Consider the following 57671-nt stretch of genomic DNA (forward strand, 5'->3'; position numbering starts at 1 on the left):
CGGTGCGCCAAGTCAGCGAAATAAGCTAAAAAAGGCGAGTTGGGACGATGATTACAGGGCAAAAGTTTTCTTTGGTTAATTATCCGACAAAGTATGCTCCCGCCCTGGATGGCAGGGATGCCATCGTCGAACTTACACGGACGTACTCGCAGTGTGTCATAGAGGTATCTACACAAAGCCTGCCGCAGGCAATAAGTACCCATGAAAACTCGACTAACAACACACTTAATCAATACCGAATAAGCCAACTCACCACAAAAGAAAATGTGATCAACTTTCATTTGAAAGCTTACGCCCCTCAGGCGTTATGGCGGTCATTAGGAGGGCGAAGGCCACAAAGTGGCTTCTATAAGCGAGAAGCACTGATGCTGAACTGGCTTTTAAACATGGAAGTTGTAGGACCAGCAATCCTCCTAACCCCACTTTTTATTACGAGAAGGAGTGGGACTATTTTAAAAAGCACCACCTTTCATTAAGCGCAGCTTAATAAATTAAAAAATGTCACCCACCTTCATTTGAAGGTAATCGATGACCATACTCTATTAGAATTAACACTTGTTATTAAACAAAATAGTTATTCCAATATGAAGCGATACACTGATATAACTATTTCAACACTACTATTTCAGGATTTAACAATAAGTGACTTGGTTACTGTTCTTTTTGAGATCATGAAATAGCGGGTTAGTTCAACGTTGTCTACAAAGTATGATCCCGCTCAGGGTGCTAACGAGTGATCGTAAGTCGGTAGCGATGAGTAAATTCGCTAAGAATGTTCTGCACTAAGGACTCGATGACTGTGTCTGATCTTTTTTCTTTGAGGTTTTGAGCTAGCGTCACCTTAATGTCAGCCAAGGTTCCATATTCATCATCAGCCCCCACGGTAACTTCTACTCTATCCCCGGACAAAGCTGGCGCGAGTACATCTTGATAGACCTCTTCAATTTGCATCCATACTAATTTAGGTTTAAACGTTTTACCCACTGCCGTTACAGGTAATTGTGGCAGAATGCGTATCACCTTAGGGATTGCCGCACGTTCAGACACTGTATTTTTAGTATATTCGAGGATATCAGCCTCGGTTATTTCTGCGCCATTATTGAGCACCACATATGCGGCAGGCACTTCACCTGAATAGCAGTCTGGACGCCCAACGGCTGCAGAAAATGCGATGGCAGGATGACTCTGTAACGCCTCTTCGATAATGAGTGGATCGATATTGTGACCACCGCGAATAATAACGTCTTTCAATCGACCTGTTAACCAGAAAAAACCGTCCTCATCTTCTCTCGCCAAATCACCAGTATTTAGCCAGCGAATATCATCAGTATCAGTGACAAATAGACTCTTATTTTTTCCCGCTTGTGTATAACCGGGAGTCACATGTGGCCCTCTCACGAGCAGTATCCCAATCTCATCGATATCACAAAAGCGTAGTAACTTGCCCTCGTTGTCCAATTTCACACAACGCATATCACTATAAGGAAAACGCAAGCCAATGGAACCAATTTTGGAAGTTCCTGCAATAGGGTTTAAGCTTGTGGCAACGGTTGTTTCTGTTAACCCATATCCTTCAATCAATTTTATCTGAGTGAGTTCCTGGAATTTTTTAAACAAATCAACAGGCATAGGCGCCGCACCACAAATTGCAAATTTCAAACTATCTAACTTGTTAACAGGTTTTCCCATCTGGACTAATGCGGCATAAATAGTTGGCACAGCATTAAAACTTGCTACATTAAAGTGTTCAATTATTCGATATAAATTGGCCACTATACCTGGTGTTCGATAACCGTCTATGCCCGCAATCACAATGGTGTTTCCCATACTCAAAGGCATAAGACCTGAGAGAATAGCGGCATTACAATGAAAAATAGGTAATCCCACTAAAATCGTATCGTCAGGCTCCAGATCTGAGATAATATCAATCACCATACAAATATAAAGTTGATTAATATGGGTTTGCTGAACCAACTTAGGTTTGCCCGTTGTGCCACCAGTATGAAATAGAGTTGTTATATCGCTTCCCTTAACAGTACGATGACTATCCAAAGATAGCGCATTATATTCATGGATAATGCTTTCATAGTGGTAATGTTTTTGGTGGCGAAACTCAACACTAGTTCTTACGCTTGAATTAAAGAGATGATCGCCACCAATAGAAATAATGGTTTCCAAACTCGGTATGTGTTCACTAATCGCGGTTACTTTATCCCAGATATCCGTGCCAGGTATATTCCCTAGTGCAACCAACACCTTACTATTGGCACCGCACATAATATCGCGGATCATTTCAGGCCCTAACAGTGGATTTATGGGGTTAATTTGACAACTAACCGCGCCTCCCCAAAGAAAAAAGTGTGCTTCCGGCAGATTAGGCAACAATAGTGTCACCACATCATCTCGCCCATAACCGAGTGCATTTAACATATTCGCGGTACGATTCATAAATTGAACCAGTTCTGCGTATGAATAACGCACAGTGACATCCGTTGGCCGCTCGCCATCAGACACCAGAATGATGGCGTCTCGATCTGGACATTTAAGGCTAGATCGTACAATCGAATCATAAGTATTTTCAGGTAACCCAAGAGTTTCATATGGGGTCTGTTCGATAGCTTTAATGTCTGCTAATGTGTGAACTGGATGCTTAGTAATCATACGTCGACCTTATATATTCATCGATTATTTTGACTCGAATATGAGGAAATTAACTTCGTCAGGGGCGGCAGGCAATAAATACCGTTAAAATAATGTATAAATAAATGAACCTCATTTGGGACCGTAAAGGATTTTTTCCAAAAATCAGCAAGAGGGGGGGGGTTGTAGATCCCCTCTTGCTCCAGTGTGAGTGGAAACTCACATTCTTTCATTAAGCGCAGCTTAATGACCAAGCCCCCCTTCCCTTCTTCTTAAATTTCATAAAAACATGGATCCTGTTGTGCATTTAGTAACACAGATTTGCCATCTTCTAGTTGGTAAATATGGAACTGTTGCAAAGGTGGCGAGTAAATGTGAAGTGTAACTAGCGGTTGATCGTCAGCCTGTAAGTTAGAAATTTGATGGATATCATTATCCTCACTGACGGTGGTGTTCTCTTTATCAAATTGTACCGATTGCGTTGCGTATATATCCCCATTAGCCGCCGTTTCAAACCGTGTTTCCGTCGCTTGCCCGAGCAACACTTTTACTCCACAGACTGTATCCAAATGATCATGAATTTTGCTGCGTTGACCATTGAGCCAGCTGAGGATCAAAATCTCGCAATGATCGTTACGAAATAGACACTTACGGCAGTAATGATCAGATTCAAATGATGCTAACGATTTAATTTCAAGCTCACTCAACATGACGTTCTCAAGCACAAAGCAGATGGTTGCCAATGAAAGTGGCTTACTGAAAAGCTGAACTTGTTGAATTAGACCAGAAAAACTGATGTGATCGCCAGCATCTAACAAAGCACTGAGTACCGGTGTATGTTCAGGGGGAAAACTTGAATTATCCAAACCGCCTCCTTAGTTCATTTTTATAATAAGTTATAACTGTTTATTACATAATACAAGTCGTCTGTTAATTGAGTGTAGATCCAATATAGTAATGTCACATCCCCCCCAATTTAGAGATGTCACATTTTGATATGCTTGGTCATAAATTGTCCTGCATAAAATAATGTTGCCATGTTAATTACGATGAGTGAAAACGAACTGCACCGCATCGGTGTGATCACAAAGGTTTGTGATAAAAGGTTAACCCAGTCAGCTGCGGCTGGGTATATTAGGGATCAGTCGCCGGTAGATCCAAAGGCTGGTTAATCAACTGCGTCAGCAAGGTGACGTTGGCCTAGTCTCTAAACGCCGTGGATTACCCAGTAATCGCCGTTTTTCACTTGAATTTAAGGATAAAGTCCTAACGCTCGTTAAGCAAAAATATGCGGATTTTAAACCGACGTTTGCCTGTGAAAAATTGGCTGAATTACATGATATTCACCTGTCGAGTGAAACCTTAAGGCAATGGCTTATCACAGAAGGCTTATGGCAAGTGCATAAGAACAAAGTGAGTAAAGTTTATCAACCTCGTTATCGGCGTGAATGCTATGGTGAATTGATACAAATTGATGGTTCTCATCACGACTGGTTTGAAGGCCGTTCGGCTAAGTGCTGTTTGTTGGTATTCATCGATGATGCGACCAGTAAGCTGATGTCACTGCTATTTTGTGAGTCTGAAACGACATATGATTACATGAACTTAACGCGAGAATATGTTGATAACCATGGTAAACCCGTTGCTTTTTACAGTGATAAGTATTCTGTTTTCAAAGTCAATTCACCCAGCAAAAAAAGTAATCAGCAAATGACCGAGTATGGCCGTGCGCTCTATGAGCTTAATATTGAGTTGATTTGTGCTCATAGTTCACAGGCTAAAGGTCGAGTTGAGCGGGCAAATAGGACACTGCAAGACCGTCTAATTAAAGAGATGCGTCTTGCAGAGATAAACACGATGGAAGAGGCGAACGTATGGCTCCCTGAGTTTATGGTTGATTTTAATCGCCGTTTTGCCTGTGCTGCTCACTCTTCACAAGATGTCCATCGTTTAGTGACAGAATCAGCGTCAGAACTGCATGATATTTTTTCAAGGCAAACAAGCCGTAAACTAACCAGAGCCTTAACTTTACAATATGATAAAGTCATTTATCTCATTGACCCTACAGAGAAATCGAAATGATTAATCGGCAAGTCAGTGGTGGTTTATGACTATCCAGACGGCACGATCTCAATTAAATACTGTGGTGAAGAACTGACATTCAGCATATTCGATAAACTCAGAAGTGTTCAACAAGGTGAAGTGGTCGATAATAAGCGCTTAGGTGCTGCACTGGCCTTTGCAAAAAAGAGTCAGGCAGAAAGAGCAAACACGCCTGAACGTACACGTAATGCGAGGAAAGGCAGTCGTAAAGCTCAAGTACGGGCCATTAACCCATTAGTTGCGCAAGAGGTCGAATTTAAGGCCAGTTTAACCCGTAGTTGATATCTGTTTATAAAACAGCCCAGAAATTCACGAGCTGTAATCCTGAGGAATGTGACCTTTCTACTTTGCTCAGCATGTGACATTACTAACTTGCCATAACATGAGGCTATTTAAACAATCAAGCTGAATGACTAATCTTGGTATTGATGTCCACTCTAAAGCTCAGGGCTGTTTCATTTTGGTCAATGAAGGCGGTGTTTTTATCGCCATCAGCGAGGATCAACCGTTTACCCAACCAAGGATAAAATGGAAAATAGCGATGCTATTCTCTAAACGGCGACTTATTGAGGATAAAAACTTAGCGTTATGTTCACGCTAGCACATTCATACTAACGAAGAAATGCTCTGTAAGGGTAATTTAGGCACCGAAGACGCTAGGTTGGTTCCCGCTATTTCAGATGTTATGTCTACCAGTTTAGGCGTTGCTGTCGGTTTTGGATACCTATCTGAAATAAGTTGATTTAAATTGATTATTCTCGATCCTAAAGTGTTTAATTGCTTAGCGGCGTTCGTTAGTTCATCTTGGGTGATCCGCTGCATGAAATAACTTACCCCTTTGCTCGAATCTCCCCATTCCCTAAATGGATAACCTTGGACATCAGTATCTAAAATCTGATTCATTTCTTGTTGAAGATCAGGATTATCTTTGCCTAAATCTAAGCCTCTCATACTTTGATTAAAATATTTAGCCGAGGTGATCGGTGAGCGTAGAGCCCCACTTCCTGAGGCTAATTGAGTAAAGTCGTTCTTTAAACTCTCCGCCGTTAAGCTTAATAAACCTCCCGCTTTAGCAAGCCCCTTTTGCATATCATGAATTAAATTGAGATCCGTTTTGACGCTGATCTCTTTATCAACTACGGTGATATTAAACTGAGTCGAAATATTGGGGTCTCTCTCCCCAGAGATAAGGTGTTCTGAACCTTCAGCGATTAATGACTTAAGCGTTGCAATGGCAGCCTCTTTTCGCACTGTCATGACTAAAGGATCTAATAGGGTATTAAAAGCATCAATCGCTTTTGCTTTGTTCCCTTGGGAGAACCAATTATCTATCAAGGTTTCAAGCCAATTAAGCTCTTTTAGTTGTGTCCCTTCTGCTGCACTTTTTTCAACATTATCCAGATTAATATGTCGATCAAAAAAGGGGTTACCTGCTATTGCTAGTTCAGTCATCATCCAACGCCATTTCGTCTAAAAAACACAACATAGACTTTAGTCTTGATATGATAAAAGGGATATCAAATTTATCCAAAATTATCCAAAATTATCCAAAATTATCCAAAATTATCCAAAATTATCCAAAATTATCCAAAATTATCCAAAAATCACTTATATTTATACCCATTCCAATCTACAAGTGATCAATTCCTAGCCTCTCTGGCGTTTTAATTCAAGGCGCATCGATGAATAAATAGTTGTTCCCTTTTAAGTCAATGCAACACAGAAGAATGCCTGAAAGGCACACTAAATGCGGGTTCAAAAACACTTTATGCTACGTTAGATGCTTTCTATAGAGGATCACATTACCATTAAAGCCTGCTTTAATAACTCTTATCTGACAACTTTCTATTGGTTTTTTCACTGACATCTGTGCTTAAATCATCATTTAGACTATCGGGTAAATTATTTTGAATAATGTCCGGAATGCGCGAGGCTTGGTTGAAGGTTTCATCTTGCATTTTATCATACAAAAATAAAAAGACACTCAAAACCACGATGATCCCAGAGGCGACTAAGCCTGAAATGACATTTTCAAAAATAGTTTTCGCTTTGCTTTTATAGAGCTTTTCTTCGATGGAGAGAATTATTTGATCGTCGCGTAATTGCTTCTTATATTCATCCAATTCTTCAAGTAAAGACAGTTGAGTAAATTTGTTGACAATATTTTCAGCCTGCTGGCGGTAACGGGCGAGCGAATCAGGGGTGGAGGCGACATCATGAAAATAACGATCGATTTCATCTTTAACAGGGTAAGAACCCGTTTTTTCATACTGGACATTGATCCATTTAATCTTTTCTTGCTTGTAAATGGCATAAGCAATCATGCCGACAAAATCATCATCACCTTCAATAATTTCGTCAAAAATCCGATGATTCCACACAGCACACAACTCCTTATGTGTTGATTACGATTACATCCTAAGAAATGGCTTCTGGACAGACATGGAACAAGAATACTGATGGTAAAATTGAGATCTTAACGCGTTGTTCTTAGCCTTTATGACTGAGAAAGGCAAAACTGAATTGACATCAATAAGACGTAAAAAAACCGTTAGAGCTGAATTTTCGTTTTAGCATACAAATGATTAATTTCATCGCCAGACATTTTCCGAGCTAATATTTGTGCTTTAATTTGATTTGAAAGTGCATATGAATCAGTACTTTTCTTATTTTTTAAGGCAGTTGCCGCACGCTTAATTGCTTCTAACGTCATAATACTCATCAATCCTTTACAGATATGTTTAAAAATAATACGTTACCCTTACTAATATAGCAAGTAAGGTAGCAAAATCCCCCCTAAAAAAGTCAATATTACCTTATCAAACCCTATTAGGTAACCGACTAATTATAAAGAATAAAAATAGAGGCTAATACTAAAAAAGCCGTTTATGTTCAAAATAATAAAGGGTATTTTCCAACCAAAAAAGCGGGTTAAAGGTCAGTAGAGTCGCTAAAAACCACACATAGATATTAGCGCGTAAAATAATAAAAGACAGGCCAAATAAAACACTGCCTATTAGGGTTTGGGTGACAATACCGAATAAGGCTTGCTCTTCAAGTTTAATCTCAATAAACCCGAAACATAGCATGATCAATGATTGCGCTCTCAAAGCATAAGTAAACCAATGAAACCATACATATGAGCATCGAGTGTTGAGAGAGTCATTGCTATTTTGAGGTATTATTTTATGATGCCATTGATGTCGGGCATAAATATAAGTGAGTAACATTGAAAGAATAATGAGAAACAAATACATAAAAATTCCCTTTAAAACATGATATTCAAGCAACTCACTGATGAAGCTAAGCTTAACCATTAAGGTTAAATCTTATCTCAAAAAGAAAAATAAATAAGTTAATTTACAATCTCTTACTTTCTATCACTAAGGGCAATAGAAATCAGCCTCACGCTGGAATATATACCCGTTATATTTAAAGATGCAGGATTCAGCTGGAATTAAAAATTCCTTGTAGGCAAGGCTTTGAGTGAGTCTCAAAGCCTTACTAACTCATTAATCCCTTATAATGACATCAAGAAGTCAATCACTTGATCTCTTTCTACGCCGCTTAATGCCATAAAGGCTTGCTGACTGCTTGATGCTTCACCGCCATGCCATAACACCGCTTCTTCCAATGTTGCCGCTCTGCCATCATGCAAAAATCCTGCTTGTGGGTTAACAGTTTGCGTTAACCCAATCCCCCACAACGGGCGAGTACGCCACTCATTACCATCGGCAAGAAAATCGGGACGGCCATCGGCGAGCCCCTCTCCCATGTCATGGAGTAACATGTCACTGAAAGGATAAATTGTTTGCCCCTTGAGTGCACTACTCATGGCTTTCCCGCCTAATTCACCCGAAGCTTGCGTCACAAAACTAGGCGTATGGCATCCAGTACAGTTAAGCTCATCGAATAATCTTGCCCCTTCACGCACGTCAATGTCATCAACATTGCGTCTTGCTGGTACGGCTAAGGTTTCAGCATAAAAAACCACGGCATCACTAAAGGTTTCATTGGCCTCCGGCTCACCATTTTCATCACTACCGATATCGACAAAGCCTGTACGGGTTAAATAAGAGTCATGTAACGCTGTACCCGCCACACTTTCATCAGGAAACAGCGGATTAGTCACGCCCATGTCACCACGAAGCGCACCTAACGATTGCACCCTGACACTCGGGGTATTGGCTTTCCAACCAAAGCGGCCTAAAGACACCGGATTGTCATTTCCCGCTTGGGCTTTAACCGCATCAAACACATAGTTAGCTCGGCCCGAAATACCATCACTGTTACTATCATCCACATCGACATGAGCCAAAATATGGCTTTCAGGAATGGCCTCTAATAGACCCAAACCAAACACTGGCATACTGTTTCTCCAGCCCATTAACACGTCTTCTTGTAATAACTCCGAGGTGACATTACTGCTATCTAAACTTTCACCGGGCGAATCATAAGGATTTTCTACCGCAAATAAAGGACGTTTCAGCTCAACACTCATTCCATCGCTGTAGGTTATCGTTTGATATTCATAAGACAAATACACATCTGCCTGTCCTATGAATTGATTATCTTGCCAATCAGGTCTCGCTTCTAACACGCCTCGATGGAACAATTGTGTACCGAAATCGTGAACTGGGATCGGCGCACAATACTCGTTTTCAGCCGTGCCAAGTTCACAATCAATGTCTCTTGCAGTGCTGATCCGCAGAAATATTCCCGCCTCGGTACCTAATAAGACACGATCACTTCCCTCTGGGACAATCGGCGTTGAATTTCGGCCATCTCTTTGATGACATGAGTTACAATCAGCGTTATTAAACACCGGCCCTAATCCATCAAGCTCAGGGTTATTCTCATTCGGCGCTGTGGTAAATTTCATTTCAAAATTAGCGTCGCCCTCTAAATGTAAATCGAAATCTTCTTGGGTTAAATTAGCTGCGGGGGTTGAAAAGCCATGACCCGATTCATTGGTATCCGTTGCCGATGTCTCACCGCCACTTAAGATAACATTTGTAAAACTGGGATAAACGACTACCACGTCTTGGTCGGTTGAGTCGCTATTGTCGACATCATTATTTGTCGACTCATCCTCACCAGAGCCACCACAAGCGGCTAAGCTCAGACCCAAAAATAATACTGTACTTAGATGTAACAGATGGTTTTTATGCTTCATTATTGCCTCACAAAAAAAGCAGTAAAAGTAACACCTCACACTGCCTTTGATTTGTTAATCCCCAATGATGAGAAAAAGAGACATTCAAATCACCGGGAAATGTATACCCGTGATACTTCAAGATGCAGGGGTATAACAAAAGTTATTATATTTTTTATAGTCAAAACTGTTACCAAACCCCGTTGAAATACTGACCTTCAGCGGGGTTAGGTATCGATAAAGAAAGTCATCTATTGCGGCTGAATTTATCGATTTCATGTCCCAGTAACCTTAGATATCCCACTGACTTAATAATGGAATAACGTCATTTTCTAAGCTGGTTTGTAACGTACTTAACGCATCGATCGCCGCTTGAATACGAACCCGTCCATCGACATCCGATATCGCTTGGCGAAACGGCGTATCATTTGAGCCTGCTATCGCTTCAATTAGCAAAATGGCTTCATTGATTTCAGCACTAATCCTGGCGGCAAGCTTTGCATCGGCAGCTGTAACAAAATCGACAATACCGGATTTATCCGAGCTGCCTAAAAACTCACCTTCATAGACATTACGCACGCCTTTAATGTTATCGCTAAAGTCTGTTAATGAGTTCCAAGAATATTGTGATTCTACTTTTGAGGTATCGGCTTGGGCTAAGGATTCACCGAAAGGATCAGCAATTTTTCCATTACCCACTTCATCGACAATACCTATCATACCGTTAACTAACTCTTGGATAACACTCAAGTTTGAACTATAGAAAGTATTATTATTCTCCCCAGGCGTTTTCAATGAATCCGCATAAGCAGCACCGTTTCCAGCGTCATAGCTCACCGTCCAAGCATCCGCTAAAGAAGCAGTGTAATCACGAAACACTTCTGCAAGCGCCGCCAAATATTCACGCTGGCTAAGACTTAACTCATCGATGCTCTTTTCATTGGTGTTAATACCATTACCAAACAATAAGTATTCCATGGTATGAAAACCTTGCACATCATCATTCCATGTTTTAATCGTCGCGGCATCAAATCCTGAGTTATTGGCCAGAACCTTGGTGAGATCTGAGGTATTCAATGGCCAGCTGTCTAAATGAGGATCAATCCCTAACGCATCAACAGGGCCAAAAATGTGCGACTCACCTTGCTCCCATGGCGCACGCGCAGCCTTCCACGCGGCTTGCGCGGCTAATAAATTTTCGGTTGTCGCATTATTGAGTAACGTTTGTGTCGCAAGTAATAAAGCATCGCCTTGCAAGGCGAGGTTTTCATAACCTGCCACAATCACATCATCGGTTAAATTGGTGATGGTTTCTGTGGCAGTAAAGCTAAAGCTGCTACTGGTATTTTCAGTCGAACTATCATCAGAACCTGAACCACCGCATGCTGTTAATGTGGTAATTAATGCCATCGCAAGGGCTGTACGGGTAAAATATTTCATAAAAAACTCCATGTGAATAAGCTAAAAGTGAATAAACTGAAATTTAAATAAGTTGATAAATTAAAGAGAAAATTGGTAACCGACGCCTAAAGCAAAAAAGTTGGTGTCGGGAATCGAAGCCACTGCGACTTGCTGCCTTCCCGCTTCCGCTTTAATCACAACTTTAGGAATAGGGAAGTAGTTCACGCCAACACTTGTCCAAGTATTTTCAAAGCGTTTACTCGCAACCCCACTTTCCACTTCTTTTAACGGATTGGAGTAATCAATACTGGCAAAAACAGTGACGGGAATATCGGTGTAATGATTTAAGTCAAATCCAGCTTCTATGAAAAAGGCTTCTGATTCTGACCCCACCTGTGCGAAATTACCCGGTTGTAATCCAGGGGTCGTTTTATTGGCTGCTGCGATGGCATCGGCATCGCTGAGTGTGCCATAAATATATTGCCCACGAATAGTCCAAGGGCCTTCGACGTAAGCCCCTGCAACAGTGATAATAGTGACGGTACCATCTTCACTGATTTTATTGGTTTTATGTCTATTACCACTGGTGTTACTGTAATAATAAGACACACCAACGGCTGAACCTTTTTTGAAATTACCGTAATCTAAGCGAGCCACATAGGCTAAGTCATCGCCATTGACTTGCTCGAAACGTTTTTGATGTCCTGATGCAACCCAATTATAGGTACGGAAATATTCGGAATTTAACCCATTCACCACTTGCGCTTGGTAAAAAACATTAGACACTTCGCCAAAAATACCGACACCATTTTCATTCCATACAGTTGGCAGCATCGCTTGCTCACCTTTATGGCGGAGAACAGTCAGATATTGGTTGGGTTTATGTAATATACTGCCTAAACCAACAGGCAGATGAATGTTACCAAATTTAACCCCAAAGGCATCGCTTGGACGATAACGGATCTGGGCTTTTTCAATGAGTACTTCCCCTCCGGCTTCTGTTTCTGACTCAAATTCACCAAACTCATCAAAACCGTCATATTCTAATGCTGTGCCCGTACCGCCATGTTCATATTCAATTTCAACTTCTATGTCCCATTTATCATTAAAGCGATAGCCAAACTCCGTCACTATACGTTCTAAATCAAAGCGCCCACGACGTTCAGGGGTCGTATCTTGTACATTGTCGAAATATTCTTGATTGGTATAGTTGACCGTACCATAAGACTTGAAAATGAATTTATCGAGCCGAGCGGTTGCGCTATCTTGTTGAAGAGAAACGATCGCTTGTTCTTGTTGTTGTCTCTCGATTTCACTCTCTTGTTTTTGCTGCTTCTGCTGTTCAGCTAACTTAGCCAATTGCTGCTTAAGCAAGGTCAATTCAGCTTCTTGCTTAGCGATTGCGCTCGCCAAAGAAGCAGGATCATTTGCCGCCATACTACTCGCACTGAAACAACATCCTAAGATCAACGCCAGCGAATTTAACTTAAACCTCATACCAACACCTTATTTATTAACAAACCCCCAAAAATCGCGAGGATAGTATAACAAATAAGAATTATTTTCATTATAATTACCACCCAATAGAAACACAATTGAGTAGTGCGTCACGTAATAACAATAAATCAAACCTTTTAACAACATGAGGTTAAAATAGATGGGTCTTTGTTTGTAAAGATTGAGGTTCTCATGGGCTGTAACAAAAAGACACGAATAGGAAGCGAGAATAACCTTCAAGGTGTTTTACTTTTTTGATCAATAATCAACCTAACTCTCAGTTAATTAAGCCGTTAAAGTGGGATATACCAATGGAAGAAAAAAACTAAAGCAAAGAATACTGAAAAAAAGATTGAGGAACAAAAAAAGTAAACAACAATAGAAACCCCGCCCTTTACTATATACCCGCAAGGTTTCATTCATTCACTAAGATAGGTTCGAGTTCAGGTTAATGATTATTTCAGCTTAGATATTAAGCTTGATACCAATTCAGCGTGTCTGAAAGTTGCACCACTTCACCAATAATCATCAACGCTGGCATCACCAACTCAGGATCGACCGCTAAACGGTCTAATTCCTTTAAAGTTCCAACAAACTGACGTTGCTCTGAAGTGGTGGCTTTCGACACGATCGCCACGGGAGTATCGGCACTTCTACCTGCCGCTATTAAGCCTTGCTTAATTAGATTCGCATTTAAAATACCCATATAAATCACTAAGGTATTATTAGGATTCGCGTAAGTATTCCAATCAATAGGCCGGCTTTTTAATTGGCAATGACCGGTCATAAAGGTTACTCCTTGAGCATAATCTCTATGGGTTAATGGAATGCCAGCATAAGCCGATGTTCCACTGGCCGCTGTGATGCCTGGAATGACCTCAAATGCCAAACCAGCTGCAACAATGGCTTGTAATTCTTCACCGCCTCTGCCAAAAACAAAAGGGTCCCCACCTTTCAAACGAACCACATTTTTACCGGTTTTTCCTTTCGAAACCAATAACTGATTAATTTCATCTTGAGGAACACTGTGCTTGCCCGCTCGCTTACCTACCGCAATTTTTTCAGCGGTATTGGGCAATAAAGACATAATCTCTTGGCTGATTAACGCGTCATATAAAACCACTTCAGCCATTTGTAGAATGCGATAAGCTTTCAGCGTTAACAGTTCAACATCACCGGGACCTGCACCCACTAACCATATTTTACCCTTGGGCTGATTATCCACTGCGCTTACCACTGCCATAACTCACTCTATCCTAATACTCTTTCATTAAGACAAATATACGCTGTCTCTTATAACTTAATAAAGATATAATAGTTAAAAGTTATACCATTATGATATAAACTTAGTCAGAGCAAAAATGCCCCTTCATCATAGAAAGCAAAAAACAGATTTTGGCCTATTTAGCCCTATTTTGACTTATATCTTACTAATCTATTCATTTTTTTGTGCTAATCTGACGTTATTCATGACTACTGCGAAATATAATCCAATTACATATTCCATCTCTTGCTTAAGTAGGGTATAAGACCCCAATGAAAATTCCAAAACGAATACAGCCACTCGTCGATGAAGGCCTAGTGGATGAAGTACTAAGACCACTGATGAGCGGTAAAGAAGCTGACGTCTATGTTGTCCGCTGCGCCGGGGAGATCCGCTGCGCTAAAATTTATAAAGAAGCTGACAAGCGTAGCTTTAAAAAAGCCGTAGAGTACCGTGAAGGACGTAAAGGGCGTAATAGCCGACGCTCGCGCGCCATGGAGAAAGGCTCTAAATTTGGCAGACAAGAACAAGAGCAAGCCTGGCAAAATGCTGAGGTCGATGCACTTTACCGTCTAGCCTATGCCGGTGTTCGCGTACCCCAACCTTATGGCTGTTTTGACGGCGTATTATTAATGGAGCTTATCACTGATGATAAAGGCTTCGTAGCGCCCAGACTGAATGATGTGACATTAACGGCAGAACAAGCCCAAATCGATCATAAAAAAGTCATGAAAGATGTTCAACTGATGTTGTGTGCAGGTCTTATCCACGGCGATTTATCCGAGTTTAATGTGCTACTGGATCATACTGGCCCCGTCATTATCGATCTGCCACAAGCCGTTGATGCAGCAGCTAATAACAATGCTAAGCGCATGTTAGAACGCGACGTTAATAACATGACCCAATTTTATGGTCAATATGCGCCTGAGATCTTATCCACTCGTTATGGAAAAGAAATGTGGGCCTTATTTGAATCAGGAAAACTGACACCCGATACTGAATTAACGGGTCAATTTGCTGAAAGTGACAAAGCCGCCAATGTGGATTCGGTGCTCGCTGAAATTCAAGCTGCTTTTGATGAAGAGCAAGATCGAAAAGAACGTATTTTGCAAGCGAACGAAGAAGATTAACCGCCCGCTCAATAATACACTCTCACAGGACATACTTTCTTCATTTTTAATAATGAAAGTATGTCTCGTTTCTTCATATATTCCCCTTTAACTTTACTTTCAAGCTAAACACCATCCTATTTCAATTTAATCGAATTTGAATAAAATGACGCACTCAACATACCATCACCCAATTACCGCACTGGTGTATGTTTAATCGCATTCCCTTCCATTCCGACTTACTGCATCACAACACCAACGATAAAAACGATAAAAAACAATACACAAACATGATGTATCCAAGATTAAATTAACGTAATATAAGTGATAAGTATATTAATTAAATGGATGTATTTAGTTGACACATTTATTCAAACTCGGATTAGGGATACTCTTTCTCTGCATCCCCCTTTCAGCTCAAGCTTATAAAATTCAATCTCATGTCTGGATAGGGCAACAAATCATTAATGATCTTGAAAATGATGGCAAGCTCTCCATTGAACTGAATGGAAAAATTATAACTTTATCCGTCCCATCAGATGTAAAACAAGCCATTTTGAGCTATCAACATGCCTTTTTGATGGGTCATATTGGCCCCGATGCCGCGCCAGATATTTTAGTCGGTCAATCCATGATCCATCCGGGGGAAAATGGTTGGAATACAGCAGAATGGCTCAATTACTTACTCAATGAAATTAACAACCCCAACACCAGTAATAAAACCTTAATGACCGCCTATAGTTACGGATTCTTAGGTCATGCCTCATCAGATGTATTTGCTCACACATACGTTAATAAATATGCGGGTGATATTTTTTCATTAACTGACGAGACATTAGTCGAAACGAGGCATATTGCACTCGAAGGCTATATTGCCGAAAAAAACGCCAGTCATTCGCAACAATGCTGGTCAAACTTGGCCATCGGCTTACCACAGAGTCAACATCGAAAATGATTACGCCAATAATGTACGAGATGCACTCATTTATAATGATACTACTCAAGCTTTATATCAGCAGAATACTTACGCTAAACACTTAGCGGCTTACTGGCAATATCGACAAGTCATCGATGATTTAGCCGAAGCAGGTATTTGGCATGAAATCGATAAATGGGTTACCCAAATAGCAGCCCAGTATTGGCTAAACATTGATTTATCTGACACCGAAGCAGGTGCTATTGTCGATGCAGTTCAGCCTGTCCTCGATATTTTAAATGGCCCTGTTACCGATGAGTTACAAGAAGCTAGCAACAAAATGTATGCCATCAGTAATAAATTCGAGACTTTGCAAGTTGATGGTATTGAAAAGGTCAATAATGAAGCTAAAGCAATGCAGCGTGACTTACTTACAACCAAACAAGATCTTGAAGAAGCACTTTTAGAAATGGATGATCACTTTAAAGGCAAGTCTTGCGAACTATTAGATGATGCAACAAGATGGGATCCAACAGGATTGACTGAATGGATATCGAACCACTCTATTGGAGTATCAATCCTGCGTGGATTATTCGGTAGAAAAAAAGACCGACCCACCACAGAAACCCATAGGATCAATGGAACCCATGGCAATTTTAAAGCTGCTAAAACAGAATTAGTAAAAAACATTGCATACAATACAAAGAAGCTTCCCCAATTTGCTTGTAGAGATAATGATCAAACTTGCTTTAACAATCGAGAGCGAGTTAGACATGATCTTTTCATTGATAAAAACATGCTGAAATTAGTCGAGCTAGAGTTATTGTTATGGCCAAATATCGATACGGTTGAAAAAGAAGTGTGTTGGATGGAAGATACAACCCCCCCAACTCAAAAATGTACGATAGAGAGAGTCCCCTACACAAGTAGTGTGGTGTATAGCACTGGGCAAGGTAGCTACCCCAATGTAAATGACGCAGCAGGAAGTACTGCAATAGGTAAACTTTGTTACAACGTCAACGATACTATTAATGATCAATTAATCGATGTTGTCACCTTAAAATCTAAACTAGAAACAGAATTATTAGTCAATCAGCTCGCCTATACAGATAAAGTCATCGAACTGAAAAAAGAAATGATCGCCGCAAGTAATTCGGTTAATAATGTCGCCAATGCCTTTGTCGATCTCAATCAAGTCATCTCGCTTGATGTCTCTCCCATACAAGGACTATTACGAGGTTGGCGTGGGGATTTAGACAGCGCCATGTCTGCCTACGTCAAAGCCAATGGACAAGTCATGTTGAACAGCACTTATGCTGGTGCTGATACCATCGAGCCATTAGAAACTTGGTTTAAATGCTATCACGCACAACTTATTGGCATTCCTAGCTCTGTAGGAAATGCATGTGAGGGTGGGCTGTTATCTTCAATTCAAGATCTTATCGATGCCATGAAGAACATTGTTGAAATCATTAATACATTAGCCACGCCACCTGGAATTTCATCAAGCGTTAAAGCGAAAGTTCAAGAACTCTCTGATAGTGTGATCCAAGAATTAACCGATGAACTTAAACAACAAGTTGGCGATAAGTTGCGTGATTTAGTGCCCGATAAAGTGCAGTTACTCCTAGATGTATCGTCCGAAAAAATAGATGACTCAAGATTAAACCACTACTTTACTGTGCCCGAAACGCAATCATCAAAAGGTATTCTGATGCTCCCTGATATGGCAAAGCGCATAAAAGCAGATATGCAATTAAGCACGACCGGTAAATTCGATCCAAACCACTTTGCAGTCATCTTTAATTCACTGCAATTAGCCAAATTATCTTTACTCGATGCCAATGGTTTAGCGCTTTTAGCGACTCATGCGGGGTTACCAGCTAACACTTTCAATGGTACTAATAATATTATGGCCAGTGCTTTTTCGAATATTGATGGTAATCATCAATGGATGCCCATTGCACCACCTTTACCTAATAGTAACAATATCTATGTAAAGCTATACGACAGTTATTCAACCCCCTTAGGATTTCTTCCTTGGAAAGAAAATAATCGTGATAAATTATTCAATAGCTTATTTAAAGGGCCACTCACCCCCAACTTAGATGTTATGTATTCAGGTAAACATATTGCTGGCAATAACTACCCCTATCAAGTCTGTATGGCTAACCCTTTTCCCGCTAATTTACAAGATAGAAAATGCTTAGCCATAATGTTGCTCCCCATTATCATGGGAATGCTACATTAACCTAAAATGCTAACACTGGTTCTTATTACTCTCTATCAAGGACAGTTTGTAAGAGCCCATCACTTTCACAAAATTAACATCCATTATTTCAAACTGATGACTAAAAAACGTCCAAAGGAAGTACTTGTTGTTTCAATATCTTTTACACCAGAAAATCCGTTACACTTTAGCTTGAATATTAGCTAACAATAAACGGACTCTAAGGCTAGGGACAATCTAGTCGACATGAGCATTGAATAATAAAGGAAAGCATTGACATATCAAGAGTGGGATTTTATTGCCGACAGTTATATTCCAGCACTAGGGTTAGTGTTCATCATTTTTGCTTTCAAAAAAGTAAGCATTTATGGATGGCACTCACAAGCATATGAAGTATTAGGGGTATTGATATCGGTGATGCTCATTTATGGGATCATGTTTATCGATAATGTTTTTAATATTTGGCCTCGCTTAGGGCTCGATTACAGTACACACACCGCATTATCACTAGTATTTGTCACCCATTTTTCATTACAGTCCAAAAATCAACGATTAATTGCCAGCCTCTCTATGATCCTCTATATCATCCTGATGATTTATCAAAAATATCACACTCTTTTAGATATATTCACCACAAGTATTATCGTTTTACCTTTTATCACTTTATTGCAATTTAAAGCCAATGAAATAAGCACGAAATTAAATAAATCAAAGCGATAACTTTTTATTTTGTTAGCAAAAATATCGATTTAAGCATTAAAGTTCAATGTCATATGAGCCCAACTAGATTGACTATATCAAACCACACTAGCCAAACTAACCCGCACCAAATGATCACTAGCTTATAAGACTCTGACATCACTTTCCCCTTTCAACACTACCGCTCCAACCCGATACGGAGCACAATAAATATAACGCTAATTGTTAATATTTTAAGCACAAAGGCTTTTTATGATGAATTAGATACTTATTGAAAAATTGCCCCTTACATTGTCTTATTAACTTGTCTAAAAAGATTAAAAATCTACTACTCTTATTCTTTATTTAAGCGTTAATATTAGCCTATACGAAATAACATGAAAGCCTTGAACTAGATATCTCAACAAAAACCACGAACTTTTACTATTGATAAGCATAAAAACAATGAAAACGAACAAGTAAAGAACCTAAACAGATCAATAACAATTCAAACAAATAACATAAAGTTCGTAATCTTTTGTTCTGAAATCAAAAATCATTTTATTACGCATATATAGTTCTATAATAAATATAATTAACATATACTAAAAAGCTTATTTAACAGTGAAATATGGAAAAATGGAACGGAAAAATAAAAAAAAATAAACTCTTATGCATGTATCGAAACAAAAGCTACCTTTTATTTTAAGCATGAAATAAATTTAATCTATATTAATAATTTAACAAACTTTATAACAAAACATGCCGTAAATTCCTTTAACATTAATTGTATATTATAAGCTAAAAAAATATTATTCATTTGTTCATCACTGACACCAAAATGCTGAAATATAGACCGCCTTTTATATTAACTAGTTCAATATAATTAATTACATAGTGGATAACATTGAATGTGTATCAATTGTTAACAGTTTAGATCGCCTATTATTTACACTAGACTCATAAAAAAATCATCGACACTATGTGCCACCCACTTTTACTTTCAGCGGATATATAAATCATTATGATAGGTTTTTTTAAACCAGCTAGGCATATTCAACAACGCCCGAAGAAAGACATCGATCCCGCTTATAAAAAATTAAGAGGACAGGTCTTTTTAGGCATTTTTTTTGGTTACGCTGGTTATTACCTCATTCGTAAAAACTTTAGCCTTGCTATGCCTTATTTACAACAAGAAGGCTATACCACAGCCCAGCTTGGCATCGTGCTGTCAATGATCTCCCTTGCTTATGGGTTAAGTAAGTTTTTCATGGGCAATGTTTCCGATAGATCTAACGCGCGGTACTTCCTAGCTGCTGGTTTATTCCTCTCTGCCATCATTAATTTCATCATAGGCTTAAGTGGTTGGGCGCTGAATAGCTTAGTAATGATGGGAATTTTAATGTTTCTCAATGGCTGGGTGCAAGGCATGGGCTGGCCACCTTGTGGACGCACCTTAGTACATTGGTTCTCTCCTCAAGAACGTGGCACTTATGTCTCCATTTGGAATGTTGCTCACAATGTTGGTGGCGGCCTTATCGGGCCACTGGCCTTACTCGGCATCATTATATTTGGCGAATGGCAAAGTTTGTTCTACTTTCCTGCCATCGCGGCGCTAGTGTTAGTCGGCTTTATCTTGATGACAGTGAGGGATACCCCTCAATCTCAAGGCTTACCTCCCATTGAAGAATATAAGCATGATCAGGGCATTGTCGGTAATAGCGAGTTTGAACAAGAATTATCAGCTAAAGAAATTTTTTTCCAATATGTATTAAATAATAAATACTTATGGTTTATCGCTCTGGCCAATGCTTTTATTTACTTCTTGCGTTACGGTATTGCTGATTGGGCGCCCACTTACCTTGTGAGTGGTAAAGGCTTTTCCAATAGTGAAGCGGCTTGGTCTATATTTTGGTTTGAATACGCAGGTATTCCCGGCACGATTTTATGTGGCTGGCTCTCCGATAAGTTATTTAAGGGGAGACGAGCCCCTATCGGTATTATTTACCTGTTACTGATGTTAGTTGCCATACTCGTTTATTGGCTCAACCCTATTCATAATATCTGGATTTATATGGCGTCACTGACGGCGTTAGGCTTCTTAATTTATGGCCCAGTCATGCTTGTTGGATTATACGCCTTAGATTTAGTCCCTAAAAAAGCCGCTGGCACCGCAGCGGGCTTTACTGGACTGTTTGGTTATTTTGTCGGGACGGTTCCCGCCAATGCCATCATGGGCTCAGTCATTGAATACTCTGGCTGGGACAGCAGCTTTTATTTACTCATCGCCTCGGTTTTCTTTGCTTGCTTCTTCCTGGCACTCGCGTGGAACCCCAAGCTGCATCATCATAGAGTCAGCCAGTAAAATAGCTATTGATAACTATCCTCTAAGTCACTAAGCTTCATTGGTGGCTTTCATTCTTCAAATAATAAAGAGTGGCTTAACTACATTCCCAGCGCTTGATAGGTGTGGGGGCCACTCGATTGTCTTGCTCAACATAGAGCCGAAAATTTTCGCTCTGACTTCAGCTTCGTCTCTAGCTATCGCGGTCTGCTAGCCTTGTTTATAAAAACCCTTTAAAGAAAAAATCTAGCACCTCTCGTAGGATATCATTCAGCCCTATATACTTATAGGCTCAACATTAACATCTGCAGGCGTCAATTCACGTGTCCATGACGCAAGTTCCAACAGTATCCCCGCTTCAGAGTCATCATGATAGACGTCCGTGCATTCCAGTCCTGCTTGCTTCAACCGCTGTTTATACTCATCCATTTTCTCAAGTGGTACATCAAAAGCCACATGATTCATGAAGCCGTGTGCCGAGGTAATATCGCCCTGAGTCACCAAATTTGCAGTATGGGTAATACCAGCTTGGGATTCTGGTGCCTTTAGAAAGCAGAAAAACGCCAACTGATCACCCCCCACCACAATCAAAGAAAAAATGCTGACCGTGCCCATTAGGCAAAGTGACCGTCTTGGTCAAAGGCATCCCCAAAACATCATTGTAAAATGCCACGGTTTTTTTAATATATCGATATTTTTCATGCTTTTAGCTGAAAACAACCCCTCTCAATGGATAGACTTTAACACGACAAAAAATATCAAACCTATTGCCAACTACTTAATTATTAATCGGTTAGATCATTTTTAATTGAGCCAAAAAACGAAGATGAGATAGACAAGCCAAACCTTCTTCGGCAAACCAAAGAAAGTTGATCACTCAGCTGCCTTAAAAAGAGCTGATATTGATAATCGCTATTCTTCAAACAATACATAGTGGCTTGGCTGCATTCCCATTGATTCATAGGTGAGCTGGGCCGCTTGATTGTCTTGCTCAACATAGAGCCGAAAACTCGCTGCACCACCCGCTGCTTCGGCTGTATCTTTCACCGCTTGATAAAGCTTTTTATAAATGCCTTTTCGTCTATGATCAGGATGAATATACACACTTTGGATCCAAGAATAATCTTTCGCTTGCCAGTCACTCCACTCAAAAGTCACCATTAAAGAGCCCGCCATCACACCATCAATATCGGCCACTAAGTAAAAACCTTTTTCAGGGGAATCCAATAGCCGGTTGACGCCTTGCGTGAGGAGCTCGATATCAAGTTCTCGACCTTCTGTTTCTTTGGCCATCGCAAGGTTAAATGCAACCAGCTGTTGTAAATCACTTTTTTCACCTTTACGTATATGCATACACTTTTATCTGCCTTAACTCTTTATTTTACTTTGCATGCGGCTCTCAACATAGGAGGTTAGATAATAACACTTAATCATGACTCGATACGGGTGTCTCACCGATATTCTCACTCTCCATTTTCTTAAGCACAAATAGAGTCTTATTATTCTCATCTTTCAACAGTAATTTTGATTTTGTTAAACGGGCTTGAGAAACATTTAGCATTAATACCATGACTTGTTCCTCTTGGGCTTCTAATGCATCCACACATGCTTTCATTGTGCCAGCCTCCGGCGCTAAACCTAACGAAGAGCCTACAAAGGTATAGTTTCCCGTAAAAGTATTACAGCTATTATTACCACTTAACACACCATTAGTACCAAAACTTAACTGCGCTGGACTGTAATTAACAACAGCTTGACCGTTAATTTTTTCAATATGCCATGTGCCTTCAAGTTCAAGCTGATCATCAACTGTTACTCCAGTCGATTGGCAAGCAGTGAGTAATACCACTAGACTCACTATTATCAATCTTACAATCATCATGTTTGATCTCAAAGCCATTAATTTAATTATGATTTAATTATTATAACGAAAAAATCGATAAGATAAAGTGGATCGCATAAAAGAAGTCATCCCTGTTCTGGCAATAAATACGTTATGATCGTCTAAAAGAAGCATCACAGGGAACAAAATGAAGATCAGAGCCGCCAACTCAAGAGACATTAGTCAATTAACGCTACTTGAAAAAGAATACAACCAAGATGAGCTATCAACATCAGCAATGGCTAACAATATGCAGGGTCAAAGTTTTAGTCGAGATGATCTCGCGTTACTGATCGATAAAGAATATTTATGGGTAGCAGAAGAACAGAATGCCATTGTCGCTTACGTTATTGCCGGAAGCTGGTCTTTCTTTGAACGCTGGCCTATTTATCAAGTCCTTTTAAAACAAGTCAAACAACTTGATTTAAATTCAGTCACCCTAACAAAAAATAATAGTTGTCAATATGGGCCGATTTGGATCCATCCCGATCATCGTGGCCAGGGTCTCTTTGAGGGCTTAGTTCAGCAACTGAAGGATCAAATAGCGAATCAATACCCCTACATGTTAACCTTTATTTCGGAAGATAATGAACGATCTTTTGCTGCTCATACCCAAAAGTCATCCATGAAAGTCATTGATTTTTTTAGCTTTGAAGATCGTGATTATTACTTACTGCTTAGCCACACAAAAGATTGACATCATTCGCAGTCTTAAATGTTCAGCTCACTAAAACCTCAATTGTCAAAATATTGCATCATAAGCAGGGATTTGCCTTGCTTTTGGTATTTAAGCAATAGCTGCTCGATATCATTAGGCCCTTGGTTTAACACACGAAAGCCATGATGCTGATAAAAGCGCTCTAAGTCAGCTTCAACAAACAAATAAATCGATTTTTTAGCTAAGCAGGGACAGCTATTTTTGATCAGTATCGCGCCCAGTTTCTGTCCTCGCCATGTGGGGTTCACTAACAATCCCGTTAGTAATACTAACTCTCCCACGGGTCTAAAGCGCACACTCGCAATAATCTCTTCATTGGTTGATTTTAATACCGCAATGGCTTCTTTACGGTTTAATCTCGCATAAGGCATAAATTGACGATAAAAAGCGGCTACGTCTCTTCTATCATCTACTGCTAACCAATCAAACTTCAGCTCATTTTTATCCATACATAACATCTTCATTAACCCGTTTTTAGTACGCAATTATCATTCAAGAAGCAGGACCTTAAAAACAAAAAACCGCCCAAAGGCGGTTTCTTTCATAACATCAATGTAGGCATTTACAATGCCCAAATTTAAAAAAACTAAAGTCCAGCATCGCTGCGTAATTCATCGGCTTTATCTGTCTTTTCCCAAGGGAATTCATTGCGTCCGAAATGTCCATAGGCCGCCGTCGCTTGATAAATTGGACGCGCCAGATCCAACATTTCAGTCAAACCATAAGGCCGTAAATCGAAATGCTGTCGCACTAATTCAATTAACATGTCGTGCGACACTTTCTCTGTACCGAAGGTTTCAATACTGATAGAAGTTGGCTCAGCCACACCAATGGCATAAGACACTTGTAATTCACAACGCTCAGCAAGACCCGCAGCAACAATGTTTTTCGCTACATAACGTGCAGCATAAGCGGCACTGCGATCCACTTTAGAAGGATCTTTACCCGAAAATGCACCACCGCCGTGTCTTGCCATACCGCCATAAGTATCAACAATAATTTTACGACCCGTTAAGCCACAATCCCCAACTGGCCCACCAATAACAAAACGGCCCGTTGGATTAATGAAATATTTTGTGTCACGGCTTAACCATTGCGCTGGTAAAACAGGCTTAATGATGGTTTCCATCACACCTTCAATTAAATCGGCTTGTGTCACGGTCTCACAATGTTGAGTCGATAACACAATAGCATCGATACCCGCAATTTTACCTTCACTATCATAAGCAAAAGTCACTTGGCTTTTTGCATCTGGGCGTAACCAAGGTAAGGTACCATCTTTACGAACTTCTGACTGACGCTTAACCAATTTGTGCGCATAAGTCACAGGCGCAGGCATTAATACATCAGTTTCATTACTGGCATAACCAAACATAAGACCCTGATCGCCCGCACCTTGTGCTTTAGGATCTTCACGATCAACACCTTGATTAATATCAGGAGATTGCTTACCTATCACATTTAAGATTGCACAAGAATCAGCATCAAATCCCATATCAGAATGAACATAACCGATATCACGAACCGTTTTACGGGTGATTTCTTCTATATCAACCCACGCAGACGTCGTGACTTCACCGCCAACCATTACCATGCCGGTTTTGACGTAGGTTTCACAAGCAACACGCGCTTTTGGATCTTGCTCCAAAATAGCATCAAGGACCGCATCAGAGATCTGATCGGCGATTTTATCAGGATGACCTTCTGAGACCGACTCAGAGGTAAACAAGTGTTTTGCCATTATGGAAAATCCCGTCTTATTACAATTTGAATGTGTAGAAGTATCTACATCTAGACGTCTATCTTAGTAGAAATCCTCAACAGTTAACAGCCTTAAGCATTAAAAATTCTTAAAACGAGTTCAATTTTATTGAGAATGAAACAACAAAATAAAAAAATAAATCATAAACAATCATAACGTTAGAATTAACTTACTTTCCAACCATAGCATTATGGAGACAAGCTAATATCATGAATGACTTCACTTAAAAATAATCTATGACGTTCACTTATGAAAGTAAAAATGAACCAAAATCAATAAAATATGACCTATTTTGTGAGTTACAAGTATATTTTTCTATACTTAAATTAACTTTTATTTAGTCTTTAATAGGCCATAATCAACTTGAGAATGTTATCCCGCTCTCCCTTTAACTTACTCGCCTATGGGTTGTCTTTAATCAGTTACATGACCTTAGTGCTATCGATCCCATTGATCAGTACGATTGCAGAGGCATTAGACGTGAGTATCAATCAAATACATTTAGGCATAAGCTTATTGTTTTTCTTATTTTCACTTTCCGCCATCATTTTTAGTCTGTTATCTGATATTTTTGGCGCTTACTTTACACTGAAATTTGCCCAAATCACGTCTCTATCTGGCCTGTTACTGCTTGCTAACGCCAATAGTCTCAGCTTATTTTATACTGGCTGTATTCTAATCGGCGCGGGAACGGGTTGCTATTCACCTATCGGTCGAGCACTGCTGTTACGGCATACCATCGCGCCTAATGCCATTAAAATCTTTACTTCAAAAATATCTATCTGCATTATTCTTGCGCCAATATTGTCTTCTATTTTAGCCCGAGGCATGATTTTTATCGATTGGCATTATGCTTATTATTGTATGTTCATTTTAGAAATTGGCTTACTCATTGTTTCACAAAAAATCTTAAAGAAAGATCAGCAACAACTGATTTTAATCCACAATATCAAATCTTCACTGTTGCATTGTTTGTCTAAAAAAAGTTTTGTACTAAACACCCTATCAACAGGTATTGGCTATGCTGTTTTCATGCAAACAATCATGGGCAACACGCAAAATATACTAAATGAAATCAAACAATTATATTCAATCAACTGAATGGGATCGTACTGGGATTAAGCCTGATGTATATTATCGGTATATTTACCTTTAAAAAAGGTATCCATTTAAATGCATTACCGACAATACGACTCTTTATCGTGGTGATTTTTCTACTCGGCAGCATCCTTTTATCCTTATCGGGATCAAATTTGATACTGTCTATCCTTGCCCTCTATATTATCAGTTTTACGATTGGTTTCTTAAATCCCATGTCCAGTAGTTTTGCGATGGCAAACATCACCCAAGGCCAAGGTATGGCCGCAGCCTTACTCACTTTCTCATTTGCATTAATCTCGAGTCTTTATAGCTTTTCTCAAGCGGATCTCATGCTGTCTAATACTCAATTTACCCTCGTTTCCCTGTTCACCTCCTTTGTGTTTTTATTATTCATCGCCGTATCCCTTATTCGTTATAAATTTGACTAAATTTTCACTACTTCTACTCACTTTGAAGCAAATGCAGCTCTCTTAGCATTTACGTAAAGTTTGTTATCATTTAATCAGATTCGACATTAAAAGTTAACATATTGAATTTATTTAAATAAATCACCATTTATCACTTTTTTAATAAAAAAAGTCGAATAAAGCGCGATAAGATAACTAATTTCATTTGCGTCCTACAGCCTAGTAAGAGAAAATATGCCTCCATAATTGCAGACTACACCTCAATATAAGCAGGAGAGATCATGTCATCTCGTAAAGAACTCGCAAACGCTATCCGCGCACTTAGCATGGACGCTGTTCAAAAAGCAAACTCTGGTCATCCAGGTGCTCCGATGGGCATGGCTGATATTGCTGAAGTTTTATGGCGTGATCACCTAAGCCATAACCCTGCTAACCCTGAATGGGCTAACCGTGACCGTTTTATTCTATCTAACGGCCATGGCTCTATGTTGCATTACTCGCTATTACATCTTGCGGGTTATGATTTACACATCGAAGATTTAAAGCAGTTCCGTCAACTACATTCTCGTACACCCGGCCACCCAGAATACGGCTATGCTCCAGGTATCGAAACAACCACGGGTCCTCTAGGTCAAGGGATCACTAACGCCATCGGCATGGCCATTGCTGAGCGTTCATTAGCAGCCCAATTTAACCGTGAAGGCCACAGTGTAGTCGACCATTTCACTTACTCTTTCATGGGTGATGGCTGTTTAATGGAAGGTATTTCTCATGAAGCCTGCTCATTAGCCGGTACCTTAGGTCTCGGTAAACTCATTGCCTTTTGGGATGACAACGGCATTTCTATCGATGGTGACGTTGAAGGCTGGTTTACTGATGATACAGTAAAACGCTTTGAAGCCTACGGCTGGCATGTTGTTGCCGGTGTTGATGGTCACGACAGTGAATCCATTAATGCAGCAATTGAAGCAGCTAAACTCGATCCTCGTCCAAGTTTGTTATGCTGTAAAACCATTATCGGTTACGGCTCGCCCAATAAAGGTGGCAGCCATGACTGTCACGGCGCACCATTAGGGGATGCTGAAATTCAAGCGGCTCGTGAATTTTTAGGTTGGAAGCACGCTCCTTTTGAAATCCCAGCGGATATTTATGCTCAGTGGGACGCGAAAGAAGCTGGCCTTGCAGCAGAGCAAGCTTGGGATAAAGAGTTTGCCGCGTATAGCGTCGCTTACCCAGAACTTGCCGCTGAACTTAAGCGTCGTACTTTAGGTGAGCTGCCAGCAAACTTTGCTGCAGAGTCAAAAGCCTATATTGAAGAACTACAAGCTAACCCAGCCAATATTGCATCACGCAAAGCGTCACAAAATGCATTAGAAACCTATGGTAAAATGCTACCCGAATTCATCGGCGGCAGTGCAGATTTAGCCCCGTCTAACTTAACCATATACTCAGGTTCTAAGCCTATAACGGCTGAAGATGCATCGGGTAACTACTTACACTATGGTGTACGTGAATTCGGAATGTCTGCCATTATGAACGGTATTGCACTACATGGCGGTTTTGTTCCTTATGGTGCAACCTTCTTAATGTTCATGGAGTATGCTCGTAATGCCCTGCGTATGGCGGCGATTATGAAGCAACGTTCTATTTTCGTTTATACCCATGATTCTATCGGTCTAGGTGAAGATGGTCCAACCCATCAACCTGTTGAGCAAATTGCATCCTTACGTTTAACACCTAACATGAGTACTTGGCGCCCTTGTGATCAAGTTGAATCAGCTGTTGCTTGGAAATATGCGATTGAGCGTAACGATGGTCCAACAGCATTGATTTTCTCTCGTCAAAGCCTGACGCAACAAGCCCGTAGCAGTGAGCAATTAGCTAACGTTGCTAAAGGTGGTTATACCTTAATCGATTGTGAAGGCACACCTGATGTGATCTTGATTTCCACCGGTTCTGAAGTTGACCTAGCTGTTAAGGCACAAAAAGAACTCAGCGCCGCAGGTCATAAAGCCCGCGTTGTCTCTATCCCTGCAACGGATGTATTCGACAAGCAAGACGCAGCTTATAAAGAATCAGTATTACCGAGTCAAGTGGCTAACCGCGTCGCGATTGAAGCGGGTATTGCCGATTACTGGTATAAGTATGTGGGCCTCAATGGTCGCATCATCGGCATGACGACCTTTGGTGAGTCTGCGCCAGCCAATCAGCTTTTTGAAATGTTTGGTTTTACTGTCGATAACGTCGTTGCCGCCGCTAAAGAGTTACTTTAACTCAATGGCGCAACTTGATTTAAGCATGCTACGACAAAGATGTCTGTTAACATCTTAAATCTATACCCAAGCTACCTGAAAGTGGACGTTTTTACTGGCTCCCTATGGGCTGACTCTTACCATTAAAGAGGGAAGCCTTTTATGCAGCGTTACTGAACATCCGCTTAGAATAACTAGGCACTCTGTTCAGCTGACCATTATGGATGATGGGAATGTCAGTTAATGCTGCAGGGAGCAATTAACGACCTTGCCTATGAAGGCTTTTAATTCCAGCTGGATCCTGCATCTTCAGGTGGCTTGGGTATCAAACGGCTTACCTTAGAGTAGGCCGTTATTTTATCTCTCGTAAAAAATAGATATACTCAAGCAGCATTAAGAATTGAACGTTGAGAATAAAGGTAATAAAGCATCATGATCCGAGTCGCAATTAATGGGTATGGCCGTATAGGACGCTCTATTCTTCGTGCTGTTTATGAGTCTGATAAACGCGATAAAATACAAATAGTGGCTATTAATGAGCTGGCTAAACCCGAAGCCATGGTGCATTTAACCCAATATGACACCACCCACGGACGTTTTCATACTCAAGTAAAACTGCAAGACAATCAAATGCAGATTGGTGATGATAGCATCAGTTTACTGCATCAAGTCGACGCCTCTAAGCTTCCTTGGGAAGCCATGGATATTGATATTGTTTATGAAGCCACAGGCGTGTTAAACAGCAAACAAGCTTGTCATGCCCATATTATCGCTGGGGCTAAGCAAGTACTGATCAGCAACCCCTCTAGTGCAGATGTCGATGCCACTATCATTTACGGGGTTAATGAACAAGAATTAACGGCCCAACATACTATCGTTTCTAATGCCTCTTGCACCACTAATTGCGTCATTCCCGTTATCGATGTATTGGATAAGCATTTCAAGGTCAAAAGTGGCGCCATCACCACCATACATTCGGCCATGAACGATCAACAAGTCATCGACGCTTATCATGACGATCTTCGTCGTAGTCGTGCAGCAGGCCAATCTATCATTCCTGTCGACACTAAACTGGCTCGTGGTATTGAACGTATTTTACCGCACATGAAAGATAAGTTTGAAGCCATCTCCGTTCGCGTACCGACCATCAATGTGACGGCTATCGACTTATCTTTAACACTCGAAAAGTGCGTTGATATTGACACTATCAATAGCGTATTACTCGAAGCCACCTTGGGGCAATTTAACGGCATTGTCGGCTACACCAATGAGCCATTAGTGTCTTGTGATTTTAATCATGATCCCCGCTCCAGCGTGGTCGATGCAACGCAAACCCGTGTGAGTGCTGGCCATTTAATTAAACTTTTACTTTGGTGTGATAACGAATGGGGGTTTGCTAATCGCATGCTCGACACCAGTTTAGCCATGATCCATGCCAAACGCAGGGATCTCACCCATACGAACCCATAGAATTCAACGATTTCTTAAACCTTAAAGGAAGCTTACGTCATGGCTATTATTAATATGAGTGATTTAGATCTTCAATCTAAACGTGTACTCATTCGTGAAGATCTCAATGTCCCTATCAGTGACGGAAAAGTCACCAGCGATGCTCGCCTGCGTGCAGCCTTACCCACGATTAAGCTCGCCCTTGAAAAAGGCGCAGCCGTGATGGTGATGTCTCACCTTGGCCGTCCAACAGAAGGCGAGTTTGACGCTAAATTCTCTCTGAAACCGGTTGCCGATTACCTCAATAATGCCTTAGATTGCCCCGTCCGTTTAGCGAGTAATTACCTTGACGGTGTCAAGAGCAATGTCGGTGAAGTCGTGGTCTTTGAAAATGTTCGTTTTAATATTGGTGAAAAAATCAACGATGATACATTAGCGCAAAAAATGGCGGCCCTCTGTGATGTCTATGTGATGGACGCATTTGGTACGGCACATCGTGCCCAAGCCTCTACTCATGGTGTTGGCTTACATGCCCCGATTGCTTGCGCGGGTCCACTATTATCCGGTGAGCTCAATGCCCTTGGTCAAGCGCTTAATAACCCAGCCCGTCCGATGGTTGCCATTGTCGGTGGCTCTAAAGTCTCAAGTAAACTCACTGTATTAGAAAGCTTATCAGGCATAGTGGATCAACTTGTTGTCGGCGGCGGCATCGCCAATACCTTTATTGCCGCAGCGGGTCACGGCGTCGGTAAATCGTTATATGAAGCCGATTTAGTCGATGAAGCTAAGCGCTTAGTCAGTCATGCACAAAGCCGAGGCGGCAGTATTCCCGTCCCGACCGATGTCGTCGTTGCCAATAAATTTAGTCCAACGGCAACAGCAACATTAAAAAAAGTTGCTGATGTCACCAGCGATGAAATGATTTTTGATATTGGCCCAGACAGCAGTGAAGTACTGGCTAACATTATCAGTAAGGCTGGCACTGTGGTTTGGAACGGCCCCGTCGGCGTGTTTGAATTTGATCAATTTGGTGCGGGCACCGAACGTATTGCAAAAGCGATAGCAGAGTCAAAAGCATTTTCCATCGCTGGTGGGGGTGATACACTTGCAGCCGTCGATAAATACGGTATCGCCGATCAAGTCTCTTATATCTCCACCGGTGGCGGTGCCTTCCTTGAATTTCTCGAAGGCAAAGAATTACCCGCTGTGGCCATGTTAGAAAGCCGCGGCAGCGAGTCACTCAATAGCAAACACAAACAAGTTAACTAGCAAAACAATATTATAAAAAATCGTGCTCAGTGATAAGTGGGACCACTCACTACCTGAGCACAACAATCTATCCAAACGACTTGAGTATCACGATAATGGACATCGCTAATAACCTTTGTCACCCTACTACTTGGAGCACAAAATGGCTTTAATTTCTTTGCGTCAAATGTTAGATCATGCAGCTGAACACGGATATGGCGTACCTGCCTTTAACGTCAATAATTTAGAACAAATGCGCGCCATTATGCAAGCTGCCGAAGCCTGTGACAGCCCAGTCATCGTTCAAGCTTCTGCGGGGGCACGTAAATATGCCAGACCCCAGTTTTTAAAATACCTGATGGCGGCCGCATTAGAGCAATATCCTGATATTCCAGTTTGTATCCATCAAGATCACGGCACTCATCCCGATGTGTGTCAACGCTCCATTCAGCTAGGCATGTCATCAGTGATGATGGATGGCTCTTTGATGTCTGACGGAAAAACCCCCGCCTCTTATGAATACAACGTCGATGTCACCCGTAAAACGGTGGCTTTCGCTCACGCTTGCGGCGTATCGGTTGAAGGCGAAATAGGTTGTTTAGGCAGCTTAGAGACCGGGCAAGCCGGTGAAGAAGACGGCATTGGCGCTGAAGGGATCTTAAGCGAAGATCAAATGTTGACGACTCCTGAAGAAGCGGCACGTTTTGTGGCCGATACCCATGTGGATGCTTTAGCGATTGCTATCGGCACCAGTCATGGGGCCTACAAATTTAGCCGCAAACCGACCGGTGATGTACTTAGAATCGATCGTATCAAAGAAATTCATGCGCGTATTCCTAACACGCATTTAGTGATGCACGGTTCATCCTCTGTACCCCAAGAGTGGTTAGAGATCATTAACCAATACGGCGGTGCTATCCCCGAGACCTACGGCGTGCCTTTAGAAGAAATCGTTGAAGGGATTAAACATGGGGTACGTAAGGTCAATATTGATACGGATCTGCGTTTAGCCTCAACGGGCGCTGTGCGTAAATTTTTGGCTGAAAACCCAAGTGAATTTGACCCACGTAAATTCTTAAAAGCCTCAATGGATGCCATGGCCGCCATTTGTACTGAACGCTATCAAGCCTTTGGCAGTGCCGGCATGGGCTCTAAAATTAAACCTCTGTCACTGCAAGCCATGTACAAAGCTTATCAAGCAGGTAATTTAGACCCACAAATTAACTAAGATCTTTGGTTATTATGACTAGCGCCCTTAAGAGCATCGTACTCAGATGCTCTTTTAACAACCAGATTGAAAACTGCGTGTCACTCCAAGCAAACAAGGTTAATAATTCAGGTTGTTTTAGCTCCAAGCGGGTATGAAAGTCACTTTAAACCGTTAATGGTGCAACGCTATGGACAGGACACACCAACTGACAATCATCACCAATACTAAAGTATGACACTTATTTAAATTCTATTCATTAGATCAGATCAATATCATACTCAAAGCCCATTTAAGCGGCCTCATCTTCTGCTATTATTTTCTCTCATATGGCGGTAACCCTTGGATTTGTGAGTGAGTCACTTAACTAATATCCCTGCTTTATTCAGTTTACTCATTTTAAAATAAGTATTTTAGAATCAGGGCCTTTGTGCAAGACATCGTCATTAAATGGAATTACTTAAACTGTTGAATGTAAAGGTATTATCATGATTAATTATTATACCAAGTCTCAATCACCACGCTTGTTTGCCTTGATTGCTGTGCTGGCCCTGTCATTGACGGGCTGTGGAAGCGACAATGATAGCCAGACAGATAGACCTGATGTTATTGATAACCCTGTTTCTGATGACACTGTTTCTGATGACACTGTTTCTGATGACACTGTTTCTGATGACACTGTTTCTGATGACACTGGTAGCAAAGGCAGTGATGATATTAGGCTTACCGCCTTGCCTTATATTGTTACGGCAAAGCAAGGTGACATTTTATATCTTGATTTAACACAAATTTTGATGGATAACAATATCAATGATTGGCAATTGATTGAGCTAGAAGATAAGGCGATGTTAGGCGTATTGTCTAAGCAAACGGATATGACGTTTGATTACCATACTAATGCTGCAGGCGTAGGCACGATTAACTATACCGTGAGTGCTAATGGCGTCACAGTGAGCTCATATATAGCGATTGCGGTGAGTGGCACAGCTCCCAACAATAATCCACCGGTTGCGGCGCATATTAATCTTGAAGCCTGGGGGGATGATGTGATTAGCACTGACTTACGTGATTATATCAGCGACAGTGATGATGACACATTGACTATCCTTGGCTTAATGGCTGATTCTGAAGGTTTTGCTTTATTGGGTAATGGTGAGCAGGTGACTTTTACTGCTGAAGGGTTTATTGGCAGAGAGCAAGCGATATACAGTATCGAGGATGGCCGCGGAGGTTATGCTTTGGGGTATATCACAGTGATCTCGAGCGATATGAGTCCATTGGAGCCTAATATCGTCCCGACAGCCCAAGATTATGCGCATGTCATATCAGGTGGAAAAGAGGCAAGCTGGGAGATTGATTTATCTGCCCTTAAGCTGATTAATGATGCCGACGGCGATGAATTGAGTCTGAGTCATCTTTATACGGCAAATGAGCGCGCGACCATAGTCGGAGACACACTCATTCATTATAGCCCTGATGATATTCAAGGCATAGATTATTTTATTTACGTGATCAGTGACGGTAAGGGCGGAGAAGCACAGGGTAAAGTCACCATAGAAGTGAGCCCTGTGCTGGCTGAAATTACCGATATCACGATTGAGACCTTGGCCGATGGTTCACTCGCGGCTAAGGTGACGTGCCCGAGCTGTCTTACTGAAGACTATGCCTATACCTGGATTGTTAATGACTTGACTGTGAGCACTGAGGCCGTTTATATGCCCCATGCGAGTGATGCGGCGCATTATATTCGCTTAGAGGTCGCAGTCGTCGGGGATCAGGCTCAAGTGGTGCCCAGTCAGCATGTGGTTTACGGGCCAACTGAGGTGGTTATTTATGCAAATTACGGTGCTTACGCGGCCTTAAAAGCCGATGCCACGGTCGTGACATGGGGGGAGATGGATACTGGTGGTGATAGTAGCAGTGTCGCTAGTGAGCTGACTGATGTTACGGCAATTGAGTCAACTACATATGCTTTGGCGGCATTAAGAGAGGATGGCACTGTCGTGACATGGGGGGATATGGATACTGGTGGTGACAGCAGTGCGGTGGCTGATAAACTGGTGAATGTCAAAGCACTCTATGCCAATAACGCCGCTTTTGTCGCGCTGAAGGACGATGCTAGTGCAGTGGCATGGGGCAGAAGTGAATCTGGTGGTGACACGAGTGCCATCACGGACAAACTTGTTAATATTAAACACATTTACTCTACTGGCGAGGCTTTTGCTGCCCTAAAAGCCGATGGCACGGTGGTGACATGGGGAGCTGTTGATTCTGGTGGTGATAGTCTCAACGTGGCGCCTGACTTGACAGATGTTCAAGTAATCTATGCGACTAATAATGCGTTTATCGCCGTCAAGGGCGATGGCAGCGTGGTGGCTTGGCCTGAAAGTAATATTAGCAGCAGTATTGAAAGCCAATTGATGGGGGTCAAAGCTGTTTATTCAACGAATGATGCCTTTGCGGCACTAAAACAGGATGGCGCCGTCATTACATGGGGAAATGATGATAATGGAGGAGACAGCAGCAGTGTGGCCAGTAAACTCAATGATGGTGTCATAGCCATTTATTCTAATAAGGCCGCCTTTGCCGCACTGAAGCAGGATGGTACTGCGGTGAGCTGGGGAGCAAGGGTGTCTGGTGGTAATAGCAGTGCTGTGATGGGGCTGTTGAATAATATTAAAGGTATCTATTCATATGACAATCACTTTGTCGCGTTAAAAGAGGATAACAGTGTGATGCTGTGGGGGAATCCAGATGAGCTAGGCAATAACGTTGCACAGGTAGCGGTTAACGTAAAAGCGGTTTATTCAAATAGGTTAGCTTTTGTTGCCGTAAAGTATGATGGCAGCGTGGTGACGTGGGGGGACCCTAATTACGGTGGTGACATCAGTGACGTTGCTGGCACGTTGTTTAATGTGAAGAAGGTCTATTCGACTAACTACTCCTTTGCCGCTGTCAGAGAAGATGGCCAGGTGATCGTATGGGGTCAGAGTAATGCTGGTGGAGATGCGAGTGCTGTAGCTGACGCGTTATTACCGACGCCTTTTAAGAGTTTAATTGAAACCTCGATTACACCTTAGATATTACATCACGAATATTTCACTCACCCATGATGCTGTCATTGAGTGAGTGGTTTTGTCATAATCAGCTCCGACAACAAGCAAACAATAACTTACTACGCATCTCTTGGTAAGCCTTTTTCGATACTGCGGATCACCCTTTGGGTTTTACGACTGCTGCTGACTATCTGGCTCGTTGCTTTTATTTGTTGTTGCGCGATGGCCCAGTCAATGTGCTCAACCACGATTTCATCAACCTCAGCAGATATTTTTCTCTCAAGTAACGCCGATACGATATTATCACTAGCAGGGGCATTACCTAATGCAATAGCAATATTGCGTAACCAACGCTTATGGCCAATACGTCGAATGGCGCTGCCTTCGGTTAATGTTAAAAATGTCTTTTCATCCCAAGCAAATAAACTCAGTAAATCAGGTTGCTTGAGCTGCGAGCGTGTATGAAAATCAGTTTCAGTTGTTAAAGGGGCTGCGGCATTAATAGGGCAGACTAATTGGCAATCATCACAGCCATAAATACGATTGCCTATCAAGGATCTGAACTCTTCTGGAATGGCACCTTTGAGTTCAATGGTTAAATAAGAAATACAGCGGCGGCCATCGACCACATAAGGTGCAACGATCGCATTGGTCGGGCAAGATTTAATACAGGCCACACACGTATTACAGCCCTCAACGACTGGAATATCCACAGGCAAAGGTAAATTAATAAAGAGCTCCCCTAAAAAGAACCAGCTGCCCGCTTCTTTATTCAAAATAAGGGAATGTTTTCCTGTCCAACCCAAGCCTGCTTTTTCTGCGAGTGGACGTTCTAATACAGGTGCTGAATCCACAAAGGGGCGAAAATTAGGTTTATGCAACCCTAATCTGATCAGTTCGGCTTCAATTTTGTGACCAAGTTTTTTCAACCGATTACGAATGAGCTTATGATAATCTCGCCCTCCTGCATAACGAGAGATATAGCCTAGATTAGGATCGCATAAATTATAGGCAAACCCCGCTTCAGGCGGTAGATAATCCATACGCGCAGAAATCACTCTAATAGTACCTTCATGCAATTCACTGGGTCTGGCGCGCATCATGCCATGTTCAGCCATGTAGCCCATTTCACCGTGGTAACCTTTATCCAGCCAAGCTTGTAATGTAGGCTCTTCACTTTTCAGTTCGGTATCACAAATGCCAATTTGCGCAAACCCTAGTTCTTTCCCCCACTCCTTTATTTGCAGAGCAAGTTGACTTAATAAAAGTGGATCCACTTGAGGATATAAATTAACGGATGAAATAGAAGGCGTACTGTCTGACATGTTCTGCTTAGCAAGAAATATAATGACTCAATAATAACAGTTATTGCGATATAGCCAAACTTATCCAAGCAATGGCGTTCAACAAAAATAACGCACGATTCTCCTCCTTGAGAAACGCTTCCTTAACACAATGGAATGCTAATTTATTATGATTATTTAAATTTATACTAATTTATCAACGTATTTACCTCCAAAAGCAAAACGACTTTTCGCCTCATTTTGCAATTGATCCACTTGTTCAGTTCTCGGACTCATAGGTTGACTCTCATCACGAGCATCAGCAGTCAAGCCTATCAATTTGGCATCGATGGGCAGATAATCCCAGCTGCCCTGCTCATTTTTAATTTTAACAAAGTTATCAGGCTTGACATCCCAGAGGTTATAACCTGCTTTAATGAGCTCATCTAGGGCTGATTGAGGCACTTTCTCATAAGTTTCTGGTACATTAGACACTCCAAGACCATTCTCAGATTTTTTAAATTGCAACGGAATAGCATCTTTAATGAGCTGAAAACTGGTCGCCACTTTTTGTCTACCGTCTTCAGTTACTAATTGTAAACTCCCCACATTGGCATATTTGCCACCATAAAATTTAGGGTTACTATAAATATCATTTAACCTTTGACTACGACGCTCCATTTCAGCATCTTTCACAGAATCAACACCCTTACCGATTTTAAAGCCTTTTCCTGTCGGGCTAATATAAGTGTCTCGATTAGCCCCCGTTAAATGTTTCACATTATAACTGTCTGTCAAGTGCTTAACTTTAGTTGGATTTTTAAGTTGAATGAGATCAGAAAGCTGATTTTTAACCGTCTGAAAATAATTAGTTCCAGGCGTCGCACAGCGAGAAAAAATGCTGCTAGCACAGAGACTTCCTAAACTACAGAGTGAGATAGACGAGAACACATATTGCCTACTATGGTACCGCTCCCTTTGGTTACATCGATATCGTCATTTATCACTCTTACATGATAATTAGTGTTATTTAATTTAATTTAATGATCCCTGAATCGACGATATCTTGATAACTAAACGTATTAATATTAGCGACAGATTTTAACGCAATATTTTCAGGGACGGTCGATAAGTGAATAGGCATGATGTCTTCATGTGTATTGAGTATTGAGTATTGAGTATTGAGTATTGAGTATTGAGTATTGAGTATTTTAAAATATAATATAGAGCCATAACTCTAACAGCTTCCAAAAAAATTTTATTGTCATTTTCAATGGTTTTATTATAAATAATAAGTTAACCATTTAAGCCTATCCATTACTCTCCGTCCATTGAGGATAAATAAGCTTATATTAATTTACTTCTCTTTCAATTTTTACGTTTGTCATATCTGTCATAATAATGTTAGTATCGTCTCGCATTATGTTAGCCTTGTTCTTCGCTTATGTATCACTCTCGTTTTTATTAATAATAATGATACCTGTATCATCACAACATACATTTTAAGCGGTAAGCACTCATAATAATCTGATATTTCAATTCTTAATCGTTATTCAAAAGGAATTTGATATTTTGTACCACACAAAAACTTCACATCGCCAAGCGACATCGAAGTTAACACTGTCTTTAGTGTTGTTGATATTTGTGTGCCAAATTTTTGCCAGCTGTGTGTCTGCTCATAATCAATATCCTCAAGGTGAACACAGCTTCGATGTCATGACTTGTCATTTTCATAATACTAATATGAGTGATTTAAGCCTGAGCAATTTAAGTGCCGATGATATCAATGCCGTCGATCATGAACATGATGATCACTCGCACACTTCATGCCACCCTCCCGTTGAGATGAAATGTATCACTGCCTTACCTAAGAGCCACAGTATTTCTGGCCCAACATTCGCTTATCAAGTCCACCAATACGCTCCACCCGTTCGCCCTCCTCATCACACTTTTTCGGCTTAGCTGCCACTTAAGTACCTCATAGGTATTTATCTTAATCAATGATAATCATTGAGTTTAAAATTTATTGTTACTGTATTTAACCATAAATAACTTTTGATCATTGCCCCCTAAAAGCATCTAAAACTGGAGTCATATCCTGTGAATATGAACAAACAGGCCCCATTGTCTGTGTGTAAGTACATGCTGACATCAATCACAAGCACCTTTTTCACTGGTTTATTGGTGATCAGTTCTGTTCAAGCAAGCGCTCAAAACACGGTAAGTTTACCTTGGGCATTGGAACAGACCTTACTGAACAATATCCAGCTACAAACTTTTCCCTATGATCTTAGAATAGAAGAAGCGCAGGTTTTACAAGCTGGTATCACGCCTAATCCAGAACTATCACTATCAATCGATAATGTGTTTGGTACGGGTGAAACGACAGGTGTTGACACCACTGAAACAACCTTAGTCTTAAGCCAACTCATAGAACTCGGCGATAAACGTCAACGACGTATTGATTTTTCGCTGAGCACTAAACAACAACAGATCAGTGACTATGAATTACAACGCCTAAGCATCCTGTCTGAAACAACACGTCGCTTCTATCAATTATTGCGATTACAAGCATTAAAAGACTGGAACCAACGTCGTATTCGCTTTGAAGCACAAGCATTGAAAGATATCAAAGCCCGCGCAAAAGCCGGTAATGTCTTACAAGCTGATGTCTCAAAAATGACCTTAGAACTCGCCCACTCACGTATTGCATTACAAAACTTAACCGGTCAATTGATCACGACTAAACAACGACTAGCATCAATGTGGGCCAAGGATGTGACTTTTGACTCTGTCGAAGGCGCACTCACTTTACCTTCAACTTACCCCACTGCTGCCAGTGTCCTTAATGCCATTGAAACCGCCCCTGAATATTTAAAATTACTCAGCGTAGAGCGTGTCATGCAAGCTAAGCGTCGATTAGAAGAAGCCCAAGGTCAGTATGATATTAATCTTGGCGTGGGAGTGAGACGTTTTGAAGATTATGATGATACCGCTTTAGTCTTTTCGTTTTCCATGCCGCTTAACCTCACCAACCCTAATCAAGGCAACATCTTGGCGGCAAAAATAGCAGAAGACAAAGTCTTTCAACAGCAAAAATTATTCCGCCAACAATTGCGCTTAACCTTACTTGAAATTCACCAAGCAATGATGAATAACGCCAATCAAGCCATACGATTAAAGCAAGAATTATTGCCGCTTGCAAAACAATTATTAACCGATACACAAACGGCTTATCAAACGGGACATGCCACCGTATTACAACTCGTTGATGCCCAAAAAGAGCTGTTTTCCATCGAGCGTGAAATCATAGAAGCTGATACCGCCGTATACCTGCAACGATTGGAATTAGAACACATTACTGGTCAAGCCATCCCCGCAACAACAATGGCCTCAGTCAATGCTTTGGAGATAAAATAATGCCTTATACACGTTTTAATATTAGCCGTACCTTGTGGCTCACCTTATTAAGCTGTCTGCTCTTTGCTGCAATGACATTCTCCGTCTATAGCCAAGCCAATGAAACCGACGAGAATGCAAAGCACAATGAACATGAAGAAAGTGAAGGCCCCCATGGCGGAAAACTGCTACATTTTGATGATTTTGAAATTGAAATCACCCTATATGAGACAGGTGTTCCACCCGAAATGCGAATTTACGCCTATCAAAATGGACAGACAGTCGATCCCAATCAAGTGGACATTAATGTCACCCTAAACCGTCTGGGTGAACATCAAAACCAGCTGACTTTTACGCCTGAAAAGGATTACTTAGTCAGTCAACAAGTGGTTACTGAACCCCACTCTTTCACTGTAGATGTTAATGCGCGTTATAATAAGCAAGTCTTTGAATGGCAATATGATAGCTTTGAAGGCCGCACGGAGATAAGTGACAGGTTACTTAACCTCTCAAATGTCGAAACAGAAAAAGCGGGTGAACAGAGATTAACGTTCACCGAGCAACTTTTTGGTATTGTGGCACCGATCAAAGATAAACTCTTTAACATCAATGCACCTTACGCTGGCATTATTGACCAAATGCACGTCAGCATTGGCGATCACATCAAAAAAGAACAAGTCATTGCCAGCGTCATTAATAGTGATACCTTACGTCGCTATCAAATTAAAAGCCCGACAGAGGGGCAAATCACAGCACAAAACCTCAATAAAGGCGATCACACTGCTAACGCACCTTTAGTCAGCATCAGTGATCTTTCATCTGTATGGATTGAGCTTTCCGCTTTCCCCTCTCATATGGAAAAACTCAAAGTCGGTCTAGCTGTTAATGTGTTTGATGATCATAACGAAGAGAAAGTCACCACGAAAATCAGCTACATATCTCCGATGATGACAGGTGGGCATATCGCCCGAGCACGCGCAGTCATTGAAAACACACAAGGCCACTGGCGTCCTGGTATGCATATCAAAGCAGAAATAGAGACAGCAACTAAAACATCCCCTGTCGCAGTGAATGTCGATGCTATACAAACATTTAGAGGAGGACCCGTCGTCTTTGCAAAATATGGCAACACCTTTGAAGTGCGCATGCTCACACTGGGCGAAAGTGATGGTCAATATGTCGAAGTCATAAACGGTTTAGCGCCTGGCATTGAATACGTCACTCAAAATAGTTTTTTAATCAAAGCAGACATATTAAAAAACGCTGCTAAACACCAACATTAGGGGTCCTGTACAATGATGAATGCCATTATCGCCTTCGCCTTACAGCGGCGCTATCTTGTCTTAGGCATAACGCTCTTGATCGCTGCTTTTGGGGTCTATAACACCCTAAAGCTCCCTATCGATGCCGTGCCAGACATAACCAATACTCAAGTACAAATTAATACCTCTGTTGAAGGCTACTCACCTTTAGAGTCTGAGCAAAGAGTCACTTATGTGGTCGAGAATGCCATGGCGGGGATCCCTCAACTTGATTATACCCGCTCCATTAGCAAATATGGATTATCACAAGTCACGGTAATTTTTAAAGAAGGCACCGATATCTATTGGGCAAGACAACAGATTAGTGAACGATTACAAGGGATAAGAAGTGAGCTACCCTTTGGTGCAGAGCCCGCTCTGGGGCCCATCGCCAGTGGCTTGGGAGAGATATTTACTTATGCGATTCGCGCTGAAGATGGCGCATTAAAAGCCGATGGTACTGCCTATACCACAGAAGATCTTCGTACCATTCAAGATTGGATAATTCGCCCACAACTGGTCAACATTCCAGGGATCACCGAGATTAACAGTATTGGGGGTTATGAGCGCGAATACCAAGTCGCGCCCGATCCCAGTAAATTGTTGGCCTTTAAAGTCACCTTAAATGATGTGATTCAAGCATTAGAGCGCAACAACCTTAACGCGGGTGCCGGTTACATCGAGCGCAATGGAGAGCAATGGTTAGTCCGCTCTCCAGGTCAGCTCAAAAATCTCGATGAAATACGTGATGTCGTGATCACCAAACGCGATGATGCGCCCGTTAGAATCAAAGATGTCGCCGATGTTTTTTATGGCAAACAACTTCGCACTGGCGCCGCAACACGAGACGGCATCGAAACCGTACTCGGCACTGCTTTTATGCTCATTGGTGAAAATAGTCGTATTGTCGCTAAAAAAGTGGGCGAGCAACTCATTGAAGTCAATAAGAGTCTTCCTCAAGGCATCGTTGCTGAACCTGTCTACGATCGTACCACCTTAGTCGATAAAACCATTAATACTGTCCGCAAAAACCTATTTGAAGGCGCGGTACTGGTTATGGTCGTACTCTTTGCATTACTCGGTAATTTTAGAGCCGCCTTTATTGCAGCACTCGTTATCCCTTTAAGCATGTTGTTCGCAATTAGCGGTATGACCACTAACCGAGTCTCTGGCAATTTAATGAGTCTAGGGGCTATCGATTTTGGGGTCATTGTTGATGGCGCGGTGATTGTGGTTGAAAATGCCTTACGTCGCTTAGGTATGGCGCAGCATTTTCATGGCCGACTACTGACATTAGAAGAGCGATTGAAAGTCGTATTAGACGCCACCAAAGAAGTCTTCCGTCCAGCCGTCTTTGGCGTGCTCATCATCATGTTGGTATATCTGCCTATTTTTGCCCTCAGCGGCGTCGAAGGGAAGATGTTCCATCCTATGGCCTTCACTGTGGTCGCAGCCTTAATCGGTGCCATGATATTTTCAGTTACCTTCGTGCCTGCCGCTATTGCCATTTTCGTTAAAGGTAAGGTGAGTGAAAAAGAAAACTTACTGATGTCAAAAGCCCGTTCAATTTATGAACCTGTGTTGTTTTTCTCCCTTAAACGGCCATTACTCTTACTCACTATGGCTGCCGGCATTATTGTTGTCAGTTTGATTCAAACCACACGGTTAGGCTCTGAGTTTTTACCTCAATTGGATGAAGGTGATTTAGCCATGCATGCCATGAGGATCACAGGCACAGGATTACAACAATCTGTTGAAATGCAAACGCTACTTGAAAGTTTGATTGCACAAATGAATGAAGTGGATAGTATATTTTCAAAAATTGGTACACCAGAAGTGGCCACCGATCCCATGCCGCCCAATGTTGCTGATACCTTTATCATCATGAAACCTCAATCACAATGGCAAAATCCGACGAAAACCAAAGCCGAATTTGTTGACGAATTACGGGAATTAGTCAGTGCGATCCCTGGTAATAATTATGAATTCACTCAACCCATTGAAATGCGCTTCAACGAACTGATCGCAGGTGTTCGCACCGATGTTGCCTTAAGAATTTATGGTGATGACTTAGCAGAACTGAAAGCCGCAGGTGAAAGAGCATCAAGTTTGATCAGTCAAGTCTCGGGCGCAAAAGATGCGCGCATGGAACAAATGTCAGGCTTACCTATGCTGTCAATTGAGCCTAATCGCGATCATTTAGCCTTACTAGGCTTAAATATTATTGATGTACAACAAGCTGTTCAAGCGGCAATTTCAGGCGTGCAAACAGGCTTGATTTATGAAGGCGACCGCCGCTTTAAACTGATGGTACGCTTATCCACCAATGAAGCTAACATTAACGCACTCGGTAATCTCCCGATTGCTCTTCCCGCAGATCTGGATCCAGATTTAAGCTATGTACCTTTAAAAGAAGTGGCCAATATTGTACAAAAAGTCGGTCCAAATCAAATCAACCGCCAAAGTGGAAAACGTCATGTGATCGTCACCGCCAATGTGGAAAACCGTGATTTAGGCTCGTTCATTGCCGATACCAAACAAATCATGAATGATAACCTCGCTCTTAAAAGTGGCTATTGGATTGAATATGGCGGCACTTTTGAACAACTTGAATCGGCCACTCAGAGATTGATGATCGTGGTTCCACTGACGCTATTGCTGATTTTTGGCTTGCTCTATAGTGCTTTTGGATCGATAAGAGACTCATTGATTATCTTCACTGGCGTCCCCTTGGCGCTTTCTGGCGGAGTGCTCGCCCTTGCACTTCGCGACATGCCGCTGTCTATTTCGGCCAGCATTGGTTTTATCGCCCTATCGGGTATTGCCGTGCTCAATGGCGTTGTCATGCTGTCTTTTATTAAAGAGCTGATTGAAAAAGGCATGCCACTCATTGATGCCGTTAAGCAAGGAGCTAGTCAACGATTAAGACCGGTGTTAATGACGGCGCTGGTGGCCAGTTTAGGATTTATTCCTATGGCACTAAATGTGGGCACAGGCGCTGAAGTACAACGGCCTCTTGCCACAGTGGTAATAGGTGGCATCGTTTCATCAACCTTGCTCACCTTAATCGTACTGCCCGTGTTATACCTGCTGGTTTACCGCATTCGGTCCTTTAAAAGGCAACCGTCTCCAGCCGATACACCCCTTAAGATTTGAGTCGAAAAAGGGGTAGCTTAATCTAGACATTAAGCTACCTCAACATGATGAATCTGAAATTAAGTTAAGTTAACTAACTCGTTTTGTGTCTCATCATACACCATTGCTATTGCATACGTATAACCAGCACAAATTCCCATCCCTGCACCTAAAGCCGCAAAAGCTAGTGGAGCCGTTGAGGCCGCACCAACAGCAATAGTAAGACCGAAACCGTAGCCTATAGCTCCGCCTATTACTCCCCCTGCTGCCGCACCTCGAGTTATTTGACCAATAACGTCATCAAAACTATCATTAATCATTCCGCCGCCATTGACTTGCTCGATTTCGTTTACCGTTAGTGCTTGCATATTATTTTTTCTAATTACGTTTAATGTAAAGCGCAGTCTAAATCGATTAAGACTGCTTAACTATCATAAAACTAATAAATTATAAAGAACCCTCATACACCTTGGTAGTGTAGCCTTTGGTATTGAACATTGTTCTTGGCAGTGAATTGTTTTCGTTAATATTGTCTGTTACTTTTTGCTTTTTCCAACGGTAAGATGTATAACACTACCGTTTTTAAGTCACATCTGTAACAGAAAAAATAACTATGTCACGATTAAAGCTGAATGTAAAAACACCCTTTATTTTTTTTATTACGCTTATGAGCTGCAATCAGCAAGCTCATGCAGATATTGAGCGTTCGGGGGATATTATTCATTTACTACTGCCTGCTGCCGCCATGAGCGCCACATTGATTTATGAAGATAATTATAAAGGAAGCATACAGCTTATCGAAAGTGTGGGCGTTTCAAGGTTGAGTGTTGAAGCACTCAAATACAGCATCGATAAAACCCGCCCTGATGGCTCAAATGATGATTCTTTCCCTTCTGGTCACACCGCGGATACATTCGCAACGGCGACTTTTATTCAGCAACGTTATGGCTGGAAATGGGCTATCCCAGCCTATATAGGTGCCAGTTATGTAGGCTATAGCCGCATTAATAGTGATCAACATTACCTTGAAGATGTCCTTGCTGGCGCAGCCATTGGTATCTTAAGTGCTTGGTATTTTACCGAGCCTTATCAAGGTATAAAAATCACCCCGATCGCCACAGGCCAATACTACGGTGTTAGTGTAAATTATACCTTTTAACTGGCATAAAAATCACCCCTACTATCCATTCGGCCACTAGGCAGTACTACGGCGTCAGTGTACATTATGCCTTTTAAATTCAATCGAAAATCAAGACATAAAAAGTCACTATAAGCTAAGCTAACTAAAAGGACTTAACATTAGCTGGGATCCATGGAATATATCGAACTTGTGACAATTAATGGCCGATCATCTTTTATAAAACGGCAATCACAAGGCGCGATAAAAAAGAGTTAGGGGTCTATTCTGTCCCTTATCCTGTCTCTACATTACAATTTCGTGATTTTGAAGCAGGCAATCTCTTTGATTGGCATCCTGCTCCACAGCCGCAATTTATTTTCTATCTAGAAGGCTGCGTTGAAATTACTGCGAGCAGCGGAGACAAACGAGTCTTTCGGACCGGTGATATTTTATTTGCCAATGATACTCAAGGGAAGGGTCATATCACTCATACCCTCAGTAAAGGAAGAGCGATCATTGTTGTAATCAATCCAGATCTCCTTTAATCAGGCCAATTGGTACCTGCACTCTATCTCTTTACTATTTAGCCGTGTAAAATTTACCGCATGTTAACCGTTAACCGAGTATGACCCCCTCCATGGCCGAATTAACCGCTGTTTACCGTAAGCAAGTTGAAACTGTGTCCCTCAATGTCTGTAATAGCGTCATGCCAATGACACAGATCCCTGAGAACTTACTTGAAGCTTATGCTAACTTGTGTAATGAGCTCATTGAAGATAAAGATAAAAAATTCTCAACCGCTTGGTCTGCATTCCCCGCAAGTGCAAAAAAACTATTACCTCAAGCCGATTTTCATGGATTCTATATTGCGAATGCCTGGTTTCAACTCAGTCGAGTCGCACAAGATATTGCTGAAATGGCCGATTCCGATGACGCCATTAACGAAAAGGAATATGATGGTATTTTTACCCGTTTAGCAGACAGTGCGTTAAAAGAAACCAGTCGTAAACTGAAAAAAGCACGCACCGATAGAGCCATGCTTAATAGCATCAAACAAGTCATTGCTGGATAATTCTCAATAGCAAACATAACCCATTCCATCGATACAAAAAAGCTCGCTTCACTGATAACGTGAAGCGAGCTTTTATCTCTATATTATTTGTATAATAAAAATCAATTAGAATGAAGTGCGCTTATAACGACGATATTCAGGTTGCCAAAAATTCTTTTCGATAGACTGCTTGACTAACTCATCGGTCGTCGGTAAAGCATGAGCTTGCTCAATAGCCACTTTAGCCACAGCAAAGGCAATATGTTTACTGACGGCATGAATGTCTTCAAGGCTCGGTAACAATGGACCTTCACCATTAATCGCTAAAGGCGAACATTCTGCCAACGCTCGGCTCGACGCCATCAACATTTCATTACTGACACGTTTTGCACCTGCAGCCAATACACCTAATCCGATACCTGGGAAAATATAACTGTTATTACACTGAGCAATTTCATAAGTGGTCCCCTCGACCACGACCGGTTCAAATGGACTACCCGTTGCGACTAAAGCTTGCCCTTTTGTCCAATGAAGGACATCTTTTGGTGTCGCTTCAACACGGCTCGTTGGGTTCGATAATGGGAAAACAATCGGACGTTGACAATGGCGATGCATCGCCTTGATAATTTGCTCACTGAACAAACCTGGTACACCCGATACCCCAATCAATACTGTTGGCTTACCATTATTCACCACATCCAATAAGGAAATATGATCACTATCGGTCTTCCAATTAGCCACATTATTCGCTTTTTGTGCTAAACGTTGTTGGAATGGCAATAAATTGGGCATGCTATCAAGCAACATCCCCCAACGGTCAACCATAAACACTTGTGAACGTGCTTGATCGACGCTGATCCCTTCTGACACCATCTGTGCCACAATCGCTTCAGCAATACCACAGCCTGCCGAACCTGCACCTAGGAAAGCGACTCTCTGCTCACTTAATAGAGTCTTTGCCGCTTTACATGCCGCCAGTAAAGAGCCAACCGTTACCGCAGCGGTACCTTGAATATCATCGTTAAAGCAGCAATATTTATCTTTATAGCGCTCAAGTAACGGCATGGCATTTTTTTGCGCAAAATCTTCAAATTGAATAAGCGCATCAGGCCAGCGACGATGAACCGCTTCCATGAAAGCTTCCACAAATTCGGTATACTCTTCGCCACCAATGCGAGGATGACGCAGTCCCATATACATAGGATCGTCAAGTAGCTGTGGATTATCGGTTCCCACATCTAATGTGATCGGTAACGTATAAGCGGGGCTAATCCCACCACAACTGGTATACAAAGACAGCTTACCAATAGGGATCCCCATACCACCAATCCCCTGATCGCCTAAACCTAAGATCCGCTCGCCATCAGTCACCACAATCACTTTTACTTTTTGTCGCGTGGAGTTATTTAATATGTCATCAATACGATCTTTATTGGAATAGGAAACAAACAAACCACGGTTACGACGATAGTTTTTAGAAAAACGCTCGCATGCAGAGCCCACGGTAGGGGTATAAATGATCGGCATCATTTCGGTGATATGATTTTGTAATAAACGGTAATATAACGTCTCATTGGTATCTTGAATATTACGTAAATATATATGCTTATCTAAAGCATTGGTAAAATTTTTATATTGTGCATAAGCGCGAGAAGTTTGTTCTTCAATGGTTTCGATAACACTCGGTAACAGCCCTTCTAAATTAAAGAAAATACGTTCTTCATCAGTAAAAGCACTGCCTTTATTAATTAACGGTGCTTCAAGAATTGCAGGACCTGCAAAAGGAAGATAGAGCGGGCGTTTATTATCGTCCATTGGAAACCTTTTTAAATATTGCGGTTAAATACATAAGTCTTCATTATAGATGATCTAATGCGATCCTTAGCGTTCAAATAACAGTTCAAATAACAGTTAAATTATCTATAACTCAATGATTTTTTGCCACTTCATCGTCATTATACTGCGATTAATAACAGACTTTTCTGCGCGTAATGGCGATGAATGAGCGGTTATTATTAATGGTACTAGATTATCATGAAAACGACTATTTGTTGCCTTTAATGAAATAATTTAATGCAATTATTTTTGACAACCTACTTGTTTTAATTAGGATAATAAAAAGATAAACAAAGGTAACACGAAGGAGTTACTTATAAACAAAAAAGCACATTTAACAGTGCTTTTTTAAACCTTAATGATATTTAATTACACACCACGATATTTAAGCGATAAACCCGCTAAAAAATTACGTAATACTTGATCACCACAGGTTTTGTAATGTTTATGTCCGGGTTTGCGAAATAACGCCCCCAATTCAGACTTAGACATTCTAAACTCAGCTGAGGTTAATAACTCAATGATATCATCTTCTTTTAATTCCAGTGCGACTCGCAATTTTTTAAAAATAAGATTATTGGTCAATTGTGCTAAAGGCTCAGGGACTTCAGCACCTTCCCTCAGCCCTCGCTTTTCAATGACAAGACCATCAAGAAAAAGACAAAACGTTTTATCATTGCAAGGCTTGTAACCTTCTTCCGATTCTTTTCTCAACATATCAATGAGCACGTCTTGCGCCATCTCATGTTTGGCTTTAGCAAAAATTTTAATCATTTTTGCATTACTGTAATCAAATACAAAACGTATCCGGCGTAAAATATCATTGTTTGTCATAATTTATAATCTTTTGGTATGTGAAAGCGCGGCTGCGCTTTCATGCACCGATATTGTAATGCATTCACCAGAAAACGACAAAAATACCTTATGCAGGAGTTGCGACAATAATACTCGATGGCGCATTGGTTTCAATCACTCGAGCTAATGTGAAACCACTGCTTTCAAGTAAGGTTTGAAACTCTTTTTTAGTCCGTTGGTTAGCACTGAGATAAATCATCATCTCAATATCTCGTATCTTAGCGCGTGCGCCTGAATTATCATTGGCCAATACTGCTTCGACAATAAATAGTTTGCTTTGTGGCGTCATTTTCGCTCGGCAATTTTTTAAAATAACACTCGCTTTTTCATCATTCCAGTTATGGATGACTTTCCTCATAATATAGGCATCCCCCCTAGGCACTGACTCGAAAAAATCAATAGGGATAAACTCACAACGCGCACCCAACTCTTTGTATTTGAGTTTTTTTTGGGCTATCATTACCGTATTTTCTTTATCGGCTACAATACCTTTGAGCTCAGGGTACTTAATTAATAACTCTGACAATAATTCACCTTCACCAGCACCAATATCGACAATAGTCTCAATACCAGAACAATCCAAATGCTCAATAATACCCGTTAAATCGACATTGGTTAGATTAGTCATCGCTGCACCAAAAAGTTGAGCATCCTCTATATGATTATCTAAAAAATCATATAGATTACTTTCAAAAATAGTTTCAAATGGAGTTTCCCCCGTTTTTATCGCATCAAATAAAGCCCCTTGTGGTTTCCACCCTAAATAGCTGGCATTCAAAATGGCGATATGATGCAGTCCATTTTTATTATCTGATTGTAAAAGTTCAGACATTGGACTTAATTCAAATTTACCGTCTAAACCCTGTCGAAAAACATCAAAAGCAACCAGCGTTCTCATGACTCTAAAAAGAAAAGGCCCATGAGCATCAATAGAGACAGCAAGCTCCTCTGCTGACATAGGTTTGTGCTTTAACAAGTCAGCAATACCCAACTTAGCTACGACACCAATAAGCTGAGCAACAATTGACACCAATGTGAAGTCCAGTAATTGTTCTTTTGGTGTACCACGATTTAAAAATTTATCAATAGACATAATATGATTACTTTTTAAAATAAAATATACATGAATTCTAAATCAGATAGTTAAAATATCAAGATAATGGGTCTGAAAATCAGAGCAACGCACGAACGTTTTCCGAACAATACCTGTATAATAACTAAACGTTGAGAGCAATATTCACCCACTCATGCGGTTGCCCTGATCTGCAAATCTAGCATGTACCTAATTTGGCTAAATCTAATTTATTGAAAATATTTCCAATAGACAAAAATCAGTGTAAAACCAACAAAGTAAATAATCCCCAACCAAGACCATAGCTTCATTATTGGACCATATCTATCCTCAACGGCTAATTGCTCAGAAGTCATAAGCTTGAAGTTTAGCGCAGCAAAGACTGCCGTGGTAATGAAAGCCAAAATCATAACAAACTCTAACAAGGGTAATAATGCCCCTTGAAAAAATAAAATAATCAGTAAGCTCAGTAAACTCATCAATAACATAATCCGAGTTAATACCCCATTGGATTCGGTCCGTTTCTTGTGATGTAATAATAATTGCCAACATCCCGCTAAACTTCGACTATATCCGTCAATAACCGTGACTGTAGTACTAAAAATACACAGTAAGGCAACTGCACCAATAAGGTAACGACTCTCACTCCCCATAACGTTACTGTAAAGTTCAATGAGTTGGCTAGCAAACATCGCCCCCGAATCAGAAAAATGCTCATTTGAGCCATACATAACAGAAGCGCCTAAAGATAAAAAAACAAGGGCTAAAACAGTCGTTAATATATATCCTGTATTAAAATCAAACAGTGCTTGTGCCTTGCTAATAGACATCTGTTTTTGTTTTTCGATGAGCCACAAAGAATTCCACACACTCACTTCAATAGGGGCTGGCATCCACCCCATCATGGCCACTAAGAAACCAATATAAGCCCACTGCCAAGGTGAAGGAGCAATAAAGCCACTATCGATAACACTTGGAATATTCAACGCCATAGCTGCTGCTATCAAAGTCATCAAGGTTAATGAAAACATGATAACTTTGCTTAATCTATCGAGAAGGCGGTAATGCCCTAAAATGATCAATGCTAAACTCGCGATAAGTACAATCAAAGCCAAAATATCAATGGATAAAGGAATGAATAGCGTCAGCATGGCCGCCGTTAACATGGCCACTCCCGCAGTACTCGCCACTGCGGCGACGCCATTTAGCAAAGTAAATAACATTAAATAACCTCGCCCTTGAGAATAGTAGCCCTGAAGTAAGCTTTCTCCTGTCGCAACGGTATAACGTGCACCCGCGGCAAAAAAAGGGTATTTAATCAAATTCACAGCCAGAATGACCCAAGCTAATTGCCAACCAAATTCAGCACCCGCTCGGGTTGAAGCAACCAAATGAGAAGCCCCAATTGCAGCGGCGGCCATTAATAATCCAGGCCCCATGGCTTTAAAAACACGAGAAACGCTTTTATCAGTGGACACTTTCGTTGTATTCGACGCATTTGGCATAAATGACCTTAAGCAAAAAATGAGTACTTAGTGACAAAAAAAGCATAATCCCACAAAAATTGGAGGATATATTTACCATAAACCCTTTTTAAACAAAAATGTCTAGAGAAAAAATTGTTACAAATCAACAATACTACCTTCCTCTGCGCCCCCCAAAACCCTACTAAATGACAATGAAATAAAATAAAATAAAATTCAACAACTTAAAGAAAACCTCTCACCCATTCAACCCGTATATATTTCGCCATTCTTTTATACCTTTAATTCGATAAATCACACAAATGTTTCATTTTTTTTATTAACAATCGTTTGACATTATTTATTTAGCATTTAAATTGTTATTCGATTGTTGCTAGTTTGAGCTGTCAAAGTTTAGCTATTTGACTGTGCTGTCGCTTGCTTTACTTGAATCGGCTTAGCTTAGCCACATGACTGCATAATTTAACATTTAAAAAATATAATAATGATTAAAGGATTATGATGAAAAAACCTCACTTATGGCCCAGCTTATGTGCGCTAGCAGTTTCAAACGTTTTATCACCAATCGTTTTTGCCGCAGACAATGACATCCACTTAAAAGAACAAGAACCACTCGAACATATCTCTGTGACAGGATCCCATATTAAGCGTACCGATTTAGAAGGCGCGTCACCCATGACGGTGCTGACTGAGGAAGATATTGCCCGCTCAGGTGCGCAAGATATGTCGCAACTATTAAGTAAACTGCCTATTGCCGGTGCAGGTACTTTCGCCACCCAAGGTAACAACTCCGATGATACGGCCAATGGCGGCGCTGCTATTTCATTACGGGGTTTAGGCGCAAACGCCACTTTGGTATTACTTAACGGCCGCCGCGTTGCCGTCTCTTCTTTTGCAAAAAATATCGATACGTCCTTTGTCGATATTAATGCTATTCCCATGTCAGCGGTTGAGCGTGTCGATATCGTAAAAGATGGTGCCTCAGCCACTTATGGTTCAGATGCCATTGCCGGCGTGGTAAACATCATATTAAAGAAAGATTTTGAAGGCTTTGAAATTAATGCTAAAGCAGGTGACACTGTCGAAGATGGTGGTGGACAAACTTCCGCGTCCATTCTTTGGGGTAGCCACGCAGAGAAATCTCATACCAGTATTATCCTGAACTATTTTCATGAGAATGAAACCACATTAGGCGATAGAAGTTACTCTAAATCAGCCAATCAAACCGCTCGAGGTGGCAGTGATTCTCGCTCATCTTCTGGTAACCCTGGTAGCTACATACCCGCAAGTATAGGAACAGATGGCTCGATCAGTACTTTATCTGGTTCCTATGATTGGCAACCCGATGCTAATTGCCCCGCCGATAATAATAATGGCACTTTTTGCGTCTATGATTATGCCCCCATGATGACCTCGACCCCAGAAACCACCCGAGTGGGCTTATCGGTTTTTCATGATTATTACATTAATAACGACATTACCTTATTTAGCGAGATGATGTATCAACATAATGAAAGCGTGGTAAACGGTGCTGGCAGCCCTTCATTTTCAGAACTTTATATATTGGCGGATAATGCAAACTATAGCTCAATAAACAATCCTTATGCCTCTTCAGGAGAAGATTTAACCATGCGCCGCCGGATCACCGAAACAGGCGGTCGTCAAAAAGAAGCAGAATCCGACAGCGCCCGTTTAGTCATGGGCCTTAACGGTATGCTTGGCCAATGGGACTGGGAAGTTGCCTACACCTATTCTTATAATCGTAACTATGAATTCGGTAAAAATGGCTATGTTTGGACATCACTGCTGCAAGATGAGATCAATGCGGGTAACTTTAATCCTTTCTCCACCACACAAACTGCTACCGTAATCGATGAGATTTCAGTCAATACCACCCGTAATGCAAAATCAACCACCTCTGCTTTTGACGGCACCATTGCAGGAGAAATTTTTGAATTACCCGCAGGTCATGTCGGCATGGCGGTAGGGTTTGAATATCGTGAAGAAGATTTATCGGATAGTCCCGATGAGTTGTTTTTACGTGGCGAAATTTTTGGCACCGAAGCCACCGAAGCCTATGGTAGTCGTGAGCAAACATCAGTATTCCTTGAGTTTGCCGTACCTATTTTTGAGACCTTAGAAGCACAACTCGCCGGACGCTATGAAAATTATAGCGATTTTGGTAACACCACCAGCCCGAAAGTTGCCCTACTTTATACACCATTGGATACATTAACGTTCAGGGCCAGTTGGGCCGAAGGCTTTAGAGCCCCCTCGCTGGTTCAGCTCGGCTTAGGTAACAGCCAAGAATCCCCTGAACTCATTGATACTCAGCGCTGTGCTTATACTGGTGCAAATGAGGACTGTACAGCACAAGAACGTACCGTTAATTTTTCTGGTAACCCCGATTTAAAAGCTGAAGAGTCCACCTCCTATAATGTCGGCGGTGTCTGGGAAGTTATCGATAATTTAAGTATGGGCATTGATTATTGGTATTACAAAGTCGATGGACTCATTGATGCCGATCCTCAATATGTCATTAACACTCAAGGTGATAATTCATCGGTTGTGGTACGTGAAGCATCATCAACCAGTACACCAGGCCGTATTATTCGTATTTACGATCAATTTGCTAACCTCAATGAGCAAACCACTGACGGTATTGACTTTGATGTACAATACATGTTCGATACGGGTGAATATGGTGAGTTTGGGTTAAGTTATAACCTTACTTGGGTACATGAATTTGAACAAGTACGCGCCGACGGCTCAACCGTTGAACTAGCAGGTCGTTATGAGCACCCAGAATATCGCTGGACTGGCGGACTTAACTGGGCGATTGATGATTGGCAAGCTACAACACGGGTAAATTACATCAGTGAAGTCTCTTATACCGAAGAGCAAAACACCGAAGGGTATATCGATGCTATGACCACACTCGACCTTAATGTCACTTATATAGGGTTTGATCATTGGTCATTAACGCTCGGTGGCAATAATGTCCTCAATGAAGAACCCCCATTCAGTAAAATTGATTTCATGGGTTACGATCAAAATACCTACTCGGCCATTGGTGCCTTCTGGTATGCCTCGGCAACCTATCGCTTTTAATAGGTACAAGTTAAGCTTGAAAAGCCATACCAAGGCTTGAACACTTAATCATCCGCTAGCGGCTAAAATGTCGCTAGCGGCTAAAAATAAGGAAGCATAATGATTACTCTCTATGGTGCCCCTCAAACTCGCACAAGTCGCATTTCGTGGTTACTTGAAGAATTAGCGCTACCTTGGCAATACCACTATATTAACTTTGCGAAAGGAGATAGCCAACACCCTGATTTTCTGTCTTTAAATCCCTGTGGAAAAATTCCCGTTATTATCGATGATAATCAAAACAGTAATGCGACTAAATCTGCACAATTAGTCCTGTCTGAGTCAATGGCAATTTGTCTTTATTTAGCCGAGAAGTACAATAAAGATTGTGGCTACCCAATACACATAGCTGAAAGCGGAACCCCTGAATCAGCCTTACATCATCAATGGCTGAGTTTTATTACTTGTGAGCTAGAACAACCACTTTGGACATTAGCCAAGCACAAATTCGCGCTGCCAAAATCACTCAGGCAAGAAAGCATGCCAGTCGTCGCCACATGGGAATTTGATAAAGTTGCAGCAGTTGCTGATTCTTGGTTACCCGATAGTGACTATTTATTAGGTGATACTCTCAGCATTGCCGATATATTACTGACTCACACTTTGATGTGGGCGACAAAATCGGGGCTTAATATCCCCCCAAAATTAGCACGCTATCGCGACCAAGTAGCGAGCCGTCCCGCCCTTGTTCGGGCGCTAGAAAAAGAACAAACCGCTGCTGCTCAAGCCGCTTAATTATATTAAAAAAGTCAAAATTCTGCGTTAAAATACGCTAAACACCGTTATTTTTACGCAGTAATCCCCATAATTAAACGCCAACAAAATAAAAACATAAACAAAACCAATTAGTCTAAAAAACACCTCACAAATACTACAAAAGCCCAACATACATGATTTATTACAATCAAGTTTTTCATCGAAAAACAAAGATTAAAAAAATAAAAAACAACCACTTATAACAAACTTCTTTTCTCTTTAATGACCAGTCCCCAAAATTTCATATTGATCTTAATTAATACAGTCTTTATACAGGGTTAATGCTAAATCTGTTTTTGTCATTATTAAGGATGACCGATCAATGCGCTTATTACCCTATTCTACCCTTTGTACACTATTAGGAGCAGCAGCCCTAATCAGTACCTCAAGCTTCGCAAATGTTTCTGATATGAAACACCCTAAAGACGATATCGAAACGAACGCACAAAATCATCAAAAAGCGCCTCTTGCACAAGTTGGGGTCCGGCCTTTTTATCTCTTAAGTAAATTGGATGATCCCGAACTAAAGGGTAGACTCGAACAATGTACCAATAAACCCTTTTACCGCACTGAATTTGCACTGGGCCACAGAGGGGCCTCAATGCAGTTCCCAGAACACAGTAAAGAGTCGTATCAAGCGGCTATTGATTCTGGGGCGGGTATTGTTGAATGTGATGTCACTTTCACTGCCGACAAACAACTGGTTTGCCGACACTCTCAATGTGATTTAGCATCAACCACCAACATATTGGCCAATCCGACTTTAGCCAATAAATGCACAAGCCCTTTCACGCCAGCCGATCCAGCATC

The 57671-nt window shown here is 41.2% G+C and carries 47 protein-coding genes and 2 pseudogenes (1 of these 49 running past the window's edge); 24 read left to right on the top strand and 25 right to left on the bottom strand.

What is annotated here, in order from left to right:
- Positions 1–47: 47 nt before the first annotated feature.
- Positions 48–476 (top strand): hypothetical protein, encoded by a 429-nt coding sequence (locus tag L2764_RS00005; RefSeq protein ID WP_248938182.1) that lies wholly within the window; start codon positions 48–50, stop codon positions 474–476.
- Between the two features lie 250 nt (positions 477–726).
- Here the strand turns inward: L2764_RS00005 and L2764_RS00010 are convergent, their stop codons facing one another.
- Both L2764_RS00010 and L2764_RS00015 read right to left on the bottom strand, forming a co-directional pair.
- The gene (locus L2764_RS00010) at positions 727–2661 is read right to left on the bottom strand and encodes an acyl-CoA synthetase (protein WP_248938183.1); all 1935 of its coding nucleotides are present in this window, start codon (positions 2659–2661) and stop codon (positions 727–729) included.
- 251 nt (positions 2662–2912) lie between these two features.
- Entirely contained in the window at positions 2913–3506 is a 594-nt protein-coding gene (locus L2764_RS00015; protein WP_248938184.1) for a cysteine dioxygenase, read from the bottom strand.
- Positions 3507–3689: 183 nt separating this feature from the next.
- On the opposite strand from L2764_RS00015, the pseudogene L2764_RS00020 reads away from it, so the two are divergent.
- Positions 3690–5025, top strand: a pseudogene (locus L2764_RS00020) (ISNCY family transposase).
- Between the two features lie 324 nt (positions 5026–5349).
- Here L2764_RS00020 and L2764_RS00025 read toward each other — a convergent pair.
- From L2764_RS00025 to cobA, 9 genes are all read right to left on the bottom strand, one after another.
- The gene (locus L2764_RS00025; RefSeq protein WP_248938185.1) at positions 5350–6198 is read right to left on the bottom strand and encodes a hypothetical protein; all 849 of its coding nucleotides are present in this window, start codon (positions 6196–6198) and stop codon (positions 5350–5352) included.
- Positions 6199–6563: 365 nt separating this feature from the next.
- A complete protein-coding gene (locus tag L2764_RS00030; protein ID WP_248938186.1) occupies positions 6564–7124 on the bottom strand; it encodes a hypothetical protein in 561 nt (186 codons plus the stop codon).
- Positions 7125–7294: 170 nt separating this feature from the next.
- Positions 7295–7456 carry a hypothetical protein gene (locus tag L2764_RS00035; RefSeq protein WP_248938188.1) on the bottom strand — a complete coding sequence of 54 codons (162 nt, stop codon included), beginning with the start codon at positions 7454–7456 and terminating at the stop codon, positions 7295–7297.
- A 160-nt stretch (positions 7457–7616) separates the two neighbouring features.
- Positions 7617–8000: a hypothetical protein gene (locus tag L2764_RS00040; RefSeq protein ID WP_248938189.1), complete on the bottom strand. Its 384-nt coding sequence runs from the start codon at positions 7998–8000 to the stop codon at positions 7617–7619.
- Between the two features lie 263 nt (positions 8001–8263).
- Entirely contained in the window at positions 8264–9919 is a 1656-nt protein-coding gene (locus L2764_RS00045) for a di-heme oxidoredictase family protein (protein WP_248938190.1), read from the bottom strand.
- 117 nt (positions 9920–10036) lie between these two features.
- Positions 10037–10177 carry a hypothetical protein gene (locus L2764_RS00050; RefSeq protein ID WP_248938191.1) on the bottom strand — a complete coding sequence of 47 codons (141 nt, stop codon included), beginning with the start codon at positions 10175–10177 and terminating at the stop codon, positions 10037–10039.
- A 12-nt stretch (positions 10178–10189) separates the two neighbouring features.
- On the bottom strand, positions 10190–11338 hold the full coding sequence (locus tag L2764_RS00055) for an imelysin family protein (protein WP_248938192.1): 1149 nt from the start codon (positions 11336–11338) through the stop codon (positions 10190–10192).
- Positions 11339–11398: 60 nt separating this feature from the next.
- The gene (locus L2764_RS00060; protein ID WP_248938193.1) at positions 11399–12796 is read right to left on the bottom strand and encodes a putative porin; all 1398 of its coding nucleotides are present in this window, start codon (positions 12794–12796) and stop codon (positions 11399–11401) included.
- Between the two features lie 472 nt (positions 12797–13268).
- On the bottom strand, positions 13269–14039 hold the full coding sequence (gene cobA, locus L2764_RS00065; RefSeq protein ID WP_248938194.1) for a uroporphyrinogen-III C-methyltransferase: 771 nt from the start codon (positions 14037–14039) through the stop codon (positions 13269–13271).
- A gap of 293 nt (positions 14040–14332) precedes the next feature.
- On the opposite strand from cobA, the gene L2764_RS00070 reads away from it, so the two are divergent.
- The 5 genes from L2764_RS00070 to glpT all read left to right on the top strand — a co-directional run bounded on the left by L2764_RS00070 (position 14333) and on the right by glpT (position 21358).
- Positions 14333–15190 (top strand): PA4780 family RIO1-like protein kinase, encoded by an 858-nt coding sequence (locus L2764_RS00070; protein WP_248938195.1) that lies wholly within the window; start codon positions 14333–14335, stop codon positions 15188–15190.
- A gap of 337 nt (positions 15191–15527) precedes the next feature.
- Entirely contained in the window at positions 15528–16124 is a 597-nt protein-coding gene (locus L2764_RS00075) for a zinc dependent phospholipase C family protein (protein ID WP_248938196.1), read from the top strand.
- Positions 16042–18336, top strand: coding sequence for a hypothetical protein (locus L2764_RS00080; RefSeq protein ID WP_248938197.1), 2295 nt, complete (start codon positions 16042–16044; stop codon positions 18334–18336). Before L2764_RS00075 ends, L2764_RS00080 begins: the two co-directional genes overlap by 83 nt.
- Before the next feature lie 252 nt (positions 18337–18588).
- Positions 18589–19035: a hypothetical protein gene (locus tag L2764_RS00085; RefSeq protein WP_248938198.1), complete on the top strand. Its 447-nt coding sequence runs from the start codon at positions 18589–18591 to the stop codon at positions 19033–19035.
- Positions 19036–20017: 982 nt separating this feature from the next.
- Positions 20018–21358: a glycerol-3-phosphate transporter gene (gene glpT / locus L2764_RS00090; protein ID WP_248938199.1), complete on the top strand. Its 1341-nt coding sequence runs from the start codon at positions 20018–20020 to the stop codon at positions 21356–21358.
- A 255-nt stretch (positions 21359–21613) separates the two neighbouring features.
- On the opposite strand, the gene L2764_RS00095 is transcribed toward glpT, so the two are convergent.
- The 4 genes from L2764_RS00095 to L2764_RS00105 all read right to left on the bottom strand — a co-directional run bounded on the left by L2764_RS00095 (position 21614) and on the right by L2764_RS00105 (position 23219).
- Positions 21614–21904 (bottom strand): hypothetical protein, encoded by a 291-nt coding sequence (locus L2764_RS00095; RefSeq protein WP_248938200.1) that lies wholly within the window; start codon positions 21902–21904, stop codon positions 21614–21616.
- A gap of 4 nt (positions 21905–21908) precedes the next feature.
- Entirely contained in the window at positions 21909–22010 is a 102-nt protein-coding gene (locus tag L2764_RS28095; RefSeq protein ID WP_376708353.1) for a VOC family protein, read from the bottom strand.
- Positions 22011–22249: 239 nt separating this feature from the next.
- Positions 22250–22690: a GNAT family N-acetyltransferase gene (locus tag L2764_RS00100; RefSeq protein WP_248938201.1), complete on the bottom strand. Its 441-nt coding sequence runs from the start codon at positions 22688–22690 to the stop codon at positions 22250–22252.
- A 73-nt stretch (positions 22691–22763) separates the two neighbouring features.
- Positions 22764–23219, bottom strand: coding sequence for an META domain-containing protein (locus L2764_RS00105; protein ID WP_248938202.1), 456 nt, complete (start codon positions 23217–23219; stop codon positions 22764–22766).
- 148 nt (positions 23220–23367) lie between these two features.
- Here L2764_RS00105 and L2764_RS00110 point away from each other — a divergent pair, with 148 nt between their 5' ends.
- The gene (locus L2764_RS00110; protein ID WP_248938204.1) at positions 23368–23916 is read left to right on the top strand and encodes a GNAT family N-acetyltransferase; all 549 of its coding nucleotides are present in this window, start codon (positions 23368–23370) and stop codon (positions 23914–23916) included.
- 38 nt (positions 23917–23954) lie between these two features.
- On the opposite strand, the gene L2764_RS00115 is transcribed toward L2764_RS00110, so the two are convergent.
- Both L2764_RS00115 and metK read right to left on the bottom strand, forming a co-directional pair.
- The gene (locus L2764_RS00115) at positions 23955–24386 is read right to left on the bottom strand and encodes a GNAT family N-acetyltransferase (RefSeq protein WP_248938205.1); all 432 of its coding nucleotides are present in this window, start codon (positions 24384–24386) and stop codon (positions 23955–23957) included.
- Between the two features lie 137 nt (positions 24387–24523).
- Positions 24524–25678, bottom strand: a complete 1155-nt coding sequence (gene metK / locus L2764_RS00120; protein WP_248938206.1) for a methionine adenosyltransferase — start codon at positions 25676–25678, stop codon at positions 24524–24526.
- 390 nt (positions 25679–26068) lie between these two features.
- Here metK and L2764_RS00125 point away from each other — a divergent pair, with 390 nt between their 5' ends.
- From L2764_RS00125 to fba, 6 genes are all read left to right on the top strand, one after another.
- Positions 26069–26800 carry an MFS transporter gene (locus L2764_RS00125; RefSeq protein ID WP_248938322.1) on the top strand — a complete coding sequence of 244 codons (732 nt, stop codon included), beginning with the start codon at positions 26069–26071 and terminating at the stop codon, positions 26798–26800.
- Positions 26801–26826: 26 nt separating this feature from the next.
- Entirely contained in the window at positions 26827–27228 is a 402-nt protein-coding gene (locus L2764_RS00130) for a hypothetical protein (RefSeq protein WP_248938207.1), read from the top strand.
- A 260-nt stretch (positions 27229–27488) separates the two neighbouring features.
- Positions 27489–29480 carry a transketolase gene (gene tkt / locus L2764_RS00135; protein ID WP_248938208.1) on the top strand — a complete coding sequence of 664 codons (1992 nt, stop codon included), beginning with the start codon at positions 27489–27491 and terminating at the stop codon, positions 29478–29480.
- 411 nt (positions 29481–29891) lie between these two features.
- Complete coding sequence (gene epd / locus L2764_RS00140; RefSeq protein ID WP_248938209.1) at positions 29892–30929, top strand: erythrose-4-phosphate dehydrogenase; 1038 nt, start codon at positions 29892–29894, stop codon at positions 30927–30929.
- A gap of 39 nt (positions 30930–30968) precedes the next feature.
- Positions 30969–32177, top strand: coding sequence for a phosphoglycerate kinase (locus L2764_RS00145; protein WP_248938210.1), 1209 nt, complete (start codon positions 30969–30971; stop codon positions 32175–32177).
- Positions 32178–32319: 142 nt separating this feature from the next.
- Positions 32320–33384, top strand: coding sequence for a class II fructose-bisphosphate aldolase (fba, locus tag L2764_RS00150; protein ID WP_248938211.1), 1065 nt, complete (start codon positions 32320–32322; stop codon positions 33382–33384).
- 70 nt (positions 33385–33454) lie between these two features.
- Here fba and L2764_RS00155 read toward each other — a convergent pair.
- Positions 33455–33583, bottom strand: a pseudogene (locus tag L2764_RS00155) (tRNA epoxyqueuosine(34) reductase QueG); the annotation flags it as partial.
- 268 nt (positions 33584–33851) lie between these two features.
- Between L2764_RS00155 and L2764_RS00160 the strand changes: the two are divergent.
- Entirely contained in the window at positions 33852–36443 is a 2592-nt protein-coding gene (locus L2764_RS00160) for an Ig-like domain-containing protein (protein ID WP_248938212.1), read from the top strand.
- A 95-nt stretch (positions 36444–36538) separates the two neighbouring features.
- Here the strand turns inward: L2764_RS00160 and queG are convergent, their stop codons facing one another.
- Positions 36539–37744 carry a tRNA epoxyqueuosine(34) reductase QueG gene (gene queG, locus L2764_RS00165; protein ID WP_248938213.1) on the bottom strand — a complete coding sequence of 402 codons (1206 nt, stop codon included), beginning with the start codon at positions 37742–37744 and terminating at the stop codon, positions 36539–36541.
- A 162-nt stretch (positions 37745–37906) separates the two neighbouring features.
- A complete protein-coding gene (locus tag L2764_RS00170; protein WP_248938214.1) occupies positions 37907–38653 on the bottom strand; it encodes a hypothetical protein in 747 nt (248 codons plus the stop codon).
- 621 nt (positions 38654–39274) lie between these two features.
- On the opposite strand from L2764_RS00170, the gene L2764_RS00175 reads away from it, so the two are divergent.
- The 4 genes from L2764_RS00175 (at position 39275) to L2764_RS00190 (ending at position 45558) form a co-directional block, all read left to right on the top strand.
- Positions 39275–39664: a hypothetical protein gene (locus L2764_RS00175; protein ID WP_248938215.1), complete on the top strand. Its 390-nt coding sequence runs from the start codon at positions 39275–39277 to the stop codon at positions 39662–39664.
- A gap of 144 nt (positions 39665–39808) precedes the next feature.
- Positions 39809–41122 (top strand): TolC family protein, encoded by a 1314-nt coding sequence (locus L2764_RS00180; RefSeq protein WP_248938323.1) that lies wholly within the window; start codon positions 39809–39811, stop codon positions 41120–41122.
- The gene (locus L2764_RS00185) at positions 41122–42384 is read left to right on the top strand and encodes an efflux RND transporter periplasmic adaptor subunit (RefSeq protein ID WP_248938217.1); all 1263 of its coding nucleotides are present in this window, start codon (positions 41122–41124) and stop codon (positions 42382–42384) included. Before L2764_RS00180 ends, L2764_RS00185 begins: the two co-directional genes overlap by 1 nt.
- A gap of 12 nt (positions 42385–42396) precedes the next feature.
- The gene (locus L2764_RS00190; RefSeq protein WP_248938218.1) at positions 42397–45558 is read left to right on the top strand and encodes an efflux RND transporter permease subunit; all 3162 of its coding nucleotides are present in this window, start codon (positions 42397–42399) and stop codon (positions 45556–45558) included.
- Positions 45559–45617: 59 nt separating this feature from the next.
- On the opposite strand, the gene L2764_RS00195 is transcribed toward L2764_RS00190, so the two are convergent.
- On the bottom strand, positions 45618–45905 hold the full coding sequence (locus L2764_RS00195; protein ID WP_248938219.1) for a hypothetical protein: 288 nt from the start codon (positions 45903–45905) through the stop codon (positions 45618–45620).
- A 299-nt stretch (positions 45906–46204) separates the two neighbouring features.
- On the opposite strand from L2764_RS00195, the gene L2764_RS00200 reads away from it, so the two are divergent.
- Together L2764_RS00200 and L2764_RS00205 are read left to right on the top strand one after the other, a co-directional pair.
- A complete protein-coding gene (locus L2764_RS00200; protein WP_248938325.1) occupies positions 46205–46696 on the top strand; it encodes a phosphatase PAP2 family protein in 492 nt (163 codons plus the stop codon).
- A gap of 598 nt (positions 46697–47294) precedes the next feature.
- Positions 47295–47729: a DUF3069 domain-containing protein gene (locus L2764_RS00205; RefSeq protein ID WP_248938220.1), complete on the top strand. Its 435-nt coding sequence runs from the start codon at positions 47295–47297 to the stop codon at positions 47727–47729.
- A 105-nt stretch (positions 47730–47834) separates the two neighbouring features.
- Here the strand turns inward: L2764_RS00205 and L2764_RS00210 are convergent, their stop codons facing one another.
- The 4 genes from L2764_RS00210 to L2764_RS00225 form a co-directional block, all read right to left on the bottom strand.
- Positions 47835–49523 (bottom strand): NAD-dependent malic enzyme, encoded by a 1689-nt coding sequence (locus L2764_RS00210; protein ID WP_248938221.1) that lies wholly within the window; start codon positions 49521–49523, stop codon positions 47835–47837.
- Between the two features lie 390 nt (positions 49524–49913).
- A complete protein-coding gene (locus L2764_RS00215) occupies positions 49914–50378 on the bottom strand; it encodes a YehS family protein (RefSeq protein ID WP_248938222.1) in 465 nt (154 codons plus the stop codon).
- An 88-nt stretch (positions 50379–50466) separates the two neighbouring features.
- Positions 50467–51492 (bottom strand): methyltransferase, encoded by a 1026-nt coding sequence (locus L2764_RS00220; protein WP_248938223.1) that lies wholly within the window; start codon positions 51490–51492, stop codon positions 50467–50469.
- 209 nt (positions 51493–51701) lie between these two features.
- Entirely contained in the window at positions 51702–52976 is a 1275-nt protein-coding gene (locus tag L2764_RS00225; RefSeq protein WP_248938224.1) for an Nramp family divalent metal transporter, read from the bottom strand.
- A 477-nt stretch (positions 52977–53453) separates the two neighbouring features.
- On the opposite strand from L2764_RS00225, the gene L2764_RS00230 reads away from it, so the two are divergent.
- The 3 genes from L2764_RS00230 to L2764_RS00240 all read left to right on the top strand — a co-directional run.
- Entirely contained in the window at positions 53454–56066 is a 2613-nt protein-coding gene (locus L2764_RS00230) for a TonB-dependent receptor (RefSeq protein ID WP_248938225.1), read from the top strand.
- A gap of 99 nt (positions 56067–56165) precedes the next feature.
- Entirely contained in the window at positions 56166–56840 is a 675-nt protein-coding gene (locus tag L2764_RS00235; protein WP_248938226.1) for a glutathione S-transferase family protein, read from the top strand.
- Between the two features lie 343 nt (positions 56841–57183).
- On the top strand, positions 57184–57671 hold the start of the coding sequence (locus L2764_RS00240) for a glycerophosphodiester phosphodiesterase family protein (RefSeq protein WP_376708354.1). It continues 880 nt past the right edge of the window; 488 of the gene's 1368 nt are visible here — the first part of the coding sequence; the start codon lies at positions 57184–57186; its stop codon lies beyond the right edge, outside the window.

The organism is Shewanella surugensis (genome assembly GCF_023284005.1).
In the GTDB taxonomy this organism is placed as follows: domain Bacteria; phylum Pseudomonadota; class Gammaproteobacteria; order Enterobacterales; family Shewanellaceae; genus Shewanella; species Shewanella surugensis.

Excerpts from the sequence above, each read along its gene's own strand:
- L2764_RS00200 (WP_248938325.1), top strand. The coding sequence starts at position 46,205 with ATGAGCTGCAATCAGCAAGCTCATGCAGATATTGAGCGTTCGGGGGAT.
- L2764_RS00205 (WP_248938220.1), top strand. The coding sequence starts at position 47,295 with ATGGCCGAATTAACCGCTGTTTACCGTAAGCAAGTTGAAACTGTGTCC.
- metK (WP_248938206.1), bottom strand. The coding sequence starts at position 25,678 with ATGGCAAAACACTTGTTTACCTCTGAGTCGGTCTCAGAAGGTCATCCT.
- L2764_RS00040 (WP_248938189.1), bottom strand. The coding sequence starts at position 8,000 with ATGTATTTGTTTCTCATTATTCTTTCAATGTTACTCACTTATATTTAT.
- L2764_RS00045 (WP_248938190.1), bottom strand. The coding sequence starts at position 9,919 with ATGAAGCATAAAAACCATCTGTTACATCTAAGTACAGTATTATTTTTG.
- L2764_RS00220 (WP_248938223.1), bottom strand. The coding sequence starts at position 51,492 with ATGTCTATTGATAAATTTTTAAATCGTGGTACACCAAAAGAACAATTA.
- L2764_RS00035 (WP_248938188.1), bottom strand. The coding sequence starts at position 7,456 with ATGACGTTAGAAGCAATTAAGCGTGCGGCAACTGCCTTAAAAAATAAG.
- tkt (WP_248938208.1), top strand. The coding sequence starts at position 27,489 with ATGTCATCTCGTAAAGAACTCGCAAACGCTATCCGCGCACTTAGCATG.
- L2764_RS00235 (WP_248938226.1), top strand. The coding sequence starts at position 56,166 with ATGATTACTCTCTATGGTGCCCCTCAAACTCGCACAAGTCGCATTTCG.
- L2764_RS00025 (WP_248938185.1), bottom strand. The coding sequence starts at position 6,198 with ATGATGACTGAACTAGCAATAGCAGGTAACCCCTTTTTTGATCGACAT.
- queG (WP_248938213.1), bottom strand. The coding sequence starts at position 37,744 with ATGTCAGACAGTACGCCTTCTATTTCATCCGTTAATTTATATCCTCAA.
- L2764_RS00110 (WP_248938204.1), top strand. The coding sequence starts at position 23,368 with ATGAAGATCAGAGCCGCCAACTCAAGAGACATTAGTCAATTAACGCTA.
- L2764_RS00060 (WP_248938193.1), bottom strand. The coding sequence starts at position 12,796 with ATGAGGTTTAAGTTAAATTCGCTGGCGTTGATCTTAGGATGTTGTTTC.
- L2764_RS00190 (WP_248938218.1), top strand. The coding sequence starts at position 42,397 with ATGATGAATGCCATTATCGCCTTCGCCTTACAGCGGCGCTATCTTGTC.
- glpT (WP_248938199.1), top strand. The coding sequence starts at position 20,018 with ATGATAGGTTTTTTTAAACCAGCTAGGCATATTCAACAACGCCCGAAG.
- L2764_RS00055 (WP_248938192.1), bottom strand. The coding sequence starts at position 11,338 with ATGAAATATTTTACCCGTACAGCCCTTGCGATGGCATTAATTACCACA.
- L2764_RS00215 (WP_248938222.1), bottom strand. The coding sequence starts at position 50,378 with ATGACAAACAATGATATTTTACGCCGGATACGTTTTGTATTTGATTAC.
- L2764_RS00005 (WP_248938182.1), top strand. The coding sequence starts at position 48 with ATGATTACAGGGCAAAAGTTTTCTTTGGTTAATTATCCGACAAAGTAT.
- L2764_RS00195 (WP_248938219.1), bottom strand. The coding sequence starts at position 45,905 with ATGCAAGCACTAACGGTAAACGAAATCGAGCAAGTCAATGGCGGCGGA.
- L2764_RS00210 (WP_248938221.1), bottom strand. The coding sequence starts at position 49,523 with ATGGACGATAATAAACGCCCGCTCTATCTTCCTTTTGCAGGTCCTGCA.
- L2764_RS00115 (WP_248938205.1), bottom strand. The coding sequence starts at position 24,386 with ATGGATAAAAATGAGCTGAAGTTTGATTGGTTAGCAGTAGATGATAGA.
- cobA (WP_248938194.1), bottom strand. The coding sequence starts at position 14,039 with ATGGCAGTGGTAAGCGCAGTGGATAATCAGCCCAAGGGTAAAATATGG.
- L2764_RS00160 (WP_248938212.1), top strand. The coding sequence starts at position 33,852 with ATGATTAATTATTATACCAAGTCTCAATCACCACGCTTGTTTGCCTTG.
- L2764_RS00125 (WP_248938322.1), top strand. The coding sequence starts at position 26,069 with ATGTTATCCCGCTCTCCCTTTAACTTACTCGCCTATGGGTTGTCTTTA.
- L2764_RS00145 (WP_248938210.1), top strand. The coding sequence starts at position 30,969 with ATGGCTATTATTAATATGAGTGATTTAGATCTTCAATCTAAACGTGTA.
- L2764_RS00100 (WP_248938201.1), bottom strand. The coding sequence starts at position 22,690 with ATGCATATACGTAAAGGTGAAAAAAGTGATTTACAACAGCTGGTTGCA.
- L2764_RS00070 (WP_248938195.1), top strand. The coding sequence starts at position 14,333 with ATGAAAATTCCAAAACGAATACAGCCACTCGTCGATGAAGGCCTAGTG.
- L2764_RS00230 (WP_248938225.1), top strand. The coding sequence starts at position 53,454 with ATGATGAAAAAACCTCACTTATGGCCCAGCTTATGTGCGCTAGCAGTT.
- L2764_RS00050 (WP_248938191.1), bottom strand. The coding sequence starts at position 10,177 with ATGAAATCGATAAATTCAGCCGCAATAGATGACTTTCTTTATCGATAC.
- L2764_RS00185 (WP_248938217.1), top strand. The coding sequence starts at position 41,122 with ATGCCTTATACACGTTTTAATATTAGCCGTACCTTGTGGCTCACCTTA.
- L2764_RS00105 (WP_248938202.1), bottom strand. The coding sequence starts at position 23,219 with ATGATGATTGTAAGATTGATAATAGTGAGTCTAGTGGTATTACTCACT.
- L2764_RS00130 (WP_248938207.1), top strand. The coding sequence starts at position 26,827 with ATGTATATTATCGGTATATTTACCTTTAAAAAAGGTATCCATTTAAAT.
- L2764_RS00225 (WP_248938224.1), bottom strand. The coding sequence starts at position 52,976 with ATGCCAAATGCGTCGAATACAACGAAAGTGTCCACTGATAAAAGCGTT.
- epd (WP_248938209.1), top strand. The coding sequence starts at position 29,892 with ATGATCCGAGTCGCAATTAATGGGTATGGCCGTATAGGACGCTCTATT.
- L2764_RS00180 (WP_248938323.1), top strand. The coding sequence starts at position 39,809 with ATGAACAAACAGGCCCCATTGTCTGTGTGTAAGTACATGCTGACATCA.
- L2764_RS00010 (WP_248938183.1), bottom strand. The coding sequence starts at position 2,661 with ATGATTACTAAGCATCCAGTTCACACATTAGCAGACATTAAAGCTATC.
- fba (WP_248938211.1), top strand. The coding sequence starts at position 32,320 with ATGGCTTTAATTTCTTTGCGTCAAATGTTAGATCATGCAGCTGAACAC.